General features: G+C 47.7%; 54 protein-coding genes, 1 tRNA gene and 2 pseudogenes (1 of these 57 running past the window's edge). 41 read left to right on the top strand and 16 right to left on the bottom strand.

All coding sequences use genetic code 11. The annotated features are described in order from the left end of the window. Positions 1-87: part of a transposase domain-containing protein coding region (locus L5M18_RS14880; protein WP_263197534.1), annotated on the top strand (this coding region is incomplete at its 5' end). 120 nt of the annotated region lie to the left of the window's left edge; the window shows 87 of its 207 annotated nt. 54 nt (positions 88-141) lie between these two features. On the opposite strand, the gene L5M18_RS14875 is transcribed toward L5M18_RS14880, so the two are convergent. The 5 genes from L5M18_RS14875 to L5M18_RS14855 all read right to left on the bottom strand — a co-directional run bounded on the left by L5M18_RS14875 (position 142) and on the right by L5M18_RS14855 (position 5,179). Continuing rightward, positions 142-1,506, bottom strand: a complete 1,365-nt coding sequence (locus L5M18_RS14875; RefSeq protein WP_263197531.1) for a TrkH family potassium uptake protein — start codon at positions 1,504-1,506, stop codon at positions 142-144. Between the two features lies 1 nt (position 1,507). After that, complete coding sequence (locus tag L5M18_RS14870; RefSeq protein ID WP_113941209.1) at positions 1,508-2,209, bottom strand: potassium channel family protein; 702 nt, start codon at positions 2,207-2,209, stop codon at positions 1,508-1,510. A 32-nt stretch (positions 2,210-2,241) separates the two neighbouring features. After that, a complete protein-coding gene (locus L5M18_RS14865) occupies positions 2,242-2,925 on the bottom strand; it encodes a response regulator transcription factor (protein WP_131524531.1) in 684 nt (227 codons plus the stop codon). Then, on the bottom strand, positions 2,926-3,972 hold the full coding sequence (locus tag L5M18_RS14860) for a PAS domain-containing sensor histidine kinase (RefSeq protein ID WP_263197530.1): 1,047 nt from the start codon (positions 3,970-3,972) through the stop codon (positions 2,926-2,928). It abuts the gene before it with no gap. A gap of 283 nt (positions 3,973-4,255) precedes the next feature. Continuing rightward, positions 4,256-5,179, bottom strand: coding sequence for a pirin family protein (locus L5M18_RS14855; protein ID WP_113941212.1), 924 nt, complete (start codon positions 5,177-5,179; stop codon positions 4,256-4,258). A 584-nt stretch (positions 5,180-5,763) separates the two neighbouring features. Here L5M18_RS14855 and L5M18_RS14850 point away from each other — a divergent pair. The 6 genes from L5M18_RS14850 to mog all read left to right on the top strand — a co-directional run bounded on the left by L5M18_RS14850 (position 5,764) and on the right by mog (position 11,937). Further along, entirely contained in the window at positions 5,764-7,437 is a 1,674-nt protein-coding gene (locus L5M18_RS14850; protein WP_311981269.1) for a sensor histidine kinase, read from the top strand. After that, positions 7,431-8,162 (top strand): LytR/AlgR family response regulator transcription factor, encoded by a 732-nt coding sequence (locus tag L5M18_RS14845; protein WP_105250908.1) that lies wholly within the window; start codon positions 7,431-7,433, stop codon positions 8,160-8,162. The genes L5M18_RS14850 and L5M18_RS14845 overlap by 7 nt, the downstream gene beginning before the upstream one ends. A gap of 107 nt (positions 8,163-8,269) precedes the next feature. Further along, positions 8,270-9,514: an MFS transporter gene (locus L5M18_RS14840; protein WP_263197529.1), complete on the top strand. Its 1,245-nt coding sequence runs from the start codon at positions 8,270-8,272 to the stop codon at positions 9,512-9,514. Between the two features lie 234 nt (positions 9,515-9,748). After that, positions 9,749-10,486 carry a sulfite exporter TauE/SafE family protein gene (locus L5M18_RS14835; protein WP_263197526.1) on the top strand — a complete coding sequence of 246 codons (738 nt, stop codon included), beginning with the start codon at positions 9,749-9,751 and terminating at the stop codon, positions 10,484-10,486. Between the two features lie 136 nt (positions 10,487-10,622). Further along, entirely contained in the window at positions 10,623-11,087 is a 465-nt protein-coding gene (locus L5M18_RS14830) for an NlpC/P60 family protein (RefSeq protein ID WP_014620907.1), read from the top strand. Positions 11,088-11,403: 316 nt separating this feature from the next. After that, on the top strand, positions 11,404-11,937 hold the full coding sequence (gene mog / locus L5M18_RS14825; RefSeq protein WP_263197523.1) for a molybdopterin adenylyltransferase: 534 nt from the start codon (positions 11,404-11,406) through the stop codon (positions 11,935-11,937). Between the two features lie 72 nt (positions 11,938-12,009). On the opposite strand, the gene L5M18_RS14820 is transcribed toward mog, so the two are convergent. From L5M18_RS14820 to L5M18_RS14805, 4 genes are all read right to left on the bottom strand, one after another. Continuing rightward, complete coding sequence (locus tag L5M18_RS14820) at positions 12,010-12,258, bottom strand: hypothetical protein (protein WP_113941216.1); 249 nt, start codon at positions 12,256-12,258, stop codon at positions 12,010-12,012. Positions 12,259-12,367: 109 nt separating this feature from the next. Continuing rightward, the gene (locus L5M18_RS14815) at positions 12,368-13,516 is read right to left on the bottom strand and encodes an ABC transporter permease (RefSeq protein WP_263179449.1); all 1,149 of its coding nucleotides are present in this window, start codon (positions 13,514-13,516) and stop codon (positions 12,368-12,370) included. 94 nt (positions 13,517-13,610) lie between these two features. Beyond that, positions 13,611-14,345: an ATP-binding cassette domain-containing protein gene (locus L5M18_RS14810; RefSeq protein WP_063881864.1), complete on the bottom strand. Its 735-nt coding sequence runs from the start codon at positions 14,343-14,345 to the stop codon at positions 13,611-13,613. 3 nt (positions 14,346-14,348) lie between these two features. Continuing rightward, the gene (locus L5M18_RS14805; RefSeq protein ID WP_263197521.1) at positions 14,349-15,989 is read right to left on the bottom strand and encodes an alpha/beta hydrolase; all 1,641 of its coding nucleotides are present in this window, start codon (positions 15,987-15,989) and stop codon (positions 14,349-14,351) included. A 93-nt stretch (positions 15,990-16,082) separates the two neighbouring features. On the opposite strand from L5M18_RS14805, the gene L5M18_RS14800 reads away from it, so the two are divergent. From L5M18_RS14800 to L5M18_RS14770, 7 genes are all read left to right on the top strand, one after another. Next, positions 16,083-16,454 (top strand): GntR family transcriptional regulator, encoded by a 372-nt coding sequence (locus L5M18_RS14800; protein WP_168826852.1) that lies wholly within the window; start codon positions 16,083-16,085, stop codon positions 16,452-16,454. A 42-nt stretch (positions 16,455-16,496) separates the two neighbouring features. After that, on the top strand, positions 16,497-17,360 hold the full coding sequence (locus tag L5M18_RS14795; protein WP_263197519.1) for an ABC transporter ATP-binding protein: 864 nt from the start codon (positions 16,497-16,499) through the stop codon (positions 17,358-17,360). After that, entirely contained in the window at positions 17,357-18,673 is a 1,317-nt protein-coding gene (locus tag L5M18_RS14790; RefSeq protein WP_263197517.1) for a VIT1/CCC1 transporter family protein, read from the top strand. The genes L5M18_RS14795 and L5M18_RS14790 overlap by 4 nt, the downstream gene beginning before the upstream one ends. A gap of 192 nt (positions 18,674-18,865) precedes the next feature. Continuing rightward, positions 18,866-20,674, top strand: a complete 1,809-nt coding sequence (locus tag L5M18_RS14785) for an AMP-dependent synthetase/ligase (RefSeq protein ID WP_263197515.1) — start codon at positions 18,866-18,868, stop codon at positions 20,672-20,674. A gap of 142 nt (positions 20,675-20,816) precedes the next feature. Then, entirely contained in the window at positions 20,817-23,273 is a 2,457-nt protein-coding gene (locus L5M18_RS14780) for a toxin-antitoxin system YwqK family antitoxin (RefSeq protein ID WP_263197513.1), read from the top strand. A 126-nt stretch (positions 23,274-23,399) separates the two neighbouring features. Next, positions 23,400-23,810, top strand: coding sequence for an acyl-CoA thioesterase (locus L5M18_RS14775; RefSeq protein ID WP_113941225.1), 411 nt, complete (start codon positions 23,400-23,402; stop codon positions 23,808-23,810). A gap of 123 nt (positions 23,811-23,933) precedes the next feature. Beyond that, the gene (locus tag L5M18_RS14770) at positions 23,934-24,482 is read left to right on the top strand and encodes an HPP family protein (protein ID WP_131524567.1); all 549 of its coding nucleotides are present in this window, start codon (positions 23,934-23,936) and stop codon (positions 24,480-24,482) included. Positions 24,483-24,503: 21 nt separating this feature from the next. Here the strand turns inward: L5M18_RS14770 and L5M18_RS14765 are convergent, their stop codons facing one another. Beyond that, entirely contained in the window at positions 24,504-24,767 is a 264-nt protein-coding gene (locus L5M18_RS14765; RefSeq protein WP_263164131.1) for a GNAT family N-acetyltransferase, read from the bottom strand. A 61-nt stretch (positions 24,768-24,828) separates the two neighbouring features. Next, positions 24,829-25,257: an acyl-CoA thioesterase gene (locus tag L5M18_RS14760; RefSeq protein ID WP_263179454.1), complete on the bottom strand. Its 429-nt coding sequence runs from the start codon at positions 25,255-25,257 to the stop codon at positions 24,829-24,831. A gap of 194 nt (positions 25,258-25,451) precedes the next feature. On the opposite strand from L5M18_RS14760, the gene L5M18_RS14755 reads away from it, so the two are divergent. The 6 genes from L5M18_RS14755 (at position 25,452) to L5M18_RS14730 (ending at position 29,193) form a co-directional block, all read left to right on the top strand. Then, positions 25,452-25,811: a MerR family transcriptional regulator gene (locus L5M18_RS14755; protein ID WP_105250930.1), complete on the top strand. Its 360-nt coding sequence runs from the start codon at positions 25,452-25,454 to the stop codon at positions 25,809-25,811. Between the two features lie 67 nt (positions 25,812-25,878). Then, positions 25,879-26,457, top strand: a complete 579-nt coding sequence (locus L5M18_RS14750) for an NAD(P)H-dependent oxidoreductase (protein WP_263197511.1) — start codon at positions 25,879-25,881, stop codon at positions 26,455-26,457. Between the two features lie 26 nt (positions 26,458-26,483). Then, positions 26,484-26,879 (top strand): GFA family protein, encoded by a 396-nt coding sequence (locus tag L5M18_RS14745; RefSeq protein WP_219254681.1) that lies wholly within the window; start codon positions 26,484-26,486, stop codon positions 26,877-26,879. A 3-nt stretch (positions 26,880-26,882) separates the two neighbouring features. Continuing rightward, the gene (locus L5M18_RS14740; RefSeq protein ID WP_263197510.1) at positions 26,883-27,233 is read left to right on the top strand and encodes a MerR family transcriptional regulator; all 351 of its coding nucleotides are present in this window, start codon (positions 26,883-26,885) and stop codon (positions 27,231-27,233) included. A gap of 212 nt (positions 27,234-27,445) precedes the next feature. Beyond that, entirely contained in the window at positions 27,446-27,832 is a 387-nt protein-coding gene (locus L5M18_RS14735; protein ID WP_263142254.1) for a carboxymuconolactone decarboxylase family protein, read from the top strand. A 269-nt stretch (positions 27,833-28,101) separates the two neighbouring features. Next, positions 28,102-29,193, top strand: a complete 1,092-nt coding sequence (locus L5M18_RS14730) for a hypothetical protein (RefSeq protein ID WP_263197508.1) — start codon at positions 28,102-28,104, stop codon at positions 29,191-29,193. Between the two features lie 116 nt (positions 29,194-29,309). Here L5M18_RS14730 and mtnC read toward each other — a convergent pair whose 3' ends face one another. Further along, the gene (mtnC, locus tag L5M18_RS14725) at positions 29,310-29,990 is read right to left on the bottom strand and encodes an acireductone synthase (protein ID WP_105253037.1); all 681 of its coding nucleotides are present in this window, start codon (positions 29,988-29,990) and stop codon (positions 29,310-29,312) included. Between the two features lie 381 nt (positions 29,991-30,371). Here mtnC and L5M18_RS14720 point away from each other — a divergent pair, with 381 nt between their 5' ends. Next, positions 30,372-30,803 carry a hypothetical protein gene (locus tag L5M18_RS14720; protein WP_113941233.1) on the top strand — a complete coding sequence of 144 codons (432 nt, stop codon included), beginning with the start codon at positions 30,372-30,374 and terminating at the stop codon, positions 30,801-30,803. A 7-nt stretch (positions 30,804-30,810) separates the two neighbouring features. On the opposite strand, the gene L5M18_RS14715 is transcribed toward L5M18_RS14720, so the two are convergent. Beyond that, positions 30,811-32,634 (bottom strand): glycerophosphodiester phosphodiesterase, encoded by a 1,824-nt coding sequence (locus L5M18_RS14715; protein ID WP_263197507.1) that lies wholly within the window; start codon positions 32,632-32,634, stop codon positions 30,811-30,813. Positions 32,635-33,327: 693 nt separating this feature from the next. On the opposite strand from L5M18_RS14715, the gene L5M18_RS14710 reads away from it, so the two are divergent. The 3 genes from L5M18_RS14710 (at position 33,328) to L5M18_RS14700 (ending at position 35,382) form a co-directional block, all read left to right on the top strand. Then, the gene (locus L5M18_RS14710; protein WP_263197505.1) at positions 33,328-33,600 is read left to right on the top strand and encodes a hypothetical protein; all 273 of its coding nucleotides are present in this window, start codon (positions 33,328-33,330) and stop codon (positions 33,598-33,600) included. A gap of 476 nt (positions 33,601-34,076) precedes the next feature. Continuing rightward, a complete protein-coding gene (locus L5M18_RS14705) occupies positions 34,077-34,637 on the top strand; it encodes a MarR family winged helix-turn-helix transcriptional regulator (RefSeq protein ID WP_105250938.1) in 561 nt (186 codons plus the stop codon). Then, a complete protein-coding gene (locus tag L5M18_RS14700) occupies positions 34,630-35,382 on the top strand; it encodes a siderophore-interacting protein (protein ID WP_263197503.1) in 753 nt (250 codons plus the stop codon). Before L5M18_RS14705 ends, L5M18_RS14700 begins: the two co-directional genes overlap by 8 nt. Positions 35,383-35,479: 97 nt before the next feature. Here L5M18_RS14700 and hutI read toward each other — a convergent pair whose 3' ends face one another. Further along, positions 35,480-36,706, bottom strand: a complete 1,227-nt coding sequence (gene hutI, locus L5M18_RS14695; protein WP_263197502.1) for an imidazolonepropionase — start codon at positions 36,704-36,706, stop codon at positions 35,480-35,482. A 173-nt stretch (positions 36,707-36,879) separates the two neighbouring features. Here hutI and hutC point away from each other — a divergent pair, with 173 nt between their 5' ends. The 9 genes and pseudogenes from hutC to selB all read left to right on the top strand — a co-directional run. Next, the gene (hutC, locus tag L5M18_RS14690; RefSeq protein WP_011791225.1) at positions 36,880-37,587 is read left to right on the top strand and encodes a histidine utilization repressor; all 708 of its coding nucleotides are present in this window, start codon (positions 36,880-36,882) and stop codon (positions 37,585-37,587) included. Between the two features lie 155 nt (positions 37,588-37,742). Beyond that, complete coding sequence (gene hutU / locus L5M18_RS14685) at positions 37,743-39,410, top strand: urocanate hydratase (protein ID WP_113941241.1); 1,668 nt, start codon at positions 37,743-37,745, stop codon at positions 39,408-39,410. Positions 39,411-39,462: 52 nt separating this feature from the next. Next, positions 39,463-41,004 (top strand): histidine ammonia-lyase, encoded by a 1,542-nt coding sequence (gene hutH / locus L5M18_RS14680; protein ID WP_263197501.1) that lies wholly within the window; start codon positions 39,463-39,465, stop codon positions 41,002-41,004. Positions 41,005-41,679: 675 nt separating this feature from the next. Continuing rightward, a complete protein-coding gene (fdnG, locus tag L5M18_RS14675) occupies positions 41,680-44,694 on the top strand; it encodes a formate dehydrogenase-N subunit alpha (RefSeq protein ID WP_263197500.1) in 3,015 nt (1,004 codons plus the stop codon). A gap of 2 nt (positions 44,695-44,696) precedes the next feature. Beyond that, positions 44,697-45,608, top strand: coding sequence for a formate dehydrogenase subunit beta (fdxH, locus tag L5M18_RS14670; RefSeq protein ID WP_287480897.1), 912 nt, complete (start codon positions 44,697-44,699; stop codon positions 45,606-45,608). Beyond that, positions 45,605-46,246: a formate dehydrogenase subunit gamma gene (locus tag L5M18_RS14665; RefSeq protein ID WP_011982054.1), complete on the top strand. Its 642-nt coding sequence runs from the start codon at positions 45,605-45,607 to the stop codon at positions 46,244-46,246. Before fdxH ends, L5M18_RS14665 begins: the two co-directional genes overlap by 4 nt. Continuing rightward, the gene (gene fdhE, locus L5M18_RS14660) at positions 46,246-47,151 is read left to right on the top strand and encodes a formate dehydrogenase accessory protein FdhE (RefSeq protein ID WP_212600827.1); all 906 of its coding nucleotides are present in this window, start codon (positions 46,246-46,248) and stop codon (positions 47,149-47,151) included. The genes L5M18_RS14665 and fdhE overlap by 1 nt, the downstream gene beginning before the upstream one ends. A gap of 96 nt (positions 47,152-47,247) precedes the next feature. Continuing rightward, positions 47,248-48,669 carry an L-seryl-tRNA(Sec) selenium transferase gene (selA, locus tag L5M18_RS14655; protein WP_263197499.1) on the top strand — a complete coding sequence of 474 codons (1,422 nt, stop codon included), beginning with the start codon at positions 47,248-47,250 and terminating at the stop codon, positions 48,667-48,669. Then, positions 48,666-50,513 (top strand): annotated as a pseudogene (selB, locus tag L5M18_RS23500) (selenocysteine-specific translation elongation factor); the annotation flags it as partial. The gene selA and the pseudogene selB, both read left to right, overlap by 4 nt. Positions 50,514-50,582: 69 nt before the next feature. Here selB and L5M18_RS14650 read toward each other — a convergent pair. Further along, positions 50,583-50,677: transfer RNA gene (locus L5M18_RS14650), tRNA-Sec, on the bottom strand. Positions 50,678-50,818: 141 nt separating this feature from the next. Between L5M18_RS14650 and fdhD the strand changes: the two genes are divergently transcribed. The 5 genes from fdhD (at position 50,819) to L5M18_RS14625 (ending at position 54,506) form a co-directional block, all read left to right on the top strand. Next, on the top strand, positions 50,819-51,655 hold the full coding sequence (gene fdhD, locus L5M18_RS14645) for a formate dehydrogenase accessory sulfurtransferase FdhD (RefSeq protein WP_113941247.1): 837 nt from the start codon (positions 50,819-50,821) through the stop codon (positions 51,653-51,655). Positions 51,656-51,765: 110 nt separating this feature from the next. Further along, complete coding sequence (gene yedE, locus L5M18_RS14640; RefSeq protein WP_107946195.1) at positions 51,766-52,980, top strand: selenium metabolism membrane protein YedE/FdhT; 1,215 nt, start codon at positions 51,766-51,768, stop codon at positions 52,978-52,980. Continuing rightward, the gene (gene yedF / locus L5M18_RS14635; RefSeq protein WP_107946196.1) at positions 52,980-53,213 is read left to right on the top strand and encodes a sulfurtransferase-like selenium metabolism protein YedF; all 234 of its coding nucleotides are present in this window, start codon (positions 52,980-52,982) and stop codon (positions 53,211-53,213) included. The genes yedE and yedF overlap by 1 nt, the downstream gene beginning before the upstream one ends. 10 nt (positions 53,214-53,223) lie before the next feature. Beyond that, positions 53,224-54,261, top strand: a complete 1,038-nt coding sequence (locus L5M18_RS14630) for a YeeE/YedE family protein (RefSeq protein WP_263179414.1) — start codon at positions 53,224-53,226, stop codon at positions 54,259-54,261. Between the two features lie 20 nt (positions 54,262-54,281). After that, positions 54,282-54,506: a sulfurtransferase TusA family protein gene (locus tag L5M18_RS14625; protein WP_107946198.1), complete on the top strand. Its 225-nt coding sequence runs from the start codon at positions 54,282-54,284 to the stop codon at positions 54,504-54,506. A 45-nt stretch (positions 54,507-54,551) separates the two neighbouring features. Here the strand turns inward: L5M18_RS14625 and L5M18_RS14620 are convergent, their stop codons facing one another. After that, complete coding sequence (locus tag L5M18_RS14620) at positions 54,552-55,880, bottom strand: M48 family metallopeptidase (RefSeq protein ID WP_105250954.1); 1,329 nt, start codon at positions 55,878-55,880, stop codon at positions 54,552-54,554. A gap of 452 nt (positions 55,881-56,332) precedes the next feature. Here L5M18_RS14620 and L5M18_RS14615 point away from each other — a divergent pair, with 452 nt between their 5' ends. The 3 genes and pseudogenes from L5M18_RS14615 to L5M18_RS14605 all read left to right on the top strand — a co-directional run. Continuing rightward, the gene (locus tag L5M18_RS14615) at positions 56,333-56,971 is read left to right on the top strand and encodes an MliC family protein (RefSeq protein ID WP_263197498.1); all 639 of its coding nucleotides are present in this window, start codon (positions 56,333-56,335) and stop codon (positions 56,969-56,971) included. Between the two features lie 18 nt (positions 56,972-56,989). Beyond that, entirely contained in the window at positions 56,990-57,412 is a 423-nt protein-coding gene (locus tag L5M18_RS14610) for a VOC family protein (RefSeq protein ID WP_263197497.1), read from the top strand. Positions 57,413-57,534: 122 nt separating this feature from the next. Next, a pseudogene (locus tag L5M18_RS14605) lies at positions 57,535-57,671 on the top strand (IS4 family transposase); the annotation flags it as partial.

Raw genomic sequence — 57,671 nt, 5'->3', positions numbered from 1 at the left:
GAGCCGTATGATTACCTATGCCGCTTATTAACCGAGCTACCCAAAGCCAACACCCAAGAGAAACTACAGCAACTCCTGCCTTACTGATCACCAGCCACACCGCAAGGTGTGGTTGGCGTTACGCTTACCACCAATCAATCCTTACCCAATTGCTAATTTGGTTTCTGCGTAGCGCAGTTTCTTGGTCCTTGGGCTGGCGAGGAAGTAGGCGAGTACGAGTGGGCCGAGGCGACCCATGAACATTATAAAAATGATGATGGCTTGGCCTAGAGTCGTTAAGTTGCCTGTTAAACCTCGGGACAAACCGACTGTGCCCAGTGCTGATACTGCCTCAAAGACGATATCAATTAACGGTGCGTTTTCACTTAATACCAGTGCGAAGATGGCTAGCCAAGTGACGCCAATAGAGATCATGGTTAGCGCCAAGGCTTTGCTGACAGTGTCTTTGGGGATCTCGCGCTTAAATACATAAATAGCTTCATCGCGGCGTAAATAGCCATAAGTTGCCAAGATGAGCACCATAAAGGTGACGACTTTAACACCGCTGGCGGTACTTAGTGAGCCGCCGCCAATAAACATCAATACCAGCATGAGTAGCGTTGTACCATCTTCGAGTTGGTCAATTGCTAGTGTATTAAAGCCTGCGGTGCGCGGTGTCACGGCTTGAAACCATGAGGCTAACCATTTCCCGAGTTCGCTTAAGGGCGCCAAGGTATTGGGGTTGTTGTACTCAATAAAGTAAATCGCAATCACGGCGATGGCGTTGATAATCATAGTGCCTGTGATCATCATGCGGCTGTAAACGCTGAGTTTTGACCAACGTTTGTTCCTACGAAGATCTATCCACACCGAAAATCCGAGGCCACCTATGATGAGCAGGCCCGTGATGGTGAGGTTAATGACAGGATCGGCAACATAGGGCATTAGGCTGTCGGCACTGAGGGCAAAACCTGCGTTGTTAAAGGCGCTGATGGTGTAGAAAAAACCGTGGAATAAGCTGGTTTTCCAACCAAGTTCCTGACTCCAGTACACGGAAAGAATGGCCATGCCTACGGCTTCAACCAGTAAGGAAAACACTAACACTGATTTTGCCGTTGACACTAGAGTCGATGTATCAGTTTGATTAAAAGCCTCTTTTGCGACTGTTTGGTGTAAAAAACCAATTCTACCACCAATGGCGATCAGGGTGACAATGGCGAAGGTCATCAGCCCAAGTCCACCGCATTGGATTAACAGCGCTATGATTATTTGCCCAAAGGGCGTAAAAACAGTGCCAGTATCGACAACGACAAGCCCTGTCACTGTTACCGCCGAGGTGGCCGTGAACAGACTTTGTAGCCACGTAATAGAAGATGCGGTTGCTATGGGCAGTTTGAGTAAGCAAGTGCCTAAGATGATCAATAATGCAAAGCTCACGCTTAGGATAAAGGGCGGTGCGCCTAACAGCTTTTTACTCGATTTGGGTTTATGCTCAATCGCCATGATGGAGGGATGCCATTGAACCAAGTTACACCAACCTTGGCGCTAGGTATTTGAGCTCAGTACGGCTACCGCAGAGCAGTAAGGCGTCATTCGTTTGCAGGATAAATTGACTATCAATTTTGCTGAAAACCGTCAGATCCCGCTTAACCATAATGGCGGCGACTTTGCCTTTAGGGTTGCGTATCACATTGCTTTTTACATCATCTTTAACATCATCCTGTGCAGCGCCGAGGAGTTGGCTGACAGTGGTTTGATCAAGGTGAGGCTTGATATGGATCTCGACCACATAGAGACCATCACCAATCGGCAGGAAATTGTTCACCATAGGATAGTTGAGCGACTGGGCGACACGTATGCCCATTTCTTCCTCTGGATGTATGATGCGGGCGACGCCGAGTTTAGAGACGATAGTGTGATGGGCTTTAGTGCTGGCTTTGACCCAAATGACTTCTACTCCCAGATTTTTCAGTGCCAAGGTGCACAGCAAACTTGATTGCATATCTTCGCCAATTGCGACCAGTACGGCTTCACTGTTTGCGAGGTCTAGCTCACGAAGTGCAGCTTCGTCGGAACAATCACAAATAACCGCTTCGGTTAAGTCTTCTACGTATTTTTCCACCATTTTAGGGTCACTATCCACGCCAGTGACCGTGTGGCCTAAGTGGATCAATTCTAGGCTAGCGGCGACACCAAATCTCCCTAAGCCAATAACGGTAAAATGTGCCATTAAAATATCCTTTTCTATTTTATAACAAATGCTTATCTATTGTTTGTTAAGCGATAACCTAGGCCCGCTTCTGTCTTAATGAGCTGCTGCTCGCTGCTGTCATTGAGTTTTTTACGTAACTGACTGACTAAGATCCGCAGATAATGACTGTCTTCTTGATGGGTTTTACCCCAAATATCCCGCAGTAATTCAGTTTGTTTAACGAGCTGACCAGGGTGAGACATTAAGGTCTCCATCAGGGCAAACTCCTTTTTGGTTAAGGCGATTTCTTGCTGATCGAGCCAAAGCTGGTGGGTACTTTTTTGCAACTTAAGTGCGCCAAACTGCAGTAAATCACTTAATGGCGGTTCATCGACTAAATCGCGGACTAAAACCTTGATGCGAGCGATTAACTCCCTGATCCCAAATGGCTTGCTGAGATAGTCATTGGCGCCTGCTTCCAAAAGACGAATTTTTTCTTCCTCCTGATCGCGGGCGGTTAAGATAAGCACAGGCACTTTGTCACTCTGACGTAGGGTTTGCAGCAAGCTGATGCCATCACCATCGGGTAGGCCAAGATCGAGCACTAACACGTGTGGCTGCTGCGCATGATATTGCGCTAGGGCTGACGCAATCGAGGCAGCGCCATGATATTCGAATCCTTCCGCTTCTAACGATATCCGCATAAAAGTGTGGATTTGCGCTTCGTCATCGACAACCAGCACCTTATAAGCCATTTATTCCTCTCCCTTTTTTATCGGCAATGCGATACGAATAAGGCTGCCATGAGCGACAGGTTCGGCGCTGATCTGGCCACCATGGGCGGTAATTATGCCCTTAGCAACAGCAAGCCCAAGGCCCGAGCCGCTATCGGTTGAGGGATGTTGGCGATAAAAGAGCTCAAAAATTGCCTGCGCCTGAGCGGGTTCTATGCCAAGACCCTCATCTTGGATATCTAACAGTAACGCATCGCCCTGCTGATACGCTTTTACTATGACTTGCTTATCAGAAGGCGAATAGCGCAGCGCATTATCCAATACATTAAAAATAGCTTGCTCAATCAATGAACTGCAGATCATCAGTGACGGTAAATCGGCGTCACTCTTGATGATAATACGCGGCTGCGTGGCTGGAAAACGGGCAATAGCTTGGTGCAATACATTCATTATGGCGTCTTCACTCAAGCTAAACTTGAGTGCGCCGTGTTGTAACTTAGTGGCTTGCAGCAGGTTTTCGATATATTGGTGCAGGCGATGGCTTTCGGCGGCCGCGCTATCAATCAGCTCATCCTTTTGGTCTGGACTGAGCTTAGGCATGTATTCCTTTAAGGTGGTGAGCGTGCCAATGATAGTGGCGAGTGGGGTGCGTAAATCATGGGAAACCGACAGCAAAATACTGTTGCGTAACTGAGCTTGTTCGAGAGCATCTTGCTGACGTCGATAGTGTTCAGCTAATTTGCTGGTGGTGAGGGCGACAAGCAGAAACACACTGAGATTGAGAATGTCCTCAAGATTAAACATCTGTAGTGAATAACGTGGTGTGGTAAATAGAAAATTAAAGCTGGTCGCCTCAAATACTGCTGCAAAATAGGCCAAGTTGGCGTTGCATTGTAGGGCTACGGCCACTACGGCCAATTGTAAAATCAGCAGTACGGCGATAGTTGAGTTTGAAAAGTGATCGATAAAGGCGCTGCAGAAAATGGCCGTCACTAGCACTATGAAGGTAAATAAAGTCGGGTGCGAACGCCAGTATTGTGTCATGGGAGCCGCTATGGATGAAGTCATGAATAGAAAGACGCATATAAAGAAAGTGCCTGTACTTTAGCAAAGGCATTTTAAGATAGCGCGTAAAAATGCCGTAAAATTTGTAACCTTGTGAGTGGCTTAGCTTGCACTTAGCTTAGGCCAATCGAGCTTGTTCACATCACACTTTGGGTAAATGATAAGGCTTACCGCATACACTCATGTTGTAAGCCTTAACCCTTGCGTAGGCCATTACGTATGATGCCAAAGTGCCTATCCAACCACTAACCCTGAGTCATTGACCCGCCCGTCATTGAGCTAAGCATCACCAAGGTATTGGTGGGGGCACTAAGCGTTTGCCACTATAGCCAGTAACGGCGGCGAAGCGGGGATCTTCGGCTTCCCAATCTGCCTGTGCTTTGACTATTTCATCTTTGCTATGGCCAACAAAGTTCCACCAAATGCTGACAGGATCAGCCAATGGCGCGCCGCCAATCAGCAGTATGCGACAACCCGCCTCGAGTTTTATGGTGATGGTTTCGCGTAGCATGCCAAGGTAGGCGAGGTGGTTATTATCAAAACTGTCATCCTCGATTTGGAAGCGGCCTTCCAGTGGCATGAGGGCATATTCGAAACTAGGGTCGAGATTCAGAGTGAGTTCAGCGTCATGGGCGGCAAACAGATCTATGGCAACGATAGGTGAGAAGTGTAATGTGGGCGCCTGTTTATGATGCCAATTGCCAATCAGTAGGGTGAATTCGATATTCGCTTCGAGCCAAGTCGGCAGCTCTGGGTAGTGATCGAATCTCGGAGTGGTATCTTTGTGTTCCAGTGGTAAGGCAATCCATAGTTGGGCTGCGTGCATAGTGTGATGGCCCGCTATCGACTCTTCGGTGTGGGCTATGCCGTGTCCGGCTGTCATTAGGTTAACTTGTTTTGGGCGGATCACTTGGGCACTGCCTAGGCTGTCCCTGTGCATGATTTCGCCTTCGAGCATCCAAGTAAAGGTTTGCAATCCAATGTGTGGATGTTGGCCGACGTTTAACTGCGGGCCGTCGGTGATTGGGCCAATATGGTCGAGAAAGCACCAAGGGCCGATAAGGCGGCGCTCTTTTTGTGGAATAGCCCGTGCGACAGGTATGCCGCCGACATCACTGATTTTTGGGGCAATTCGTTGAGCTTGAATGCGGCCATTTTCAATAGGACATTCCTTAGGGCCACCATAAAACTGTGCTTGTAGTTCACTCATGTTCGCTCCTTATTCCATTACTAGGGCATGCTCAGTTCAGTTTGGCTCGGTTCAGTGCTGCTAAGTGTGAACCTAGAATCTCGCATGGGGGTGATCTCATCTTGCATTCGAGCCGAAGGTTTTAGCTTCGGGTATTCCAGTCGATTTTGCAAATTGTGGCAGTGACCTGATAGAGGGCAATTTCACTTTTTAGTGGTTAACTTAACGTGTTTTAGGTTCTTCAAATTGTCCTTCGATACACTTTGATAGCCTAATTCAAGTACGAATGTGTGACTGAGCCCGCGTGAATGGGACTTTTATCTGTCCTTTACTTTAGCAAGCCTGTATTTATGTGGGCATTAGCGTTTGATGTTTTACTCGAGCCTAAATACGAGTGTTTGACAAGTTTGGGGCTCGGTGATTTTTATCATCCATGTCTTACGTTGGATCTGCAAAATCGAGTCTATCTTTTATGGGAGCTTGTGTTGGCGGCAAAGCCTGTCTTCACCCTAATCCATTCAGCGTACAGGCTTAACACTCATAAATATATCATTGGTAAATATAACGTTGGGCTGTGATTCAGCGTGATAGATCAAGGAGAAAGCGTGCTCGAAAATCAAATGATGTTACTGGCGGTATTTGAACGGGCGGCCTTGATGCTGATGACCTTGTTCTTTTTAACTCGCACTCGACCGTTTCAGCGTTTATTCCAAAAGCGTAATCATACCCCCGCAGAGTTGGTTTCTGTGGCGGCGATATTTTGCTTATTTGCAGTGTTTAGTACTTATACCGGCATTGAGGTTGAAGGCGCGTTGGTCAACGTGCGGATTATTGCAATTATTTCTGGCGGGATTCTATTTGGTCCTTGGGTTGGTATTCCTGCGGGCGTGCTGTCGGGGCTGCATAGATATCTTATTGATATGGATGGCGATACCTCTATTCCGTGTTTAATCGCTAGCATTATTGCCGGCCTTATGGCGACGTGGATTTATTACAAATGTCCCAAATCTAAGTTGTGGATTTATGGCATTGTGGCGGGCATGTTGTGTGAAACGCTGACCATGTTGTTGATTTGGTTGCTGACAGAGCCACACGAGGTGGGCGTTGAGATTGTGAGTCATATTGCCTATCCCATGATTGCGGGCACTGTGTGTATCGGACTGATTATTAAGTTAGTGCAGGACCTCGACGATGAGAAAGAGTTGATTGCCGCTAAACAGGCCAAGCTCGCGCTGGATATTGCTAATAAAACCTTACCCTTTTTTCGCAAGATTGATCGCCATGCCTTAGAGCAAGTGTGCGCTGTGATCCGCAATGAAATCCATGCCGATGCTGTGGCGATTACCGATACTCGCGATGTGTTAGCCTATATGGGCGTTGGTAAAGATTACTACGAGGTCGATGGTCATCAAGCGATTAGCGAAATGACTCAAAGGGCGATAGAGCAAGATCAAAACATTATTAACAATGACTTACGCCAATATCATTTATCGGATTTTCATTCGGTCATCATAATCCCGCTGCGCGAAAACGGCACTGTGAGTGGCACGCTGAAGATTTACTATCGCAATACCTATCGTATCACTAGCTCGTTGCGGGAGATGGCTGTGGGTTTGTCGCAGCTGATTTCGACCCAGATGGAAGTGTCGCGTATCGAGCAACTGCAAGAGATGACCCGCAAGGCGGAGTTTACGGCGTTGCAGAGCAAGATTAATCCACATTTTTTATTTAATGCCCTCAATGCGATTTCTTCTTTGATCCGTATTCGGCCACAGCAGGCGCGACAGTTGATTGCTAATCTGGCCGATTATCTGCGCTATAACTTGGCTAAAGGCGATGAGCTGATTGATATCCAAGAAGAAGTGAAGCAAGTCCGTGATTATGTAGCGATCGAGCAGGCGCGCTTTGGCGACAAGCTTGAAGTGATCTTCGATGTCGACGATGTGCATTTTTGTGTACCTTGCCTCTTGTTACAGCCGCTGGTGGAAAACGCGATTTTGCACGGCATTCAACCGCGTAGTGCACCGGGCAGAGTGACGATAGAAGTGAAAAAACTCGATGCAGGCATTCGCGTCGCCGTGCGCGATACTGGCTATGGGATCCGCCAAGAGGTGATTGATGGTGTAGCTGCTGGCCGTGTAGAAAGCAGCAGTATCGGGCTGATGAATGTGCACCAGAGAGTGAAGTTATTGTACGGCGAAGGTTTGCAGCTTAAACGGCTCGAGCCGGGGACTGAAGTCAGTTTTTACTTACCGGAAAATGAGGCGCAAGTATGTTAAAAGCCATCATAGTTGAAGATGAATATCTTGCCCGTGAGGAGCTAGAGTATTTAGTGAAGAGCCACAGTGAGATAGACATAGTGGCTAGCTTCGAGGATGGCTTAGAGGCCTTTAAATATTTGCAGGATCACGAGGTCGATGTGGTGTTTTTGGATATCCAAATACCGTCCATCGATGGCCTTTTGTTGGCGAAGAATCTGCATAAATCGACCCATCCTCCCCATGTGGTGTTTGTTACTGCCTATAAAGAATTTGCAGTAGAAGCGTTTGAGCTCGAAGCTTTCGATTATATTCTCAAGCCCTACAATGAACCGCGGATCATCAGCTTATTGCAGAAGATTGAACAGGTGGGACGACAAGCACCAAAGCCGCAACATGAGGCCGCGAGCAACACCAGTCGAACCGTGAATTTAGTTAAAGGTGAGCGGATTATCGTTACGCCCTGCGAGCAAATTTATTATGCCGAGGCCGATGAAAAACTCACCTATGTGTACACCCGCACCGACCGTTATGTGATGCAGATGACCATCAGTGAGTTTGTCAGCCGCTTGCCTGCTGAAGGCTTTTTCCGCTGTCACCGTTCCTATTGCGTCAATATCAACAAGATCCGCGAAATCGTGCCTTGGTTCAATAGTACTTACCTGATTAGATTGCATGATTTGTCGTTCGAGGTGCCCGTTAGCCGTAGTAATATTAAGGCTTTTCGACAGCTGATGAGGCTGTAATTGTCATTCATTCCTGCAGATCTGTATTTCATGCCTTAATTGATCGGCGCGAATCGCATCTCTCTTATAGTGGACTCAATTCCTGATCCCCTAAAGCGAGATGCATCATGACTAAAGAGATGAACCGTACTCGGTACCTGACCTTAGTTGGTACTATTATCACCCAGTTTGCACTCGGCTCAGTTTACACTTGGAGCCTGTTCAATGCGCAGTTGGCCGTTAAACTCGACGAACCCGTCAGCCAAGTGGCGTTTGTATTTGGTTTGCTGAGTTTGTCTTTGGCCGTGGCATCTTCCATGGCGGGCAAATTACAGGAACGCTTTGGCGTACGTAATGTCACCTTAGGCGCAGGCCTGTTACTCGGCGTTGGATTCTTACTCACTGCCCAAGCCAGTAACTTGATGATGCTTTACCTGTGCGCTGGGATTTTAGTGGGCTTTGCCGATGGCACTGGCTACTTGATGACCTTGTCTAACTGCGTGAAGTGGTTCCCCGAACGCAAAGGGCTGATTTCGGCGTTAGCGATTGGCGCTTATGGTCTAGGTAGCCTCGGATTTAAATACATTAACGTGCTGTTACTCGAAAACACTGGCCTTGAAACCACCTTCCAACTGTGGGGGCTGATCGCCATGGCGTTGGTCTTGTGTGGCGGTATGTTGATGAAAGATGCGCCTGCACAATCAGCCGCAAGTCAGCAAGCCGAAAGTCGCGACTTCACCCTCGCTGAAGCCATGCGTAAGCCGCAATACTGGATGCTGGCGCTGATGTTCCTGTCGGCCTGTATGAGTGGTTTGTATGTGATTGGTGTGGCTAAAGATATCGGTGAGAAGATGGTCGACTTGCCTGTACTGGTCGCCGCCAATGCTGTTGCTGTGATTGCTATGGCAAACCTCAGTGGTCGTTTAGTGCTGGGTATACTGTCGGACAAAATCCCCCGCATTCGCGTTATTTCACTGGCGCAGATCATCACTTTAGTCGGTATGGTGTTACTGTTGTTCATTCCTTTGAATGCTAACCTGTTCTTCATTGCGGTTGCCTGCGTTGCCTTTAGTTTTGGCGGTACTATCACTGTTTATCCATCATTGGTGAGCGACTTCTTCGGCCTGAATAACCTGACTAAAAACTATGGCGTTATCTACTTAGGTTTCGGTATCGGCAGTATTATCGGTTCGATTGTCGCCTCGTTATTTGGTGGCTTTATTGCAACCTTCAACGTGATTTTAGCGTTGCTGGTGGTGGCGTTAGTCATGTCATTAACCATTCGTATGCCAGAGCCCAAAACCCCTGCGTCAGCTAAGAAAGCGACTAAGAGTACGCCTCGCTTAGTGAATATGACGGCTGAATCGGCATAGGCGTAAGCTAAGCTTTTCCTCTTTAGCCAAAAGCTAACACAAAAAATCCGCAGCCAAATGACTGCGGATTTTTTACTTTTTATCCCGTGTTTTATGGGCGAGGTTGTTATTCATTTAAGGCTCGCTGACTTATCTATGTGATTGCACTTTTGATGTTAGCTCTGTGCAGCCTCTTTTTTATCACACCAACAACAGGTAACTTGATAGCCTTAAGGCGTTATTCAGGATGTGTTGATGTTAACGGACCCTCTTTTTTGGTTGGTGGCAATACCCGCAGTATTGATTACGGGGATTTCTAAATCCGGTTTTGCGGGTGGCGTGGGCGGGTTAACTGTCCCGCTATTGGCGCTGGCCATTAGCCCTACCACAGCGGCGGCGCTTATGTTGCCGCTGCTGATTTATATGGATTTTTTGAGTGTGCGTTCTTGGTGGGGGCAACATAATCCGCGTCATTTATGGATATTACTGCCCGCGGCGATAGTGGGTATTTTTATCGCTTATCTGTTGTTTGATAGGTTGAATGAAGAATATCTACGGGCGATTTTAGGCTGTGTGTCCCTCGGTTTTGGTTTGTATGGTTTGATTCTGGGGGATAAAACCCAAGCATCACCTTTACCTCTGGTAGGACGCTTGTGTGGCTTAACCGCCGGCTTTACGAGCTTTGTTGCCCATGCGGGCGGGCCGCCACTCAATGCTTACTTGTTGCCGCTGCGTTTGGCTAAGGCGGAGTTTTTAGCCACGGCTGTTGTCTTTTTTGCGGTGGTGAATCTAGTCAAGCTTATTCCCTACAGTTTGCTTGGGCAGATTAACCAAGAGAATATTTTAGTTTCCCTGTTACTGGTGCCGCTGGCATGGTTAGGGGTAAAGCTAGGTTTGTTTATTCAAGATAAAATTAACGACAGGTTATTTAAGCGCATCATCTTGATTTTAATGGTGCTGGTGGGCGTACGTTTATTGTGGACGGCGTTATAGTTTTAAGCTTTGGGTTACATTAGTCTGCTAGAGTGCGCGGGTGTTTGGGCGTTTTGATCCCCAGCCGCCTTGAATTTACCTGATAAAAACTCAAAATTACGTTACTGTGAAATCTGCCTGCAATGAGTTTGAAGCTATGAAACGATTACTGATAATTATCTTAGCCTTAGGCCTTGGCGCTTGTGCTAGCGCGCCAGAACCTAAGCCTGTGGTAAAGCAAGTTGAACCCGCCACGGTTTGGAACGATAGCAATATCTCCGAACTGCATTCTGAGTGGCGCGGTGTGCCCTATCGTTTAGGCGGTGGCACTAAGCGGGGCATAGATTGCTCGGCCTTTGTGTCGGTTGCCTATCAGAAGATGTTGGGTATGACCTTGCCGCGCACGGTTGAAGAACAGCAAGCCCTAGGGAAACCCGTGCCGAGAAATCAACTGCGCAAGGGCGACTTAGTATTTTTCAAGACAGGTTGGAGCACGCACCATGTCGGCATTTATGTGGGAGACGATAATTTTCTCCATGTTTCCACTAGCCAAGGGGTGAAGATTTCGAGCCTGCATAACAGTTATTGGGCGTCTAAGTATTGGAATGCACGGCGGATTTAGCCCTTTTCGTTTTTATCTTTTGAATGGCTCAACTTGCAGTGAGAGTGCCTGAGCCAATCTCCCTTTATGGCATGTTTTTATCGGCCCAATGCTGCTTTGCTTTGGGGAAGGCGTTTGTCATCAATGAACAATTTTTAAATTCCGAGTGTTTAAACGGTGTTGCGCGAACCCCATCACGTTTTAGTCGCCCCCTTTTCCGAGCATTTATGCTATTTTAGCTGCGGCTTAAGGTCGAAGCTGTAGCGGCTTCTTCCATGCTTGATGTCGACAATTTTCACTTCGGCATGTTTCATTTCAACATCATTGGGGATTTCCTATGAGCAAAGCAAAAATCGGTATTGTGACGGTCAGCGATCGCGCCAGCGCGGGAATTTATGAAGATATCTCAGGCAAGGCGATTATAGACACGCTCAACGACTATCTCACCAGCGAGTGGGAGCCGATTTATCAAGTGATCCCCGATGAGCAGGATGTGGTTGAAGCGACGCTGATCAAGATGGCCGACGAGCAGGATTGCTGTTTGATTGTCACTACGGGCGGCACTGGCCCAGCGAAACGCGATGTCACCCCAGAAGCGACAGAAGCCGTCTGCGATCGCATGATGCCAGGCTTCGGTGAGTTGATGCGCGCCGAGTCATTAAAATTTGTGCCTACCGCCATTTTGTCTCGTCAAACCGCAGGGTTACGTGGCGATTCATTGATTGTGAATTTGCCCGGCAAACCAAAATCGATTCGCGAATGTTTAGATGCCGTGTTCCCCGCTATCCCTTACTGTATCGATTTGATGGAAGGCCCGTATTTAGAGTGCAATGAGTCGGTTATCAAACCATTCAGGCCAAAGGCTAAGTAATCTTGCTATCAAGCCTGTAAAAAACAAAGCCACTGAAAATCCAGTGGCTTTGTTGTTTGAGGAGCTTAGGGTTCATAACTGATTAATCTGCTGCTTTAGCTCGTACTCTGGCTCTGTCACTATTTTTTCAAGCACTTGTACTCGCTCAATTAGTGCTTGGTTTTGTAGGCTGAGTTGAGTCACTTTGTCCTCAAGGTGCCTATCGTCTGCGGTGCCCACTCCAAGTTGGTGCGCCTTTAGATAGTGTTTAAACATTTCAGTGGCGCTGAGGCCAATAATGAAGGTGACCATAATCACTATTAAGACAAATTCGTTTTCCATAACAAACTCCCGTAGCTATTGAGGTTTTCAACTTGGGAGCGACTTAGTTATCGCTCCTCAAGTTTGTCGGTTTAAGTTTATCGTCCCCAAGTTTATCAATCGAAGCGACCTATAAACCGAAGATCACTTTTTCACTCTTGAGCGACCTTTCCATGCCAAAGGCGAGCAATACCGCAATGGCGAGTGTGCCTAAGGTCGAAACCAGTAACTGCAACATGGGCAAGTCTTTACCTTTGATAAAGTCCATTAATGCCTGTTGCTGACCCGAGACGGGCAACCACTGCAGCATATCTGGCGCTATGTTGTAACTGGCGGCCATCGACAAGGCTAAGGGCACAAATAGCACCATAGTCAGATAGGACTGAGCCTCCTTAAAGGTTTTCGCCATAAAAGACACAAACAGTTGCAGACAAGCGGCCATTAACGCGACGGGGATGCCGACCACTAACATCAGTGCCATAAATTCCGTGGTGATGTTGACGCTAAAGCCTAATTCCTGCCATGGCACAAAGGCGTAGGCGATTTTAGACACCAGCAAGATCAGCACTAAACCGAGCAAAGCGAACAAGCTCACCGCAATAATTTTTGATAGCACTAATTGGCGAGTGGTCAGCGGATGGCTCAATAGCAGCGCCAAGGAGTTGCGTTCGCGCTCACCGGCACTGGTGTCGATAGCTAGGTTCATCCCCGAGATAAATACCGAGTAAATCATAGTGAAAATGGCGATACCTAAGATCATCCCACCCTTAGAGTCTGTGGTGGCTTTGTCTTGCACATTCACCTTGAGTGGCTGCACCACGCGCGGGTCGATACCGCGGGCAATTAAACGTAAACTGCCCATTTCAGCGCTGTAGGCCTGCAGTTGTTTTTCGAGTCTGCGAATCGAGTTCTGTAATTTCTCCTCAGAGTTATCGGCCACGATAGTGATTTCGGCGCTTTTGCCTTGGTTCATTTGCGCGGCATAGTCGGTGCTGATGATCAGTTCTATTGCTTTAAGGTCTTTGGCGTCAGAGCCATCGGCTGCGCCTTGAGTGATGCCCTTATTTGATAAAAATCTTACTAAATCCGGTGCTTTATCGGGATTTTTAATGGTGATTTTCAAATCATCAGGACTGGTTAGCTGGCCAATTAACACCATAAATAGGCCGCACATGATCAGCGGCGTGCCTATGGCGTAGTACAGACCCGCCATCACAGAGCGCTTATCGCGGGCGGCATCGATGAGTTCTTTACGAACCATAGCGATTATTTTATTCATGCTGTCATTCCCTTAACCATGTTCTTAAATGCCACGCTTTTATATATCAAGGTCTTAAAGGTTAAAACCTGCGGGCGTAATCTTTGCTGAGTCATCATGCCGCTATCCCTTCATCCGTGCCGATAAGTTGAATAAAGGCTTCTTCGAGCGAGTCTTTGCCTGTTTGAATGCAAAGTTCAGTTGGGCTGCCAATGGCGACGACTCTGCCTTGGGCCATGACGATCACTTGGTCACACAGTGCGGCGACTTCCTGCATCACATGGCTCGAGAACAGCACGCAATGTCCTTGATTTTTAAGATCGATAAGAATGTCACGCAGTAGGCGAGTGCTCATCACATCCAGCCCACGGGTCGGCTCGTCGAGGATAATATTGCTCGGGCTGTGGACGATTGCCTGTGCGAGGGCGGTTTTCATTCTTTGTCCTTGGGAGAAGCCTTTGCAGCGACGATCGCTAATGTCTTCGAGGCGCAATTTCGCAATCACTTGGCTGGTGGCCTCTTTGGCCTCCTTGGATGATAAGCCGCTCAGCTCGGCAAAATAGCGAATGTATTCCCGTGGTGTTAAGCGTTCATACAGACCAAAAGGGTCGGGGAATAACCCGAGTTGCTGCTTAGCACCGATAGGGTCGATGGCGACATCTATGCCTTCGATTTCTGCTTTGCCGTTATCGGGTTTCAGCAGGCCAAAGATAGTGCGTAAACAGGTGGTTTTACCTGCCCCGTTCGGGCCGAGTAGTCCTGTGATTTGGCCATTTTGTGCGACGAAACTTAAGTCATTCAGCGCCTGCACGTCACCGATGCGCTTGGAAAGATGGGATACTTTAATCATGGCTTATTCCTTAGCTCCAGTGCTGGCGTGATCATCTGTTGTCGTGGTTTTTGTGCTGGTCGCATTAAGCGGTTCTACCGAGCTGGCATTTAAATAAAAGCTGCGGCGCACATCTTTGTTCAAACATTCGCCGTTGAGATCGTTGACTGAGCCCGAGCGAACGAGATCGGCAATCAGGTTATTGGCGCAGGATTGATAGGCCACACCGTGGGTCGCATAAGGAGCGACAAAGTGCTTGGCATTGGTGAGTTTTTCCATGGCTAACTCGCCCCAGCTTGGTGGGGTGGCGGGGTCGATTTCGCCGGATAACAACAAGGTCGGAATGTTACTGTTAATGGGCTCGCTAAAGCTGTTATCGACCGCAGGCACTTTCCATATTGAACAAGTCGCCTCTAAGCCATCGAGCATGGTTCTGCCCATAAAGGATTTTTTGGCCTGCTCGCGCATGGTTGGGGTAATGCGGTGCATATCTTCGCCACAGACCACAGAGGCGTGCATGCCCATCGCCATGCCAGCATTGTCGATAGTGAGGGCATATAGGCCGAGTATGGGTTGGAAGTTGTTTTTCGATGCTTGATGAATCGCATGGGGCAAGAGGGCGCGCACATTGGCTTGATACAGCGCCATGCGGATCGAGCCAGAGAATTTACCGCGCGTCATGGTCAACATGGTTTTTTCGCCCGTGACGGGATCGTAAACGTTTTCCATCACAGGGCCAGTGGCGAGCTTAGCGTCGACTCGCTCAAAGTCTGCCTTTAACTCGGGGAATTGACTGTTACAGGCGGCGGTTGCTTGGCAATCCTTAAACAATAAGTCGAAGCCACGATCAATCGCCGAGCCAATTTCTAATACGCTTTGCTGCATGGGCACTATGCCGTCTAAGGTCACTGTGGCTAAGTGCTCTGGATATAAACGCATGTAAAGTTGCGCCATGCGAGTGCCGTAGGAGATGCCGTAAATATGCAGTTTTTTATAGCCTAAGTGCGCACGTACGGCTTCGAAGTCTTTAATCGCATTGAGGCTACCGTATTGGGTGACGTCGGCATCGATTTTGGCTAAGCATTTTTGTGTTTCGGCTAAAGTGTCGGCATTGTCATCATCGAATGACAGTGGAGATTGCGCGCTTTCATCGCAGGCCAGCACATTCGAACGGCCTGTGCCCCTTTGATCGATCAGTAAAATATCCCGCTGTTGGCGGACTTTGCTCAGCATGGCATCGAAACCTGCCGCATTCTCTATGGCCGATTGTCCTGGGCCGCCTGCAATTGCCAGCAAGGCTTCTTCATGGTTGGCATTTTTCACCGCAGGCAAAACAACGTAATGCACTTGGATCTGTTTGCCATCGGGTTTGTTAGGGTTTTCTGGCACAGTCACAAAACCGCAGTTTAGACGATCGGATACGCCTTCCACATAACAAGTGTCGGTGTCATTCGCCATGTTCCTAGCTATATCTGCCGTCGCTTGTGTCTCTTGGCTTTTAACATCACTCGCCCACGTCGCCGTACTTGCCATTGCCAGTATGAGGGCGCTCATTCTCAAAGTACGCGTGTGCCATGTGGCACTAGTCGCACCATGGCGTGGCTGAGTTGGCACAAGGCGTTGAACTGTGTTGCTTAACTTCCTGTGTGTCATGCTATGTATCATGCGCGCTTTCCTTTTTGCATTTCAGGACGAGTGTGTTAATTTAAATACCGGTGTATCGGTGTATCAATGTATTAATACAGTGTGTAAAGGCTAATGTTAGAACTTTTAAATGTCAACCCCAGCAGTGGTGAACCCATTTACAAACAATTACACGAACAAGTCGTGCGTTTAATTGTGGGCGGTCAACTGCAAGTGGAAGACGTATTACCCTCAGTGCGCCAGATTGCCGAGCATTTAGCGGTAAATCCCATGACAGTTTCCCGCGCCATTCAACAGCTGGTTGACCAAGGTTGGCTCGAACGTCGCCGCGGCCAAGCGACAAAAGTTGCGTTGCGAACTGAGACTATGGCATCGGGTATTAGTCTGCTCGAACCCCAGCTCGATGCCCTGTTGTCGCAGGCAAAGCAGTTAGGTGTCAGCTTGCCCGAGTTGCTGCAACTGCTAAATGAGCGCTGGCAAGATTAGAAAGTAATGTACCGATAAATAGCATAAAAAGGATGAAATTCGATGGACCAAGAGCGCACGCCAATACTTGAATTTAACCGAGTGAATAAAATCTTTCGTGGCAAAGGCGTGGGTGAAAAGTGGGCGCTTAAGGATTTATCGTTAACTTTGTCGGCGGGTATGGTAGTGGGGTTATTGGGGCAAAATGGGGCGGGTAAATCGACCCTAATGCGCTGCGCCTTGGGTGTGCTCACACCGGATTCTGGCAGTATTGTTACCTTAGGCGAAACGCCCGAAAACTTAACTTCAAAGGCAAAGGAGCGTTTAGGTTATGTACCGCAGCAACCTTTTGGTTATGAAGGTTTTACCATTGAACGCGCCCTCGATTTACACCGCAGCTTTTATCCCAATTGGGACATGCAATTAGAGCAAGATTGGTTGGTACGTTTCGAGTTAGATGTGACCCAACAGGTGCAGCGTTTATCGGTTGGGCAAAGGCAGTCGCTAGCCTTGATTATGGCGATGGCCTATCGCCCTGAGTTGTTAATCCTCGATGAACCCGTTGCCAGCCTCGACCCTATAGTCCGGCGCAAATTTATGGTCGATTTGTTCGATCTCGCCCTTGAATCTGGCTCTGCCGTGCTGTTTTCATCCCATATCACCTCAGATCTAGAGCGAGTTGCCAGCCATGTGGCATTGATTAAACAGGGTGAGTTAGTGCTGTTTAAGGAAATCGATGCCCTGCGTGAAGAAGTGCGCTTACTCACTCTCGTGCCCGAAACTGTGTTGCCTGAGTCCATTACAGTGCTGAGCCGTGTTGGCGATTCGGTGCTGGTGGATTTAGGTGAGCACAGCGCGTCAATATCAGGTGTGTTAAAGAATGAAGCTTTAAACTTGGAGCAACTGTTTATGGAGCTACACAGATGAGTGTGGCGCACCATAAGCAGATACAAGTCGCGAAGGGCGAAAGAACGAGTCCACGAATGAATCCTTTCAAGGGCATGCTGCGCTTTTGGTGTTTTGATATCGGCAGTGTGAGCTTTTTAGGTATGGCTATACTGGGGGTGATCTTAGCTTGTATCGCCGCAGTTTATGGTAAAAATGATAGTGCTGAACTGTTATTTTCTATGGGGATTATCTCAAGCTCGGCGGCGGTTACATGGCAACTCATACGTCTGATGGCGAATGAATGCGCACAGTTAATTCCCCATTATCGTCGCCATATCTACATTCAAAGTGTCACTGTTTTAGCTAGCGTTTTTGGCATAGGAGTCTTGTTCTGTTTAGCTTTAGGTTTGACGGCTAGCCTAGCGAGCTTAGTGCTGGCTTTGGTGATGAGTTTAACTTTTATTTGGCTTTGTTTACTCAGTACTCAGTGGTTTTATGCTTCGTTTTTACTTTTTGTCTTAATGCCATTTATCCCATTGATTGTAGAGCACATTCCCCTTTGGCTAAGTGCTATTGCCCTGCTGATTTTAGGTATGCTGATTGCGCGTGCATGCCGTATTTTACCTTGGCGCGCTGAGGCGAGGACGGTATATCTCAATGGTCTCGAAATGGGGTGGTTTTGGCTGCCGAATCTGCAATCCATGCGTATCTTGAGTCGCTTCGAGCGTTATTTGCATCCCACCAATTTTTTTATTGGCCCTATGTTGACGATTTTACTGCTGCTATTGCCCGTAGTCTGCTTAGTGCTTGGGCTGTTGTCGCATCAATTTCATTTGAATATCCCTGTATTATTGTTTTTGGCGCAGTTCAGTGTGATTAGTTGTTCGCTGGTGCATTGGAGCCGAGTGCAACGCTCGCGCTCGACAGAAACCTTATTGTTGATGCCAGGGTTTGATGGTCGAAAAGGACTCATAGCGGCATTTTGCCTTGGACAGCAAAGACTCCTGAATGTGGTCGTCGGCATTATGCTGACGTGTAGTCTGCTGTTGGGCTGGCTTAATGGTGATCTGAATATGCAGTTAGTGGGTCATCTCGTGTTGAGCACTTACTGGGCCTGCGCCTTGACCTTAGGTTTTGGCTGTATGTGTCGCCGAGTTTTGCATATCACGCTCACTATGATGGTCGTCGCGGGGCATTCCTTGTGGGTGTCCATCAGCCTTACGTCTTTACGTGATGGCGGCAATTTAACTAATTGGTTGTTATGGGATCTACTCTTAATACTGCTGGGGCAAGCGGTGCTGATTTGGGGCAAGAAAACCCTCTGGAAAGGCGATGTCATGAGAGCATGTTGACGTTCCGAGATTAAATTTTGTTCGCTCTGGCAAGTAAGTGAAACTAAGAGTGGTACGCCGCTAAAGCTTATTTACAGCGTGATTTGGGCGACATTTGCACAACATTAGAGCAAAAACTCTTAGTTTTTATTTGGCCTTCAGGTAGAATGCTGCAAAAGCGGTACACTTGTAAGCTAAAAAGGTGAGTCTCTTATGTCTCTCGATCAATATCATGTTATTCGACTACTACAGCAGCAAAGCGAGTCTTTAAAAGACGCAGTAGCGCTGGAAGGTTTTGAAATGGCCGCTCCTTGGTATCAGGTGAGTTGGCAAGCCTTCGACCAAATCAGCAGTAAAATTGCACAAGTGTTGATCGAACTTGGCGTACAAGTGCAAGACCGTTGCGTTATTCTGGCGCAAAACTGCCCGCAGTGGACTTGTGCCGATGTCGGCACTCTCAAAACTCGCGCCGTTGTGGTGCCAATTTATCCCACCAGTACCGTCGAACAGGCGAGCTTTATCGTTAACGACGCCACCGCTAAAGTGATTTTTGTCGACGACGCTAAGCAATACGCCATGGCGTGTGAGTTGCAAGCCTTATGCCCAAGCCTAGAGCATGTGATTGTATTCGATGCCAGCGTGACACTCGCTGCCGATAAGGCCAATCAGCATTGGCATCTAGATACCCTACTGGCGGGTGACACTCAGTTAAACATTGAGCAAGAAGTCGAGCTTAATCAGCGTTTACAAGCTGCAAATCTCGATGATTTACTGACCTTAATTTATACCTCCGGCACGACGGGCGATCCTAAGGGCGTGATGCTGGATTACCGTAATATGGCGTCTACCATACGCCAGCACGATCAAAAATTGGCCTTCCATTCTGGCGATGTGTCTTTGGCATTTTTGCCATTGAGCCATGTATTTGAGCGCAGTTGGAGTTTCTACGTCTTGTGCCGTGGCGGCCATAACGTCTATCTGCAAAATACCCAAAGAGTGAAAGAGGCGATTAGCGCCGTGCGTCCACATACCTTGTGTGTGGTGCCGCGTTTCCTCGAAAAAGTGTATAGCGCCGTACAAGATAAAGTCGCCAAATCAGCCGACGGTCGTAAGAAGTTGTTTGCATGGGCGATGCGCGTTGGCCAACGTCAGTTCGAAGTCGGTCAAGGTCGTGCTAAGGGCGGATTGTGGTTGTCGCTGCAATGGCGTTTGGCGCATAAGCTGGTGTATAGCAAGCTGCAAGCCGTGCTCGGTGGCCGTTTGAAGTTTATGCCTTGCGGTGGCGCAGCCTTAGATGTGAATGTCGGTAGTTTTTTCCATGCGATTAATATTCCAGTACTTTGTGGATACGGTATGACAGAAACTAACGCGACTGTGACCTGCAATACCTTAGGTAATCGAGTGCCGGGTTCCAATGGACAACCTTTGCTGGAAACCGAAATTAAGCTAGGTAAGGACGATGAGATTTTAGTCCGCGGCGCGACTGTGATGCGCGGCTATTACAATCGTCCTGAAGATACCGCCGCTGCGTTTGAAGATGGTTGGTTAAAAACCGGCGATGCAGGGCGTTTCGATGCGAACGGCAATTTATTTATTACCGATCGTATTAAAGAATTGATGAAGACCTCCAACGGTAAATATATCGCGCCGCAAAGGGTTGAAGGCGCCGTGGGCTGTTGTCCTTTTATCGAGCAAGTGGCGATTATTGCCGATGCGCGTAATTATGTGACCGCCTTGATTGTGCCAGCGTTTGAGTCACTGGAAGCGTGGGCGAAGGACAAAGGGCTGAAGTATGAGTCACCTTTAGAATTGCTGCGCCATAGTCATGTGGTTGAACATTTTGAACAGCGCTTAAAGCAGTTACAGCATGAGTTGGCCGGTTTTGAACAGATTAAAAAGTTCACTCTGTTGCCTGAAGCGTTTTCGATGGAAGCGGGTTTAATCACCCCAACGCTCAAGCTGCGCCGCAAGATGATTTACCATAAATACGCCCATGAAATAAATGCTATGTACAACAACTAATTGTTAAGTTGTTGTTGCTAAAGGCCGCAGAAGCGGCCTTTTTTTTATCTACTACTTCCTGAAGTGCTTTTCTTCGCTTAAAATTCGCCCCGTTTACTGGTGCGCATGAGGCGCGAGGCGTCGGTATAAAAGGTGTAGTTAAATGGAACTTTCGATTCGTAGTTTATTCGCTGCAGTGAGTGCGGTGTTGTTATCTTCTTTAACTGTCATTCCTGCAGCTGACGCTGAGGATTACGACAAAATCGTCCATGGCCCAGTGGACTTACCTAACGGGCAATGGCTCAATTTCTATCAAAAAGATCATAAAGTGTGGGGCGAAATGCTCTATGGCGATGCGCCCGGCGTGCGTCTTGATGATTATGGTTCTGCTGAAGTGGTTGCGGTTTTTTACCTCGATTTTGATAAAGGTGGCACCAAAGAAGTGGTTGTCATGCTGAAAGATGCCGATGGTCAGCATTTACGGGGCTATGGTTTTGAAGGGGATGATCTCACAAAACTCCCCCGTCTACAGGTTGTGCTCGATGAAGTGGCACCAACCTTAACCTCGTTTACCGTGGGTAGCGTTCGTAAAGTGTTAAGCCAAATTCCGCCGCAACAATACCGTATGACCTATGATGTTGACGCGATTGAAGATCCCACCATTAAAGCGGTTGTCGATGGTTCTACTAAGCTCAAGCCGACCTTAGTGGGTTATCGTAATTCCGAAGGTTCACCCGTCGATGTGAAGACAGCCGTCGAATATAAATTACGTTATCCACTCACTCGTAAAGATAAAGATGCCCAAGGTAATGAGCATCAATATAGCCTTGTGACCACCTTTGATCGCAGTGGATATAGTGAAGAAGATGGCAGTTTTGTATTGGTGAGCGTGGCCTTTGAGGCCGATGACTTTGATTGGCTTAAAAGTGGTGGTGCCGTGATCCCTAAAACTGGCCCATCCTACGATTTTATGAGTATGAGCATGGCGAGTACTTGGGCAGGGCTTGCCAGTGAAAGTCATTATGCCCAAGGCGTGCTTGATGGCCCATATGCGGCCTACGATGGTCGCAATGGTAGCGTGGTTTACTCTGGTAACTACAAACAGGGCAAAAAAGTCGGTAAGTGGATGGAGACAGAGAACCAAGCCATTTATTGGGAAGGCGAATATCTTGACGGTAAAAAGCAAGGTAAATGGATTGCACAGTCGATGTTCGATGAGGCCGATAGCTTTGGTTTTGCCCATTACAATCAGGATGTGCTCGACGGCCCCTACGAAGTCTATGAGCCCGATTATGACTCCAGTGCAGAAGGCGATAAGCGATTAGTGGCAAAAGGCATTTATCTCAATGGCGTAAAAGATGGCGAGTGGCTTGAGGCTGATGGTAGCAAAGGCCAGTATCAAAAGGGTGTGAAGCAAGGCGCTTGGGTCGATAAAGTGACGAGCGGACATTTCCGTGATCAAGTAGGTGAAGGCGCCTATCTTGCAGGAAAACGCACTGGCCCTTGGGTATTTAAAGCCGAAGATGGGACTCGTACCGAAGTGAGCTATGTCAATGGCTTACGTCAAGGAGAGTCTAAATCATTCGACAAAAATAATCTGATGTTTAATACCCGTCATTATGAGCAGGGTCGCCTTAATGGTCAGAGTATTTGGTATTCAAGTCCGAATGTCGTGGTGGATATCGCTAACTACCGCCAAGGAGAGTTGGATGGTCAGCAAATGCGCTTTAATCCCCAGAACGGTGAGCTGACTGAACTAACGAGTTATAAATTCAATGAAGCGGTGACGCTTAAGCCTTCGCACGATGAATGTATTATGCGTGAGAATCCCTACTCAGATGATTGTGAAGGGGTGATTAATGGCAAAAATGAAGCAATTTCATCGATAAAACACGGTGAGCAGCGCGAATATCATAGCAGCGGCTCCTTGTATAAATTGGCTTATTACACCAATGGCGCTGTAGATAAAGAATATCAGTTTGATTCCAATGGCCGTTTATTAAATTTAAAAACGTACAAAGCGGGTAAGGAATACGGCCCAAGTATCAGTTATTCCACTGATGGTGGTTACTCACTCTCCCGATATGGTCACCAAGTGAATAACCGTGTCTCTGGCCCCCATTACAGTTTCTATCCCAATGGGCAATTAAGAAGCCTGTGGAACTACTGCCAGCAAGAAGGCGAAACCTGGAACGGTGAACCTTATTTCTGGGATAACGCCATTGCGCGCTGCGGTATACAGCGCGAGTACTTTGATAATGGTGCCGTGAGTTGTATTGAAGATCTCGATAGCAATTATGCCGTTGATAAAGTGTGTTACGACATGAATGGCAAGATAGCGAATGAAATGCTGCGTATCGATGAGCAGCATGTGATCCACAAGCGCTACATTAACGGTGTCATCTATTCCGAAGAGCCGGGTTTTGCCGATTACTCACATATCACTAAGGGCCGTAAGATTTATCACTTAGAGAACCCAAAAACTCATGGGGTGTATAAGTCTTATAAAAATGGCAAGTTAGAATACGAGAAAATGTATGATATGGGTAAGGCTGGATGCCTTAAAAAGTACGATGCTAACGGCAAGCAAACCCCAGAAACGGCGAGTTGTCAGTTTTAAAATGCTGGGTTTGGGCTAGTGGCTAGAACCTGTTTGGCTTAGGATAATGGATGAGTTTGGTGGTTTGGTTTCATTGCGATAATCACCACGCTCTTCCAGTTATAAAATAATAAAAAGGAAGTTTGCATGTCAGCCACAGAATACAGTCTCGAAATCAATCCAAGATTTACTGAAACCGACGGCCTAGGTCATATCAACAACACTGTTATCCCCGTATGGTGCGAAGCGGCGCGCACGCCAATCTTTGAGATTTTTAATCCCGAGTTAGATTTACATCAGTGGAATCTTATCGTGGCGGGGTTTACCGTGGCATTTATCGCGCCGACTTACTATGGCAAGAGTGTCACAGTAAAAACCTATGTCAGCCGTATCGGTAATAGCAGCTTCGAGCTGACCCAAACCTGTTGGCAAGCGGGCAATAAAACCGCCGAAGTGAAAACTACCTTAGTGCACTACGATTACAGCAGTGAAAAAAGCCGCCCGATTCCTGAAGATATCCGCGAAATGCTCGCGAATCTGAATGGTGAAAACGCTTAATCTTTCTCGTCTCTCGGTCAGCGCAATTGCAATTGCGCTGCTGAAGGGTTAATTTGTCGACCCGCTAACTGTGATGCAGATCACTTGTCTGTATCGCTTAATTTTTATCGGTTCGGATTAACCATGAGATTCTATTTTACCCGCATGCGATCGAAGGACATTTGTCCACCAAGACAGCCACTTAAAAAGATTGTGTGGTCATGGGTTGGGGCTTTCTGTGGCATTTACTTGGTCGCGAGTCTCGCAAATTATATGAGTGAAAACCTCGTCGACACTATGTTTGTCATTGGCTCGTTCGGCGCGTCGGCAGTGCTAGTGTACGGTGCACCGCTGGCGGAGTTTTCTCAGCCGCGTAACTTGATTGGTGGCAGTGTGTTATCGGCCTTAATTGGGGTCGCAGTGTACCAAGTGTGTGGCGATTATGTGGTGCTGGCGAGCGCCTTAGCGGTATCCCTGTCTATCGCATTCATGTACCTGACTCGTACTCTTCATCCTCCGGGCGGCGCAACGGCATTGATTGCCGTGATTGGCGGTGAAAACGTGCATCAACTCGGCTTTCTTTACGCGTTAATGCCAGTGTTCCTCGGCTCAGTATTACTCTTACTGGTCGCGCTGGTGGTCAATAATCTCTCCACCGATCCCAAGCGCCATTACCCTGTTTATTGGATTTAGCGAACTCGTTTTTAAATCTGCCTATTTTAAAAACTTCTGTACATACCAGCAGCTGGCTTGGATAGTAAACTCTTGGCCTTTAGCCCACTTTAAGCCGTGGCGCACTAAGCGTTCGGCAAGGCCTTTACCGCGCAGTTCGTTGGGGACAAAGGTGCGGCTAAAATCGATATCCTTGCCTGATAATCGGTATTCCAACACGGCTTCATAGCCGTCGACAGGGATAATAAAACGCTGTCTATCCTGTTGATGTTCAATGGCGATCTCGATATTTTCGTTATCTGACATACATGCTTCCCTCAAGGAGTGGCTTAAAGTGTGCTGGCAATTCGTTATTGATTTTAATAGCTTAAGCGATTTCGTGTTGTTTGAGAATTGTCAGCAGTTCTGCTGGTAACTCAGCTTTTTTGCCCGTTTTAAAGTTAAACATCACCGCGACTGAAGTACCTAACGTCGTTACTGCCTGCTGCTGTTTACTAAAAGCCTGGTAATGCATGGTAAATCTATCGCTGTGAATATCGCTAATACTGACACTCACCAATAAAGTATCGGGGAAAGTCACTGGGCGTTTATAGCGAGCCTGATTTTCGCTGATTACGGGGCCAATACCGGATTTATACAGGGTATCTAGCGGGAAGAGACGATTGAAAAAGTCGATACGTGCCGTTTCAAAATAGCGGAAATACACCACATTATTAACATGCTGCAAAGCATCCATTTCGCCCCAAGCAACGGGGATTTCTGTGACTATGGGGTGCTGTGCGAGAAACTTTTCCATTGCCTGTTCTTGTACACCTTCTTGCAACTGTTGTTTAAATCCCATGATAAAAATCCCAAGTTAAAACGCTCGTTTAAGTGGCCAGACTAGCAGCATAAGATTGCTGCGACAAGTCTTGGCCTAAGCTGATACAGTGGCTGATAATGGCAAGCAATACAGATATGAGTAATGTCTTTAAAGGGTTAGGTTGAGCTATGTATATTGGACAAGCGGCAAAGCAAACAGGGCTGTCGATAAAAGCGATTCGCTTGTATGAGGAGTGGGGGCTCATCGACACTCCCGCACGTCAGGGGCGTTATCGTATTTATAGTGCGGCGGATATTAGGCTGTTGTTGCTGATCAAAGAGGCCAAAGCCCTCGGCATTAAGCTTGTCCAACTAAAAGATTTACTCGAACAAGGCGATAAGCATGCTCAGTTAGCCACAGTGCAGGCTTTTTTGTTGGGTATAAAAGCGGATTTTTTACGCCAGATAAGTGAGTTAGAACATAAAGTCACTCAGTTAGATGCCTGTATTGATGGGCTCACCTCCTGTGAATCGCAGCTGTTACCTTAGGTCTTGACTCTCCCCTTAGGGGCAGAGTTTATGCTATTTGCCACATTGACTGTTATGGAGTTTCATCGTGGCAAAAAAGATTTTAGTGATCTGTGGTAATCCTAAGGCGCAGAGTTTTTGTGAGCATCTGGCTGAAACCTATGTCCAAGCGGCGGCAGATAAACACTCAGTTAGAATCGTCAAACTAGCTGAGCTGAATTTTGACCCGAATCTGACCTATGGTTATCGTCAACCTCAGCCACTCGAAGCCGATTTGCTAGCGTTTCAAGCGAATATCCAGTGGGCGGAGCATGTGGTGATTATCACACCGATTTGGTGGGGCGGTATTCCTGCTAAGTTTAAAGGCTTAATCGATAGGACATTTTTATCTGGATTTGCATTTCAATATGAGAAAGGTAAATTGATACCCGCTAAGTTGCTGCGCCATAAAACTTCGAGAATTATCATGACCATGGACACGCCGCCTTGGTATTACAAGTGGTTTCAAGGCGCTTCCGCGCTCAAACAGCTTGATACCGCCACCTTAGTTTTTAGTGGTTTTAAGCGGGCTAAGTCCAATATGTTGGGGCCAGTGATGAGTGCTAAGGAGCCGCAATTGCAACAATGGCGAGCGTTGGTGCAGCGGCTAGGGAATTTAGGTTTATAGAATCTAGCGAAACAAGGAGTGGGGGTGTGATTAAACAAGTGGGCAATACTCTTATTCAGCCAAAACACAGAGCGTCTTGCCATTGCGGTGCCGTGGTATTGGAGTTGTCATTGCCTAATGGCATCGAAAATCCACGCCGTTGCGATTGCTCTATCTGTCGTCGTAAGGGCGCAATGGTTGGCTCTGTGCCGCTGGCGGGGATTAAGATCCTCAAGGGTGAGGATGTGCTGAAACTCTATGAATTCAATACTAAAACTGCCAAACACTACTTCTGCTCTATCTGCGGTATTTACACCCATCACCAGCGGCGTTCCAATCCCCATGAGTATGGTTATAACATTGGTTGCCTCGAAGGGGTTAACCCATTCGATCTCGAAAATGTGCCCACGAATGATGGCGTTAATCATCCTGCGGATCGTTAGATTATGAATATAGGTCAGTTTGCTGCACTCACAGGGCTGTCGGCGCATACGCTCAGATATTACGAGAAAATTGGCCTACTGCAGTCTGTCGTGCGAAATGGCAGCGGGCATCGTGATTATGCGGCGAAAGAAGCGGAATGGATTGGGTTTATCAATCGCTTAAAAGAAACGGGCATGCCGTTAAAGCAGATATTGACCTATGCCGAGTTGCGTGTCCAAGGCGATGTAACCGCTGGCCAGCGACAGCAGTTGCTCGAGCAACATGCAACACAATTGGCTGAGCGTATTCGCCAAGAGCAGGAGCATTTGGCTGCCCTTAAGCAAAAAATTCACTATTACCAAACTCATTTTTAGTGGCTAAGCTCAGTCGCTAACATTTGTGGTTAAATGCTAAAAAGCTAATAGTATTTACTTTTCTATTTGCTTGCGCCTCTAGTCGGCGAGTTAAACAGAGGGTTAGTTTTACTGATCCGCATTGCCTGTGTCATCCATCAATGAACCATTGACTTAGAGTTAACTCTAAGGTTTAGGCTGCTTGCTGTGATTTAATCCAACAGGAGCTAAAAATGAGTAATCAAAGATATGTGCAGGGCCTCGCTAAACTGACTGAAATCGACGGTGAGGCGGGGGAGAAAGTCATCCGCAGTCTTGCCGATATTTGCCCTGACTTAGGCAAGTACATTATTGAATATCCTTTTGGGGATATTTATCAGCGTGAAGGGCTCGACCTTAAGACGCGGGAGCTAGTGACAGTTGCCGCACTCACGGCGCTAGGGCATTGCCAGCCACAGTTAAACGTACATATTAATGGCGCATTGAATGTGGGTTGTACGCCGCAGGAAATTGTTGAGGTGATATTGCAAATGTCGGTTTATGCAGGCTTTCCTGCTGCACTTAATGGCATGTTTGTCGCTAAAACCGTATTTTCTGAGCGGGAGTTAAGCGTCGTTTAGTTAGTCCTGAGTCAGGTTTATCGATTTGCAAGAGTGACCATAAGGCCGCTTTGATTTCCTCTTTCAAGTTCATTTTAGTTGGATTTAAACGGGCGATGGGGTGTTGCAGGGCTTTCATTCGACTCTAAACAGAACGTTCGACTTTGGCTAGAGATAGCCAAAGTGACCAATATACCGAGATTGAGTGGCACAGTTGCCAACACTGTGCTTTGCACATTACAGTGGCAAATGTTGCCCGTCTTACTATTTCAATGGAATGTAAAATAATAATGAATTTAATCGGTTACATTGGGACGGCTCGCCAATACTTGCGAAAGCTCAGTTTACCATCACTGAGTGAAATCCGTTTAGGTTTGGGCAAGTTCTGGCGTTGTCTTATCCTAGGGGTTGCTAAGTTATCCTTTGCGCAAAAGCTGTATCTTATTGCTTTGATATTGGCTTTTAGTAGCGAGTTAATGGGGTTGGTCGCTGTGATTGCCGTAATCGCTATGGCCATCGAGTTTTGGCCTGTGTTCGAGCGGGTTTGGCATAGTTTGGCGGGCAAAGCTGTGTTGTTGCTGTTTTATGCGATGATTGCCAACTTTGCTTTGGGCTGGTCTGGCGCGATAGTTAACGAAGTGGTTGGGGTCTCAGCAAGCGATCTCAATTACACCCATAACTTAGCGATTCTACTCTATATGCCCGCTTGGTTTTTGATGGTAAGCGCGATTGTGCTGCTGGCATTGCAGTTGATTATTCCTATCTATTTAATATTGATCTTTTTGCTTAAACCTTTAGGCGTCAAATCGTTACGGCTTACCTCGCATACTTCATTCCGTAAAACGACTTTTTTGATCCGTATCGTGCTAGCGACTGTGGTTTTGTATCACTTGAGCCTGTTAATTGATTTAGAGACGCGCATTGAAACCTCATTTGGCAACTTTATTACCTCTCCCCAAGAAGCCGCTAAGCATGCGCCTCGCGAGCCTAAATCGGGACGGTTGCCGGATGCGACCGATGTGCTGACGGTACCGATTGTAGAGCTAACTCAGACTGCTCTTGACTCTGAAAGCGATAAATCGAGCAAGGCTGAGAATAGTAATGATGACGGCGAGCTGGAAGAGGAAGAGCGCAAAAAGGCCTACGCCTCGGTGCGAACTCAATATCAGTACTTAGTGCGGCAATGGCTAGCTACGTTCGCATTTTCACTTGAAGCCAATGGCCGCTCGCGTTGTAAAAAGCCTGCCGAGTCGAATGTGATTGAATTAAATGATTACGAGATTTTGTTGATCACACCCGATAAGAATGCGGATTATGGTTATCGTTTTGAGGTGGAAAAATGTATCTCGGCCGCGTTTCCGTTGGCGGTGAAGGGCAATTGAGTCAATTAATAAAAAAGCGACCACAAGGTCGCTTTCGTTTTATCGGCTAGCTTGAGCTGACTATCGTGTTATTCAACCATCACGTTATTCAACCATCACGTTATTCAACAATCGCATTATTCAATCAGCAGCTCATCGAAGCTGCTGATTTTGCGGAACTCGCCAGTGCGTTGCTTGCTGTCGCGAACCATTTGGCAGGTCATCATGCCCGCAGCGTCGGCAGCCTTTAATTCTTCAATAACATCAGACACAAACAGTACTTGTTTGGGGCTTAAACTGATGGTGTTGAGGATATTGCAGTAAGCCTGCTTATCTAATTTGTTGCCCGTGCGAGTGTCGAAATGGCCGTTAAACATTTCAGTTAAATCGCCGCCGTCACTGTGGCCGAACAACAGTTTTTGCGCGTCGACAGAGCCGGATGAAAAGCTGTAAATACGCAGATTTTGTGCGCTAAAACGTTTCACCGCTTCAATAAAGTCCGGGAAGATATGGCCCTTAAATTCGCCATGGGCATAGCCTTGCTTCCAAATTAACCCTTGTAAGGTTTTAAGTGGCGTAGCTTTACGGTCTTCGTTGACCCACTGTTGCAGGATCTCAGTTACACGCGCTAAGTCAGCCTCCGGCTCTAGGGCGATATCTTTAGTGTCACAAATACAGTTTTCAACCAATACATTGTGTTGGTTCTGTTCTAAAAAGTCTGGCAAGGCTTTGACAGAATAGGGGAATAGTACATCTTGGATAAAGTTTAGGTCTGTCGTGGTGCCTGCTGTGTCTACGACTATGGCTCTGATACCCATAATGTTTTGATACTCCACAATATGTTGGCTAAAAAATGCAACTCCGATCCTAAGCGTTATTGGTGAAATTGGCTAGTCTATTTCACCCAAACACATGGGCAAATTGTGGGTGATATCACTAAGCGATAAGATTGAAATTTGATTAATCTAGTAATTTTAAAAGCTTATCCATTGATTATCCGAGAAAACACTAACTTGATACTGGATTTCATCTCGTTTATTGTGCACAAGTTTGTGGTAGACATAAGACTATGGTCTTAATAGCTAAGGGAAATTTAGGCTGCTATTGTAGTTAAAGTCTCTTTACTCCGTTATACCTTGCATGCTGTGGTTTTCGGGAGACGAGACAGCATATTTCACCTGCGAATAGAGAGACCTTACATGAAATATTTACCCGCACTTGGCTTTGGTATCCTATTAGCCTTATTGAGTTTTATCAGCTTCTCATTGGTTGCCAGCGCGGGTTATATGTTGGACATGTTGAGTGCGGTGCCTCACATCTCGCATAACAGTGTGGAGTATCTTTTGTTGGCGGCTCATGATGCGAGTTTGCTGATATTGCTTGCAGGTTTAGTGCTTTATGCTTACCACAGGATCTTTCCTAAACTTCCCTTCGATTGGTTTACCGCTGTGCTTATCCAAATGCCCCTTGGCTTGGCGGTACTGGTATTAGATGGTTTTACTTTAAACCTGTTTTCATTCAAAGGTTTTGCACTAACGTTGACCACTTTAGCCGCTTCATTTGGGGTGCTAAGCCTCTTTTGGTTGCTTCAACGCAGAGCTAAGCGCTTCGAGGCGAGGTTGAGTAAATAAGCAGAATCTACAGAACATAGCGTAGGCGCAGCGCCGTTTGTTCAACAGGGGATAACGCGAGCCACTGTTCTCGGATTTCCACGGCTTCCTGCGGATAGTCGGTAATGAGTACATCGGCTCCCAGCGCCAACATGCGCAGCATTTGCCGTGGATTATTTACAGTCCATACATGCACTTGCTTACCTCCTTTGTGTGCCCGGGCGATAAATTTTTCGTTAGTAATCGATTGATTGACCGCTAAGAATTGTGTATTCGCCTTAATGGGATCGCCAATGGATTGAGTGACGATAAGGCCAGTGTGAATGGAAGGGTCGAGTCGTTGAACTTCTTCAATGGCTCTTGCTTCGAGCGATGTAATCACCACTTGTTGTGTCATTTTCTCTTGTTGCAATAAGGCGACAACGGCCTGCGCTAAGCTGGGATCGGCTTGATTATATTTAAGCTCAATGTTCAAACCGATTTTGTTGCGTGCCTCATTAAGCATCTCTAGTAGTGTTGGTACGGATTCTCCTGCAAAGGTGGCACTGTGCCAGCTCCCCGCATCAAGTTGTTGCATTTCACTCGCACTGAGGTTAGCAACTCGTCTGGGATCGCCCGCTATGCGCATCAAATCAGCATCGTGCAATACCATTAAGGCGCCATCGGATGCCGTTTGCACATCGATTTCGGCATAATCCGCCTTTTCTGCAATCGCTAAACGCAAAGCCGCAAGGGTATTTTCTGGTGCCCTAGCAGCGCCAGCACGGTGGGCAGTAATCAGGATGTCATCCCTTTGTGGTTCACTATTGAGTGCATATGCCCCTAATCCCAACATGATTAAAAAAGTGCCGACCAATACCCCGCTTATCGTATAAAGCGACAGCTCAGACGTTCTTTTTACCGTTTGTCGCCCAAGGCGTTCTAACCCTGCGGGTTTTTCTCCCAGTTGGCGGTATAACAGTAAGATGATAAAGGCTTCGCCAAACATTCCGAGTAAGGACCATGCCGCACTGAGCATAAAAATCAGTGCAGAAACCAGGGCCAATATGGCTAATTCTGCCGAAAGTGTCAGCGTAACCCTATCGAGTAAAGTATCGGCTCCCCAGGAGATCAGCAGTATTAAGGGATACACCAAAGCACCTATCCTCAGCCACCAACCCGCAGCGTGCCACATAATCGGGCGTTCATTACCTGCACTTAATTGCCAACTGCGTTTGAGTGCCGTCAAAGCATCGGTCGTTTCACTCACAATAATCGTCAGTGAAAAGGCCGCTTTGGCCCACAGATATAAGGCAACAAGGACATAGATTATCGCTAAGAACGCCATACTCGTTAAGGCGAGATACCAGTCTATAGGCTTGAAATACAAGTAGTAATTGATGTCGTGTCCCTGTAGAAACACGCTAAAAATCAGATATCCTAACCCGATAAAAGGTACGCTGAGCAGCAATAAGCAAGCCGCATAAATGCTACCAAGGCGAATAAATACGGGTAAGCGCGCAGTTGCGAAAATCAGCGCTCGCACTGGGCCAATGGGAATATCGTATAACCCAGATGCTGCGAGAATCGTGACTCCAGCACGTTGGGTAAAAAACACGGTAAAGCTACTGAATAGAGTAATGACCATAAATAGCAAGCCATAGGGAGACATGGCAAAGGCGATTAAGTCGTAATTGGTGATGGTGACATTGCCCGTTTTGGCTATCAGATGGCGCAGTAGCCAGCCAAAAGACGGGACGATAATACCCGCCGACACTAAAGCGAATAACAGTTCAAATTCAATGAGTTTTCTACCGCAGCGACGAATGGCTTTAAGCGTGTCATGCCAGTAACTGTGTTCAGGATTGAGCATGCAGCTTCCTTAATCGTGCGAGTTTAGGACTGTAATTTAGCAGCGTTTCAGGTTGACGGTTAGTCATTCGTGTAATGTTTTGAGCTGGTGAGTCAGTTGTTATTATCCATAAAGCAATAAATACACTGATTATTTCAAGTTTCCGAGCTGCGCCTATGTCGGGTCGTTTGTCATTGAGCTTTCTTCAAAGTGTAATAATAGATAGCTCGTTAAGTTGGTTCACTCGATTTAGTATCGTCGCCAATTTTATTGGTATCGCAATCTTTCTCTATTTTAAACATTGGGTTGGGTATATTCGGCTGTGAGTGTGCTAATAGTGATACCTTCTATCCTATTCTTATTTTGATATTTAACATGTTTTAGTGAGTCGACTTTATAAATAAATTACTTATCCCAGAAGTGCACGATATCGCAGATTAAGCCTTGTCTATGTTTTGTTGCTTATTCAACATTTTGATTTTTTGCGGATAAAAATCAAAGTCATGTGGTATCAACTTGCTGATTTATATAGGTAAGACCTGCGTATACATGTTTGCCTCGTTAAAATCCGTGAATCAGATTTACCTCGTCTGGTTTACATACTAAAATTTCACGCAATTTACCCGTGTCAAAGGGATTGCGTTGGTAACAGTCGTTCTTTTATGTAGTTCTACATGATAAGAATTTGCTTATAAATAAAAGAGTAGTAATAAATTGTCTTATAAAAAATTTAATGCATTTTTGAACGCAAACATGCGGGCCTTTGAAATGGTTGGTGTTCTAATGCGCATATTTAGTTTCTCACTTGTCAGTTGGCTTGGCCCTGAAAGTCCTTTTATGTTTGTTTGGATTTTCAACACAATAGATGCTGTTTTGCTAACATGGTGTGCCGCTTTACGCAAAGATGCCGCTTACACGTTACTCAATGGTTTTTGGATTTTGATTGGTATTGTAGGGATCGCAAGAGCTGGCGGATTGATTCACTAAGTTTTCTGGTTCATGTCAGTGAATTACTCTACCCCAGACTGATTCATCACACCGCCAAAACATGCCCTTAAGCCCTGTTATCGGGTATTGGAGGGCATTTTTTTACCCTAAAATGAATCAAATTCATTAAGAACTGATTCAAGCCATCTTAATGACGCCACATTATCAACATAACGAGTTTGTGATGGTGGCGCAGTTTCTTGAAACGCAAATTGCATAAGGCTAATGGTTAAATTAGATCGTTAATATGCGCGGGAGTTGATGAGATTAAGCACTGGCATGTAAGGGACCGTTCGTGACAGGGATGTCACGGTCGAGCCCTCAAGGATGAGTTTATGGCGCGTCACTGGAAAGCCAGTGCTTAATCATTTTCTGATTATTTGCACATTGCCGCACATTCAGTACAGGGTTGCTTAGTTGACACAATCAACTAATCTCGATATTGTTGATACAGTCAACTATATCGAGAGCCTTCTATGTCGTCATTGTCACTCAGTGAAACTTTACACAGATTAGTGCATGCCTACAAAAAGCAATTGCGTAGCGATATTGCTGCACAAGAGATTGATTTACCTGTCACTCATATCCGAGCCTTGAAGGGCGTGTGTCGCAATCCTGAATCGACAGCCCAGTCTATCGCCCTGCGTATGCAGCGGGATAAAGCACAAATTACCCGTGTTCTTAATGAGCTACAGCAGAGCGGGTTGATCACTAAAATCGATAACCCTAAGGATGGCCGCAGCCAGTTACTGCGACCCACGGCTGAGGGGGAAAAGATCATGACTCAGATCAATGCCTCAGAACGTAAAACCGTGGCGCGCATGACGCAGGCGCTCAGTTCAGACGAAGTTGATACTTTTATTAAACTTGCCAATAGGATCAGTAAAAGTGTGGATGATGCCGCTGCCGCCAAAAGTGAAACTGATTGCCTTACTCAAAAAAGACCATCTAGTAAGCCAAAAGATACGGCTGTAAAAGGAGCCATTGAGTTGCGCTTAACGGCAGAAAACGCAATAGGAGAAAATCATAATGAATAAACCTGCACCACGTGAGCTAGAAGTGATCCGCTCGACTTATATCACTCCGCATATGTTACGCATCACCTTAGGCGGTGCGGGATTGGCTGGATTTCCTGTCGATCAAGAGAGTGCCTATATCAAGTTGTTATTCCCACAAGCGGGTGAGCGTCCATTAATGCGAACTTACACTATCCGTCAGCAACGCGATGATGAAATCGATGTGGATTTTGTGCTGCACGATACCGACGGCCCCGCATCGAGTTGGGCGAAAACGGCGCAGGTGGGCGAACTCATTCAAATTGGCGGACCCGGACTTAAAAAACTGATCAACTTTGAGGCGGATTGGTTTTTACTCGCAGGTGATATGACAGCCTTGCCCGCCATTAGCGTGAATCTGGAAAAATTGCCAAACAATGCAGTGGGTTACGCTGTGATAGAAGTGCTGAGTGAAGCTGATATTCAACCTCTGGTGCATCCTGAACATGTCGAGCTGCATTGGGTGATCAATCCTGAAGCCGATCCCGAAGGTCGCCCTTTGGTTGAGCGAATTGCCCAATTACCTTGGCTTGCTGGCGAGCCAGCCGTATGGATTGCCTGTGAATTTAATAGCATGCGCGCGTTGAGAAGGCATTTTAAGCAAGCGCATTCATTGCCTAAGAGCCATTTTTATACCTCGAGCTATTGGAAAATCGGTTGTAATGAGGGCGAGCATAAGCTGGTAAAACAAGAAGATGAACAGTTAGAAAATGGGGCCAGTGTTTAAATCAAGATAAGGTCGCCAAGTTTGATTTAGCGACCTTATCTAACCTTTCGCTTATGCCGTTTTTGCTGCTGATGCACCTATTATTGATGGATCTATGCTACTGGTGAACTAGCTTGCCATTCTTCACCACATCTTTGCAGGGATTGACGCCGTAGGAATAGGCTAATTGCGCAGGCGTGGCGATATCCCACAGACAAAAATCGGCTTGTTTGCCAACGACTAAACTGCCAACAGTGTCTTCAATTCCTAGTGCTTTGGCGGCATTTAAGGTGAGTCCTGTTAGGGCTTCTTCTGGTGTTAAGCGGAACAAGGTGCAGCCCATATTCAGCATCAACAGGGTTGAGCAAATGGGGGATGAACCTGGGTTAAAATCGCTGGCGAGTACCATAGGTACGCCGTATTGGCGTAATAAATCGATAGGTGGTTTTTGGGTTTCCCGCAAAAAGTAAAACGCGCCCGGCAGCAGTACGGCGCAGGTGCCGCTTTCACTTAAGGCTTTTACGCCTGCCTCATCTAAATATTCGATATGATCCACAGACTTAGCACCAAGACGTGCGGCCAGTGCGCTGCTACCCATATTAGTTAACTGCTCGGCATGGAGCTTAATCTCTAAGCCCGCCGCTTTGGCTGCGCTGAGTACCCGTTCGGTTTGCTCAAGGTTAAAGGCGATATTTTCGCAGAATACATCCACTGCATCGGCAAGATTTTCGGCGATCACTGCGGGTAGCATCTTATTGATAATTAAGTCGACATAGCCGTCGCTATTGTCTTTATATTCTGGCGGAATCGCATGGGCGCCAAGGAATGTGGTCTTCACATCTACGTGGTGATGCTTGCCGAGCTCGCGGGCGACACGCAGGATTTTCAATTCAGTTTCAGTATCTAAGCCGTAACCCGATTTGATCTCAACCGTAGTCACTCCTTCTTTGGCCAGCGCGTTTAAACGCTGACGGCCGAGTTCAAATAATTCTGCTTCATCCGCTTCGCGGCAAGCTTTAACGGTTGAAATAATGCCGCCACCTGCACGAGCAATTTCTTCGTAACTGGCGCCCTGTAGGCGTAACTCAAATTCATTGGCGCGATTACCGGCAAAGATTAAGTGGGTGTGGGCGTCAATTAATCCTGGGGTGATCCAGCCGCCTTTGCCCCTGTAAACGGGAATTGACAAAACATCGAAGGCGGGCAGTTCGCTGCGGGGGCCAAGCCAAGCAATTTTACCATCTTTTACTGCGATGGCCGCGTTGGTGATCGCACCATAAGGTGCTGATACGGAAGGGTCCATTGTGGCTAAGTTAACGTCTATCCAAACCTGATCCCAAGACATGTATTCCCCTCGCTGTGCTGGCAGATGTTAACCAAGTGATTAACGGTTTATTAAATTTATGTGAGCTGGCTTGTATTTACTTGTATATACAAGCTAGGATTGTAGCCGCAATTTTGAACGTTTGAAAGAGTGAATAGTACCTAGATTCTAGCGCTTTATATTGAGGAAATGTTTTGGCTACTCCTAAGTTTGCAGAAATTAAGCAATACATTATCTCCTCTATCGAGTCGGGTGAGTGGGAAGAACATGCTCGCGTGCCTTCTGAGAATCAGCTTGCCGATTTGTTTACCTGCAGCCGAATGACGGCGCGACGTGCGTTAACCGAACTGACGGATAGCGGTGTGCTTGAGCGTTCTCAAGGGCTAGGCACCTTTGTCGCAGGGTGTAAATCCCAGTCGTCTATGTTGGCGATCCGCAATATTGCCGATGAGATAAAAGACCGCGGCCACGGCTATAGCGTGCAGCAATGGGTGTTAGAACAAGTCGTGGCGAGTACGAGTATCGCAATTTCCCTTGGACTTGAGCACGGTGCGACAGTATTCCATTCGATCTTAGTGCATTGCGAGCAGGGCTTACCGTTGCAAGTTGAAGAGCGTTATGTGAATCCCGAGTTGGTGCCCGATTATTTATTGCAGGATTTTACCCAGCAGACACCCCACGAATATTTGTCCCAAGTGGCACCGCTGACCGAGGCGCATCACACGATTGAAGCGATTATCGCCAGTGAAGAATTACAGCAAAGGCTCGAAATCCCCGCCACTGAGCCCTGTTTACAGATTTTACGCCGCACTTGGTCACGCCAAGGCGTCGTGAGTTTCGCAAAATTAGTTCATCCAGGTAGCCGTTTTAAACTCGGCGGCCACTTAACCTTTAGCAAGTAACGCCAGTGGCGTGATTAACAGATGTAAATCAGTAACTTTGATAGCTGTACCCTTATAAGTTAAAAGATAAAAACACAATAAAAACAATAGTGCTAACCCGTATTAGCGACTTAGCGAATACGAGTTAGCACCACAGGTTGAAAGAGGAAAATTCAATGGATAAGCGCCACGACCCAAGCCGCCGTATTATTGCACCGCATGGCACACAATTAAGCTGTAAGAGTTGGCTCACAGAAGCGCCAATGCGTATGTTAATGAATAACTTACATCCCGATGTCGCCGAGCGCCCAGAAGACTTAGTCGTCTACGGCGGTATCGGCCGCGCCGCCCGCGATTGGGATTGTTATGACAAAATCATCGAAGTCTTACAACGCCTCGAAGACGACGAAACCTTATTAGTGCAATCGGGCAAACCTGTGGGTGTATTTCGCACCCATGCGGATGCACCGCGCGTACTGATTGCTAACTCAAACCTAGTGCCACATTGGGCGAACTGGGAACATTTCAACGAGTTAGATAAGCTAGGTTTGGCCATGTACGGCCAGATGACGGCGGGTTCTTGGATCTATATCGGCACTCAAGGCATAGTCCAAGGCACTTACGAGACCTTTGTGTCGGTCGCAAAACAGCACTTTGAGGGTATCTCTAAAGGCAAATGGATCCTCACTGGCGGGTTAGGTGGCATGGGCGGCGCACAAACGCTGGCGGGCACTATGGCTGGCTTCTCGGTGTTAGCCTGTGAAGTCGACGAGACCCGCATCGATTTCCGCCTGCGTACTCGCTATGTTGACAAAAAAGCTACTTCGCTCGATGAAGCATTAGCCATGATTGAAGAAGCAAACCAAGCTGGCAAGCCAGTATCCGTTGGCTTACTGGCGAACGCCGCCGATGTGTTTGCTGAATTAGTTAAACGCGGCGTTACCCCAGATGTGGTGACCGACCAAACCTCGGCACACGATCCATTAAACGGTTATCTGCCGCAGGGCTGGACTATGGCTGAGGCTGCGGCCATGCGTAAAACCGACGAAGCGGGCGTAGTGAAAGCGGCGAAAGCCTCGATGGCGGTGCAAGTACAAGCCATGCTCGACCTGCAAACCGCGGGTGCAGCCACGCTCGATTACGGTAACAACATTCGCCAAATGGCGTTTGAAATGGGCGTTGAAAATGCCTTTGATTTCCCAGGTTTTGTACCTGCTTATATTCGCCCACTGTTCTGTGAAGGCATTGGCCCGTTCCGCTGGGTGGCGTTATCTGGCGATCCCGAAGATATCTACAAAACCGACGCTAAAGTCAAAGAACTGATCCCAGATAATCCACACCTGCACAATTGGTTAGACATGGCGCGCGAGCGTATCGCCTTCCAAGGTCTGCCAGCGCGTATTTGCTGGGTTGGCTTAAAAGATCGCGCTCGCTTGGCGTTAGCTTTCAACGAAATGGTCAAAAATGGCGAGTTGTCGGCGCCCGTGGTAATTGGTCGCGACCACTTAGATTCTGGCTCTGTTGCCAGCCCGAACCGCGAAACCGAATCTATGCTGGACGGCTCAGATGCAGTATCCGATTGGCCATTATTGAATGCACTACTCAACACCGCCAGCGGCGCAACTTGGGTATCTTTACACCACGGCGGCGGCGTCGGCATGGGCTTTAGCCAACATTCGGGTGTGGTCATTGTGTGTGACGGCACCGATGCGGCGGCAAAACGGGTTGGCCGCGTGTTGTGGAATGACCCAGCGACAGGCGTGATGCGCCATGCCGATGCGGGCTACGAGATTGCGAAAAACTGCGCCAAGGAGCAGGGCCTCGATTTACCTATGCAAGACTAACCGATGCTAACGACTCAATAACAATAATAACTAAAAGCTTGGAGCTAAAAATATGAAATCTGTGAATCACTTAGTGTTAACGCCAGGCAGCTTGAGCCTAGCGCAATTGCGCGAAATCAGCCGTCATAAGTTGACACTGGAACTCGCACCAGAGGCCATTACTGATATCAACACCAGTGCGCAAATCGTGCAAAAAGTGTTGGATGAAGGCCGCACCGTTTACGGCATCAACACGGGCTTTGGCTTGTTGGCCAATACCAAGATAGCGCCCGAAGATCTGCAATTGCTGCAACGTTCTATCGTGTTGTCACATGCCGCTGGCACGGGGCAATACATGCAAGATGCCACAGTGCGCTTGATGATGGTGTTAAAAATCAACTCGTTAAGCCGTGGTTTTTCAGGCATTCGTTTAGAAGTGATTAACTTCTTAATCAGCTTAGTGAACGCCGAAGTTTATCCATGCGTGCCAGAAAAAGGTTCAGTCGGCGCCTCGGGTGACTTAGCGCCACTGGCGCACATGTGTTTGCCTATGCTGGGTGAAGGCGAAATGAGCTATCGAGGTGAGTTAATTTCTGCCGCCGAAGGTTTAGAAATCGCTGCTCTCAAGCCAATCGATTTAGCGGCCAAAGAAGGACTGGCCCTGCTTAATGGCACGCAAGCCTCGACTGCGCTGGCGCTGGAAGGGTTATTCCACGCCGAAGACTTGTTCGCAGCAAGTTCTGTGATCGGTGCCATGAGCGTCGAAGCGGCTATGGGCAGCCGTAGCCCGTTTGATCCTCGCATCCATGCGGCGCGTGGTCAGAAAGGTCAAATCGATTCGGCCATGGTCTTCCGTCATCTACTGGGTGAAGAGTCTGAGATAAGCTTAAGTCACGCTAACTGTGAAAAGGTGCAAGATCCTTACTCACTGCGCTGTCAGCCACAGGTGCTGGGTGCTTGCTTGACCCAAATTCGTCACGCGGCCGATGTGTTAGGCACAGAGGCCAATGGCGTAACCGATAATCCACTGGTGTTCCAAGACACGGGCGATATCATTTCGGGCGGTAACTTCCACGCCGAACCCGTGGCTATGGCGGCGGATAATTTGGCGATTGCGATTGCTGAACTGGGCTCCATTGCCGAGCGTCGTATTGCACTGCTAATCGATTCTAGCCTGTCAAAATTGCCGCCTTTCCTGGTGAAAAACGGTGGCGTTAACTCAGGCTTTATGATCGCCCAAGTGACGGCGGCGGCATTGGCGTCTGAGAACAAGACCTACGCTCATCCGGCATCAGTTGACAGCTTGCCAACATCGGCTAACCAAGAAGACCATGTTTCTATGGCGACCTTTGCGGCGCGTCGCTTGCGCGATATGAGCGAAAATACCCGTGGTGTACTGGCAATTGAATTGTTAGCGGCGGCGCAGGGTCTAGATTTCCGCGCGCCTTTAGCCCCAAGTGCTGCAGTGGCTAAGGCTAAAGCCGAATTACGTGAAGTTGTCGCTTATTACGATAAAGACAGATACTTCGCGCCAGATATCGAAGCCGCAACAGATTTGTTGTATACAGCGAGCTTTAACACTTATTTGCCAGCAGGAACGCTAGCCAGCTTTTAGGTGTTTGTTTTAGTTTAATGGCTGAACAGGTGTTTACTCCGCGGGAATAGGCTGCACTGAGGCGCTTTTGTTATCGCGCCCAGATTTTGCGCCTCAATGTGCTAAAAATAAGCGTTAAAAGGCAAAATTTAAGGTGCAGGCAGATTGCTTGTGCCTTTTTCTTTGGTTTTTATCTGTTTTTCCTCGATCTTTGTCTTTGCCATTTTGGTGTGTTTAACACCGCAGACTCTGCACTTTTTGCCCTAATCTTTACATTGTCAGTTTTTGTGGCTGTCTATCCATCTAGAAACCGTTACCTTTGTGTTTTTATCCGCCATCATTATGCATATTTGAATGCATTTTATCATTTTTAATAACCATAACTCTATAATGTGGGACAATATGGGGTTGTCATGTTGGACAAATTGTCTTTTGCGGTTTATTGGTTTTTAATTCCTATTTTTGTGCTTTTATCATTGATAAATGGTCTTTGATGCTTTGTTGTTAATGTTTTTTGGAGTTAAGTTCTGTGGTTGTTTATTTGAGATCTTGATCTCATGTCATTATTTGTTATCTATTTCTTCTTTGGGGATAATCTTAAATTAAGTGTGGTCTTTAGTAGGACTCACTCAATCGGTTGCCATTTTTACCACAGCAACCACTAGACTCATAACGACAAGAGTGTGAGAGGACGCAATGAACAGACGCCAGTTTTTTAGACTGTGTGCTGCCGGAGCTGCCACCTCAGCAATTTCAGCGTTGGGATTGATGTCCGAAAAGGCCTATGCGGCCGTTCGAGAATTCAAACTCATTAGCGCGAAAGAAACCCGCAATAACTGCTGCTATTGCTCAGTGGGTTGCGGATTGCTGATGTACAGCAAAGGAAGTAACGGCAAAAACGCCGAACAAAGTATTTTCCATATCGAAGGGGATGCAGACCATCCAGTCAACCGCGGGGCCTTGTGTCCTAAGGGTGCTGGTCTAGTGGATTATGTGAACAGCCCTAATCGTCTTAAATATCCTGAGTACCGTGCGCCAGGCAGTAATGAATGGACTCGTATCAGCTGGACTGAAGCTTACCAACGCATCGCCCGTCTGATGAAGAATGACCGTGATGCTAACTTGATTGAAAAGAATTCTGCTGGGATGACGGTTAACCGTTGGCTTAGCACTGGGATGATGACCTCGTCGGCGATGCCGAATGAAGGCGGCTATATCACCCAGAAATTTGCACGGGCACTGGGCCTAGTTGCAATCGATACTATTGCGCGTAACTGACACTCTCCAACGGTAGCAAGTCTTGCTCCGACATTTGGACGTGGTGCCATGACCAACCACTGGATCGATATTAAAAACTCTAATTTGATCATTATTATGGGCGGTAATGCTGCAGAGGCTCACCCTGTCGGATTCGGCTGGGTTACAGAAGCTATGCAACATAACAACGCTAAACTTTTGGTGGTCGATCCTCGCTTCACCCGTAGCGCCGCTGTGGCCGATTACTATGCGCCGATCCGCTCGGGCACAGATATCGCCTTCCTGCTCGGGGTGATCCGCTATCTTATTGAAACCAAACAAGTGAACTACGACTATGTGAAGGCTTATACCAATGCCAGTTACATAGTGCGCGAAGACTTCTCCTTTAGTGAAGGTCTGTTCAGTGGTTTCGATGAAGAAACAGATAGCTACAATAAAGAGTCTTGGTACTACGAGTTAGACGAACAGGGTTACGCGAAAATCGATCCTAGCTTCGAACATCCACGCTGTGTGTGGAACTTAATGAAGCAACATGTAGAACGCTATGACTTTGAAACAGTAAGCAATATTACCGGTACGCCGATTGCGGACTATGAGATCGTTTGCCAACAAATTGGTAGCACTCATACCCACGATAGAGCCGCGACCTTTATGTATGCCTTAGGTTGGACTCACCACAGTAAAGGGGCGCAGAACATTCGCTCTATGGCCATGGTGCAGTTGCTGCTGGGTAACATTGGGGTGTTGGGCGGTGGTGTTAACGCTCTGCGCGGACACTCGAACGTGCAAGGCGCGACCGATATGGGTTTATTGTGTCAAAGCTTGCCCGGTTACCTCAAGTTGCCGAACGAAAAAGACATTAATCTTAAAACCTATCTCCACAACTATACACCTGTCGCTCTGCGTCCGGGTCAAACCAACTATTGGCAAAATTACCCTAAATTCTTTGTTTCGCAAATGAAGAGTTTTTGGGGCGATAACGCCACGGTTGAAAATGACTTTGGTTATGACTGGTTGCCGAAATGGGACAAGCAGTACGACTTTACTAAACACTTAGATATGGCTTTCCACGGCGAAGTGAATGGCTACATTATCCAAGGTGTTAACGCCATTAACTCTATGCCAAACCGTAATAAGGTACTCAAAGCCTTGAGTAATCTTAAATACATGGTGGTGTTGGATGCCTTGGCAACGGAAACTGCAACCTTCTGGCAAAATGCCGATGGCTTCAATGAAGTCAATCCCGCTGAAATCATGACGGAAGTGTTCCGTTTACCTACGACGTGTTTTGCCGAGGAAGAAGGTTCCATCGTCAACTCTGGCCGTTGGATGCAGTGGCATTGGAAGGGAGCTAACCCGCCGGGTGAAGCCAAGCCAGATGCTGAGATTCTCTCCGGCGTCTTAATGGCAATGCGTGAACTGTACAAACAAGAGGGCGGTAAACTGCCTGAACCAGTGCACGCGATGAGCTGGAATTACCACAATCCTCACTCACCGCACGCTGAAGAAATCGCTCGCGAGCTTAACGGTAAGGATCTCGTGACTCGACGTCAGCTCAGTAGTTTTGCTGAACTGAAAGCTGATGGTAGTACCGCCAGCGCCTGTTGGATTTATGCGGGTTCTTGGACCGAAGAAGGCAACTTGATGGCTCGCCGTGACAACCATGATCCTTCCGGTAAAGGTGTTACTCCGGGTTGGGCATTTGCTTGGCCAGCAAACCGTCGTGTGCTGTATAACCGCGCTTCTTGCGATATCAACGGCAAACCTTGGGATCCAAAACGCACTATCGTCGAGTGGGTTGACGGTAAGTGGCACGGTATCGATGTGGGCGACTTCAATATGAAGTTAACACCACAGGAATCCGCTGGCCCCTTCATCATGCAACCCGAAGGTGTGGGTCGTTTCTTCGCCCTTAAATTATTGGCCGAAGGTCCGTTCCCTGAGCACTACGAGCCGATGGAGTCGCCTATTGGGTTGAACCCGTTACACAAGGTCACCAGTAACCCTGCGGTACGTATGTTACCGGGTGTGAAGGAAACCTTAGGTTCCTATAAGGACTTCCCTTATGTGGCAACTACTTACTGTGTAACTGAACACTTTAACTTCTGGTCTACGCATGCTCGTTTAGCTGCGATTTCTATGCCTGAAACCTTCGTCGAAATCGATGAAATGTTAGCGGCAGAAAAAGGTATCGCCAATGGGGATTGGGTCACTGTCAGCTCTAAACGCGGCAGCATTGAAACCAAAGCCTTAGTGACTAAACGGCTACAGCCGTTAAAGGTAAATGGCCAGTTAGTCCATACCGTCGGGTTACCCCGTCACGGCAGCCATAATGCGCTCACTCGTAAGAGTTACTCCTGTAACGTACTCACCACGGAAGTGGGGGATGCAAATACACAGGTGCCTGAGTTCAAAGCATTTTTGGTTAACATCACTAAAGCGGAGGGGATCTGATTATGGCATCACAAGACATTATCCGCCGCTCCGGTACTTCAGCGGTGACGCCTGCGGCAAAGGGGCGTAATTCGTCAGAAAAGGTCGCTAAGCTGTTCGACGCCACTAAGTGTAATGGCTGTAAAGCCTGCCAAGTGGCGTGTTCTGAGTGGAATGATTTACGGGAAGAGGTGGGCACCTTCCAAGGCAGTTACCAAAACCCTATGTCGCTATCGGGCCAATGTTGGACCCTGATGGAGTTCCATGAGGTGATGGAAAGCAACAAGCTGCGTTGGCAATTTACCCACTCGGCCTGTATGCACTGTGCTGACCCTGCCTGCTTAACGGCCTGTTCGACCTCTGGCGCGATTATCCAGCACGCCAATGGTGTGGTGGACTTCGATTCGGACAAATGTATCGGCTGCGGTTATTGCGCCAGTGCTTGTCCTTTCGATGTGCCCAAAATCGATCCTAAGGATAACAAGGCCTACAAGTGCACTATGTGCTCTGACCGTTTGGCTGTGGGATTGGAACCTTCCTGCGTTAAGTCCTGTACCACAGGGGCGCTGCGTTTTGGCACCCGTGAGGACATGTTGTTCTACTCGCAAAAACGGGTCGAAGAACTGAAGGAAAAGGGCTTTGCTAAGGCAGGACTTTATAACCCTGAGGGTGTAGGTGGCACGGGTATGATGATGATATTGCACGATATCGAGCAGCCCGAAAGCTACAACATGCCCGATAACCCGCAGATCCCACTGTCACTTACTCTGTGGCAGGACTGGGTCAAACCTTTAGGCACTATGGGCATTCTTGCCACTGCCGCCGTCGCTTGTCTGCATAAGATCACCGTCGGTCGCAACATAGTCGAAGAAGACCAACCGGGTTATCAACCGCCAGAGGAAGAGGCTAAGCAGGAAGAGGGGGCCGACAAATGAGCAAGCATGATAAGCAAGAAATGATAGTGCGTCACAAGCTGTTCGATCGCATCTGTCATTGGTTCATTGTGGCGGTTGGCCTAGTGACATTTCTCACTGGCTTTTCCTTCTTCTATCCGTCGTTTCAATGGCTTGGGGCGATAGCGGGCACACCGCAATTGGCGAAGTTTATTCATCCCATTGCGGGCTTGATGATGTGCTTACCTCTGATGTTGATGTTGGTGCGTTACTACAAACACAACAAATGGGAAAAGCACGACCTCGCTTGGATGCTCGCCATTAAGGATGTGATGTTCGAGAACGAGGAGAAAATCCCGCCTATCGGCCATTACAACCCTGGGCAAAAGGTATTGTTTCGCGCCTTCGTGCTGACATCTATCACTTTAACGGTGACGGGAATCATCATGTGGCAGCCTTACTTTGCGCCCTATTTCTCCGCCACTGTGGTGGGTTGGGCCATTCTGTTGCACGCCATTTGTGCGCTCATCATGTTGATTTTTGTGATGGTGCATTTCTGGATGGCGACATGGGTGGAAGGGTCGGTTACAGGCATGCTTTACGGCAAAGTCTCTAAGGCTTGGTGCCGCAAACATCACCCTGTGATGTTGGATGAACATTCGGACGTGGAGAAACATTAATGAGTCATACAGCCGAGATACCTCTGGCCCAAGGCAGCGAATCGCCGCTGGAACTTAAACCGTTAAAAGCGGCAGATCCCCAAGCTGTGTATCACAGAAGGGCGCAACGTTTGCTGTCATTGGCCAAGGACTCGCCGCTGGCTGATTACTTTGAGCTATGTCGCCGTTTGGTCTCTATACAGGCCAGGTTAGCGCAGGAGGCTGACTTTGGTAAGCTTCTCGCTTGGGGGAAAGATGAGGCGACTCCGCTTTCCCTGTTGGGCTCAGAGGCAGATAGCTATTGGCAGGGACTGCTACAGCAACTGTTAAGTGATTTGTTGCCGCAGGTGGATGAATCCATAGCTCGGGTAGTGCGTTTGTTGATGCAGCAATCACCCGAGCAACTGAGTTCGTGGGGGCGTTCACTACGCCAAGGGCATGTCAGTGAGGTGCCTGCCCGTTTTAGCTTATTCATTTGGGCGGCGATGGGCGTTTATTGGTCGCATTGGGCACCTATGGTCATCAAGCGGATGGATCCGTGCAAGGTGGCGCAGCAGAGTATGTGTCCCGTGTGTGGATGTCATCCGGTGGCGAGTGTGATTGTCGATCAGCCCCGAGCTGGTTTGCGCTACCTGCATTGCAGTCTGTGCGAGAGCGAATGGCATTACATTCGTGCCCATTGCACCAGTTGCGGTCAGGACAAAGAGATGACGATTTGGTCGCTAGATGATGCCAAGGCTCAAGTGCGGATCGAAAGCTGCGATGAATGTCATGGTTATACCAAGATGATGTTCGTCGAAAAGTCACCTTCTATGGATGTGGCGGCAGACGATCTCGCGACCTTGATGTTAGACAGTGAGCTAAATGCTAAGGGCTTTGGGGCGACAACATTGAACCCACTGCTACTGGCCCACGAAACCACGTAAGCCACATAGCTTAAACAAATGCGGGAGGGAGTCGGGTTGTTGATCCCTTCCTGCTTTTTATAAACCAATGGCAATAATATAAACAAAATGACACAGATGATGACCCAAGCACCTGAAACACTACAAGTTCTGTACCGAGCTTTGCCTTCAATGGATAGCTTACTTGCAGAGCCTAGTTTTGTAGTATTGCTGCAGTCCTACGGCAAAGCGGCAGTAAAGGCCGCACTGGATACCCAGTTAAAGGCGGCGCGCAGCTTAATCGGCCGCGAGCACCGTTTGCCGACATGGTGTGGCGATCTTGCGCAATTGCACAGATGTTTGGTTGATCAACTGTCTAATGATTACAGCCACAGCTTAAAACCTGTGTGGAATCTCACTGGCACCATATTGCATACCAACCTTGGCCGAGCGCAGCAGTCAGAAGCGGCAATTCGAGCCGTGACTTCTGTTATGCGCTACCCCACACCGCTGGAGTTTGAGCTTGCGGCTGGTGAACGTGGTCACAGGGATAATGCAATCAGTGCTTTAATCCAGCGCTTAACGGGTGCCGAGACTTGTTGTGTCGTGAATAACAATGCCGCAGCTGTGTTGTTGATGCTGTCAGCGGTGGCTGCGGGGAAAGAAGTCATAGTCTCCCGTGGTGAGTTGGTGGAAATTGGCGGCGCGTTTCGCATCCCTGACATTATGCGCCAAGCGGGTTGCACCTTAGTCGAGGTCGGCAGCACCAATCGGACTCACCTTAAGGATTATGAGCAGGCCATTACTGAAAATACCGCTGCGATAATGAAGGTCCACACCAGTAATTATCATATCAGTGGTTTTACTGCCGCAGTGGAGGAGGCAAGGCTGGGTCAGTTATGCCGTGAGCGTGGCATATCACTCATTTCAGATCTTGGCAGCGGTTCACTTACTGATCTGCGCCGCTTTGGTCTAAAGCAAGAACCTACGCCCCAAGCCATGCTAGCCGATGGAGTCGATCTAGTCAGTTTTTCCGGCGATAAACTATTGGGTGGCCCTCAGTCTGGTTTGATCGTTGGCAAACAGTCGCTGATTAAGCAGTTACAGAGTCATCCACTAAAGCGCGCCCTGCGTTGCGATAAGCTGATTTTGGCGGCGTTAGAAGCGACATTGATCCACTATCTTAACCCTGAAACCTTAGACATTGAGCTGCCTATTATGGCGAAATTTGCCCGTAGCCAAGAGACGTTATGGCAGATTGGTCGTCGCTTACAGCAAGCTTTGGTTCCATATTTTGAACCTTGTTATCGCATTGAGTTAGTCGAGTGCCAAACACAAGTCGGCAGTGGCTCACAGCCAGATACTTTTTTACCCTCAGTGGCGTTGTGTTTTACCGCACTCAATGGCGGTAGTTTAAGTTTGTTAGAACAACAATTTAAGCAGGCGGCACGGCCTATCATAGGTCGCATGAGTCAGGACCAACTCAGATTAGATCTGCGCGGTCTTGATAGTGAAGCCGAACTCCTCGCCGAGTTGAGCACTTTAGGTGTGCAGTTGTGATCATTGTTACTGCGGGTCATGTCGATCATGGCAAGAGTACACTTATTCGCGCTTTGACTGGGATGAATACCGATCGTCTGCCGGAGGAAAAACGCCGCGGTATGACGATCGATCTTGGCTATGCGTTTATGCCACTTCGAGATGGTTCGCGCCTTGCCTTTATCGATGTGCCCGGCCACGAAAAATTTATCAACAACATGCTGGTGGGCGTGAGTCATGCTCGGCATGCCCTGTTAGTGATGGCCTGTGACGATGGCGTAATGCCGCAAACCCGTGAGCATCTGCAAATTCTTGCGCTCTTACCTTTGCACAGTTTGACCTTAGTGCTAACTAAGCGGGATTTAGTTGATAGTGGCACGGCGGCACAGCTTGTCGCCGATGGACTCACTTTGCTCGCCGAGTATGGCATTGAGGCCAGTGGTGTTTTTGAAGTGTCGGCGAATGGCACCGCCGATTTAGCATCTCATGGCGTGGCGGCGCTGAAGGCGCATATTCTTGATTTAGGTGAGAAAGAGTCAAAGCGGGCGGAGGATGCCAGCAGCTTTAGGATGACGCTCGATCGCGCCTTTAGTGTGAAAGGTGCGGGTTGTGTCGTGACTGGCACAGTGATCAGCGGCAGCGTATGTGTGGGGGATAGTCTTTTTAGCTCAGGGCAAAAGGCCAAACTCAGAGTGCGAGGCATACATTGTCAGGGACAAGAAGCCCAAAGGGCTGTCACGGGTACACGCGTAGCACTCAATTTAACGGGTGTCGATAACCATAGGGAGCCAGAGCGTGGCGATTGGTTGAGCAGTTTGCCTCAAGCCGAGCTCTGTAGCCGCCCCGTTGTGCACATTCGAGCCTTCGATTTTTTAGGCTGTGAGCCATTAGTGCATTGGCAAAATGTCCACTGTCACCATGGCGCCGATCATACTTTAGGTCGAGTTTCCCTGTTAAATGAAGCTGATGAAGAAGGCTTCTGTCTGGCGGAGTTAGTACTCGAAAAGCCGCTACTCCTATGCCAGAACGATCGAATTGTCCTGCGACACATTGGGGGTAAACAGACTTTAGGTGCGGGGCGAGTGTTGGCGCTGAAAGTCCCTAATCGTAAGAAACGCACGCCTGAACGAGTCGCGAGATTGCTGCAATTAGCGCGTTTGGATAATCCTGCCCATGTGGTGGCTTTACTCGGCCAAACTCAGGCGCTAGAGCTTGATGAAATCGCGTGGCGTTGGCAATTAACTGACGAAGGGCTGGCAATGCTGTTAGCCCAAGCGGGTTTAGTTCGTTTTGGGGCATTTGCTATAGCGACAAGTTTACTTGAGCAAGAAAAACAACAGTTTATTACTTTACTTAACGAGTTCCATCAACAGCATCCTGACCAACTTGGGCTTGGGCGTAATCGCTTGCAGCGCATGAGCCACAGCGCTTTGCCGCCCGAATTAGCCAATAAAGTGCTCGACACGCTTTGCCAAGAAGGTCGCATGGTGCTGCGTGGTGCCTTGTTGCAGCTCGCTGAACACAAAATAGTGCTAGATGCTGAGGCTCAGCATTGTTGGCAGGCACTTGCGCCTTGGCTTGCCGAGCAAACCGCCCCCGTGTGGGTCACCGAAATGGGCGAATACCTTGAGCTTGAACCTGCCAAATTAAGGCTGCTGTGTTTCCAGCTGGTGCAGCAGGGGTTTATTACTGCTGTGGTGAAGGACAGGTATTTGCTCAGCGAGCAAATCTGTTACTACGCCAGCTTAGTGCGTACTCATATTGCAGAACACGGCAAGCTCGAAACGGCAGAATTTAAAGACATGGTTGGGCTTGGGCGTAAGGTGAGTATTCAACTGCTTGAGTTCTTTGACAGAAGTGGTTTTACCCGTAGGAAGTATCGCAGTAATAGCCGAGAAGTTCGGGATGCGGAGTTGTTTTTTTCCCATGAGAATTGGCGGAAGAACATAGGAGTCGAACCTACCCAGGACTGCTGGCAGCCCTACCCGGATTTGAAATCCGGACGCCTCACCGGAGACGACGTTCTTCCAATAGAAGACTTAGGGATAGTAGAAAATGCGTAAGGATGATTCAAGGCGATTCTTATTTAGTTTATGGGTTTGTGATACAAGTCTTAAATTGTCATCAAACTAATTGTTTTTATTTGGTTTTATAGTTTTAAAGGGGCGCTATGGAATATCATTCACATGAAGTGGTGACAGAAAGAAACGTGATCTTGTTAGAACATGGGCACGCATCTGAGCTGACTGACTACTTAGCTAATGAAGTGCGGGTTGCACTGGTCTATAACGGCATAGCGCATACCGTGATGTTGGCGAGCCCTCAAGATTTAGAAGCCTTCGCTATTGGTTTTACGTTATCTGAACGTATCGTTTCCCATATCAATGATATCAAAGGGGTTGAGCTCGAGTTCACCAGTGAAGGCGTGTTGATCCAAGTGGAAATCAACCAAAGATGCTTTATGGAACTCAAGCAGCAAAGGCGCAATATGGCAGGACGCACAGGTTGTGGATTGTGCGGCGTCGCCCAGCTCGAAGAGGCCGTCAAGCCTGTGATGCGGGTGGACTCAGATGCCAGATTCGATATCGAACACTTACAGGTCGCACTTGGGCAAATTCAAGATAATCAACAACATTTTAAGCTGACGGGCGCCACTCATGCGGCCATGGGGCTTAACCATCAAGGACAGATCATCGCCGCCTATGAGGATATAGGCAGGCATATCGCACTAGACAAGCTAATTGGCGCCTTTTCCGCTCACAATGTGGAACGTCCAGTGGCCGTATTGCTCACCAGTCGCGCGAGTTTTGAGATGGTGCAAAAGGCCGCTAGTGCCAATATCCAAATTCTGTTTGCTATGTCCGCCGTGACTTCACTGGCGTTGGAATTAGCAGAGAAAAGCAATATCACGCTTATCGGTTTTTGCCGTAATGGCAGGGCAACGCTTTACACCCACGGTTATCGCCTGTTGGGGCAGCAGTGTGTCAGCTTAGCTAAAGCCATTTAAGCGTGAGGCCACTTGTGATTGAAGTTGTCGAACGACTTCAATCACACTGGCACACAGGTTATAAGCGCATTGCGCTTATTTTTTATAGTCTCGTTCATTAGGGTAATGACATGACATGGCAACAATTTAAACAAGAATATTTAGTCCGTTTTTGGGCACCTATGCCAGCGGTTATCGCTGCGGGTATCCTTTCTACTTACTATTTTGGTTTGACCGGAACCTTCTGGGCTGTTACTGGGGAATTCACTCGTTGGGGGGGTCATTTACTGCAGTTTTTAGGTGCAGAACCAGAAACTTGGGGTTATTTCAAAGTGATAGGTCTGCAGGGCTCTCCTCTAGATCGTATCGACGGCATGATGATTATCGGTATGTTTGGTGGCTGTATTGCTGCTGCGCTTTGGGCCAATAACGTCAAACTGCGTATGCCACAGAGCCGTATCCGTATTGCTCAGGCACTGATCGGCGGCATTATTGCTGGCTTTGGTGCCCGTTTAGCTATGGGTTGTAACCTTGCCGCCTTCTTCACGGGTATTCCGCAGTTCTCTTTACATGCTTGGTTCTTTGCTTTGGCGACCGCAGCAGGCTCTTACTTTGGTGCAAGATTTACCTTACTGCCTATGTTCCGTATTCCGATAAAACTGAAAAAGGTAAATAAAGCGACTTCAATCAAGCAGGACGAAAACCAAGCTAGACGTCGTTTCCGTATCGGTATGCTGGTGTTTGTAGGCATCGTCGGTTGGGGGTTATTGACTATGTTCAATGCGCCAAAACTCGGCATTGCTATGCTCTGTGGTGTTGGTTTTGGTTTATTAATCGAACGGGCCCAAATCTGCTTTACCTCAGCGTTCCGCGATATGTGGATCACTGGTCGTACTCACATGGCGAAGGCGATTATCTTAGGTATGGCGGTCAGTGCGATAGGTATTTATAGCTATGTGCAACTGGGTGTGCCGCCTAAGATCATGTGGGCTGGCCCTAATGCGGTGATCGGCGGCTTACTGTTTGGTTTTGGTATTGTACTGGCTGGTGGTTGTGAAACGGGTTGGATGTATCGTGCAGTCGAAGGCCAAGTGCATTTCTGGTGGGTGGGCTTAGGTAACGTGTTGGGTTCAACCTTACTGGCGTATTACTGGGATGATATCGCTCAGCCATTAGCAACGAACTGGGACAAAGTTAATTTACTGACCAGCTTTGGCGATAAAGGCGGATTATTGCTGACCTATGTGCTGCTGGGGCTCTCCTTTGGCGCTATGTTGCTGTGGGAAAAACGTTTCTTTGCCCGTAAGGCGAAGCGTGATGAACAATTGCTAGCGGAGGCGGCGTAATGGCTCAATATATTCCAGATTATCAACTCGATATGGTGGGTGAACCTTGCCCTTATCCCGCAGTGGCTACCCTTGAGGCTATGCCTAAGTTAAAGCCCGGTGAAATTCTCGAGGTGATTAGTGACTGTCCGCAGTCTATTAACAACATTCCCCTCGATGCTAAAAATCATGGTTATAAAGTGCTGGAAATTGAGCAGAATGGTCCGACTATTCGTTATCTGATCCAGCGTTGAGGATAGGACTATGTTGACTATTCTCAGTGGCTTAAGTATTGGCTTAGCCATGGGGTTTGTGATGCAAAGGGGGAGATTTTGTATGGCGGGCGGGATCCGCGATACCTATCTGCAACGGGACTTTACCATGGTGATCGCTATTTTGATTGCCATCAGCATCCAAAGTCTAGGGCTGTTCCTGTTTTACGAATGGGGTTGGGTTAAATTGCCAGAAGGGCATTTCCCTTGGTTGGCAACCTTAGTCGGTGGTGTATTGTTTGGTGTGGGTATGGCAGCAGCGGGAAGCTGCTCCACTGGCGCCTATTACCGCGCTGCCGAAGGGTTGGCTGCCAGTGTGATGGCCGTTCTCGGTTTTATTGCTGCCAGTAAATTAGTGCGTCTCGATGAGTTGAAAGGTCTACTTAAACCTTTTAAGCAGCATCAACTTGAGGACCAAACGCTCTATCAAACTCTGGGCGTTTCCCCTTGGGTGATCGTGCTTGTCCTCGTATTACTCACATTGTGGTTGGCATTGGGTTATCTCAAACGCCGCAAACGTCCGGTTGCACTGATGGCACCCCGTAAAACGGGTTTAGCTCATTGGTTGTTTGAAGCGCGCTGGCATCCCTTTGTAAGTGCTTTGCTGATTGGTTTACTGGCGCTACTTGCATGGCCTGCAAGTCTTGAAAGTGGCCGTGTAGGCAGTGTTGGGATCAGTGGCCCGAGTGCGCAGTTATGGGATCTTGTCACCACAGGTAACACTAAGTTCTTTAGTTGGCCGGGATATTTTCTCTTGGGATTATTTGTAGGCGCTTTTATCGCTGCCCGGGGCAGTGCTGAGCAGCGCTGGCGCTACCCAGGTCATAAAGTGGTGTTATTTGGGTTTGTTGGTGGCCTATTGATGGGCGTGGGGAGCGGGCTTGCCGGAGGTTGCATGCTTGGTAATGCGCTCGTTGGCACGGCTTATTTGTCGTGGCAAGGCTGGCTATTTATCCCTGCTATTTTATTTGGCAGTTGGTGCTTTAACTATTTTGCGCTACTGAGGCCAATGCGTCTTGCGCAGATTTAACGTTTATAAAGGAGCTGTATATGGAACAGTATCTCGACACAACGGGTAAGCTATGCCCTTTTCCTTTAATTGAGCTACAACGCTTAATTGCGAGTCTTGAGACTGGCGATAAAGTGGTACTGGATTACGATTGTGGCCAAGCAACTGAGAATATTCCCCGCTGGGCGGCTGAAGCCGGGCATGAGGTGACCCACTTTGCCCAGAAGGGCGATGCTGCTTGGACTATGACGATTCAAAAAGGCTAACTCGTCCTCAACTAAAAAGCGCTGCATTTGCAGCGCTTTTTGATCTTAGCCTTGGCAATCTACTGGCAGATATTCATCCGGAATACCGTTGCTGCTGCAAACCCAAGTGATATTATTTTGCTCATCAACTTGAGGCGATAAATAGACTTCATAGCCTTGATAATCCCCGAGTGCTTCGCTTCCTATAAAACCGACTATGCCATCTGTGTACAGATTAAATGTCGCAATCTGCTCGTCCGTGAGTCCAAGCACATCCAATTCGGTTGGCCAAGCTTTGTTGGTTTGATAGTAACCGACTAAGATGTCAGTGATCGGTGCCAGTGCTTGATGTTGCTGGTCGATACTGGCAATAGCCAGTGCCGCATCGGGTACATTCAATGCTGCTGGTGTGGCTTCGGTCGTGGTTGGCGCCTCATAACTCGTGGCGGCACCCATTTTCTCTTGATAGTCCTTATACGCTGGCAACGCAACTGCTGCAGCAATACCAATAATCGCAGCGAAGATTATCAATCCACCGCCTGCTGTGCCTAAACGTGGCATAAAGAAGCTGAGTACATAGGCCCATGCACTGCGTGATGGCGGTGCATATTCCACTCCTTGTGCTTTGGCTTGGACTCTTGCCATGCGCTTGGTCAACCAAGGATAGCTGCCATTAAGCTCGTGCAGCGACATCCAAAAACCACTCGACTCACTGGCTTGGCGGATATATTGATCCACATTCATACGTTTCCATTGCTCGACACCAGCGGCTAACACAGCAACGGCATTTGTGGCTGAACGTAAGCTGTTGCAGCAACGTAATCCGTGGAGATCGCAGGTATATTCACAGGCGCGAGAATAAGCCGCACCCACTAAAGGTAACCAAGTGGCGAAGACTAAGAAGGGCGCTTTACCTATATGATTGCGGCGAATATGGCCTAACTCGTGGCCGATATAGAAGTTGAGCGCATCTTTATCTGACTCAAGCGCATCCACAATCGATGAAAATAGCACTATATAGTTGCGACCGAGGAAGCGTGTCGCCAGTGCGTTTAACATGCCATCGGCTGCCAATAAGTAAGCGCGTGGTGGCTCGCGTATTTCTAAACGTTCGCAACACGCTAAATATTGTTTATGTAATTCAGGAAATTGCTCTGCATTGATTTCGACAGCCGTGCCTTTTAAGTAGCTGATAAAGGCGGAGTGGCTAAAGAGATAAATAATGAAAAACATCAACACATAGAGCAGCGCCATGCCAAAAGTGCCTATGATCAATGCCGCCCAGACGATCCCAGAAATAATAGCTAACAGAGTGAACAGCGATTTTTCCTTCGAATAGACAATATCTGTCATTTGAATGGGATTCTCGTTCCCTGCGGTAATAACTTGTTCCATGTTGATCCTTTTCCTTGTGAAGAGACAAACGGCGTGAAAATAGTCAATTTTACTCGAAAATTCAACCACTATCGCGTGCAAAGTAAAAAATTAACCGTTTTGTCATTCAGTTTAATCAGCTATGCGCAAATTGGAGTAAGTCGATTTCATCAGAATTTTGTGGTTTTTTAGCGCTAGAGAGTCCGATTATGCAGGCGGACACTGCTTGGTAAGTGGCTCTTCGCCTCTGGGCATTTTCCTCGCAGCGCACTAGAATTAGGTGTTTTCGCAGCATATCGGCAGAGGGTTAAGTCTTAAGTTAGAACCGAGATAAAAGTAAATTACATCACTATGAGTGCACTTTAAGGCATGGTTCTTCAAGGCAGAGTGCTTTGAGTCAGGCTCGGTTAAGCCTAAATAGGGTTAGCTATGGCAAGCGTTAAAACAAACCACAGAAATACAAAGGAATTGAGATGGCTAAGTTAACAAATAAGGTGATAAGTAATCGATTGGGTTTCAAATGGTACTGTGCCGCAGGCGTGATGGTTAGCGCGTTAAGTGGGGGAGCAATGGCGGCTAACGTACCTTCTTTTGATTGCACGAAAGTGAATGCTGGCAGTATTGAAGACATGGTCTGTAAGGATGCAGGGCTGAACCAACTTGATAATCAGTTAGCTAAGGTCTATAGCCAAGCGCTTGAAAAAGCGAAGAATGAACAACCTCCTACTTTAAAGGCGATGCAACGTGGTTGGGTGAAAGGCCGTAATGAATGCTGGAAGAGCGACGATAAGCACGCGTGTATTGAATCTAGCTATCAAACCCGCATTGCCGAACTGCAGGCACAATATCGTTTAGTCGACATGACCGGCCCAGTGTTTTATGCCTGTGACGGCAATCCAGCTAACGAAGTGGTCGTGACTTATTTTAAAACCGAACCTGCCACCCTGATTGCTGAACATGGTGATAGTACTTCATTAATGTTTGTGCAACCCAGCGGCAGCGGCGCTAAGTATCAAGGCCGCAATGAAAGCCTATGGGAACATCAAGGCGAAGCGAAAGTGGTTTGGGGCTACGAAGCACCAGAAATGACCTGTAAACTGGTGACTAAATAGGATTGATTTAAGGTCGCCATGAAACAAGCTCTAGTGCATATCGCCTTAGTCGTAAGAGATTACGACGAGGCGATTGATTTTTATGTGAATAAATTAAAATTCGAATTAGTCGAAGACACTTATCAAGCTGAGCAAGATAAGCGCTGGGTCGTTGTTGCCCCACCGGGTTCTAAGGGCACTTCTATCTTGTTAGCGCGGGCGTCTAAACCTGAGCAGTTCGATTTTATCGGTAATCAGGCGGGTGGTCGGGTGTTTTTATTTTTAAATACCGATGACTTTTGGCGTGATTATCGCCGTATGGTCGCCGATGGCGTGGAGTTTGCGCGCGAGCCGCAAGAACAAGACTATGGCACAGTCGCTGTGTTTAAAGATCTCTACGGTAACTTATGGGATTTACTGCAATTGAATTCGAATCATGTCATGGCTAAGCGAATGAGTTAAGATTCAGTATTTAGTACTGAAGAATCCCCTGATGATTTACAAATAAATCATCAAATTAGAGTGGAAGCGCATCTTGTTGCATGATCAAATGGTTTCGCTAAAAACTACACTTGGACAACAAGATGCGCGAAGCCAATATCCTACAACATTCTTTACACCAATACTGCCCAGAACTTCACCTAAAACGATTAAACAGCTTGATGCTGGCCTCTAAGGCACTGATTGAATGTAAGACACTGACCTTGACTGAGTTAGGTCG

This window comes from Shewanella sp. SM20, assembly GCF_025654545.1.
GTDB lineage: Bacteria > Pseudomonadota > Gammaproteobacteria > Enterobacterales > Shewanellaceae > Shewanella > Shewanella oncorhynchi.
This window is presented reverse-complemented; position numbering and strand designations above follow the sequence as displayed.

Bases quoted from the DNA above. Each gene is read 5' to 3' on its own strand.
- L5M18_RS14870 (WP_113941209.1), bottom strand. From the start codon at position 2,209: ATGGCACATTTTACCGTTATTGGCTTAGGGAGATTTGGTGTCGCCGCT.
- L5M18_RS14865 (WP_131524531.1), bottom strand. From the start codon at position 2,925: ATGGCTTATAAGGTGCTGGTTGTCGATGACGAAGCGCAAATCCACACT.
- L5M18_RS14860 (WP_263197530.1), bottom strand. From the start codon at position 3,972: ATGACTTCATCCATAGCGGCTCCCATGACACAATACTGGCGTTCGCAC.
- L5M18_RS14855 (WP_113941212.1), bottom strand. From the start codon at position 5,179: ATGAGTGAACTACAAGCACAGTTTTATGGTGGCCCTAAGGAATGTCCT.
- L5M18_RS14845 (WP_105250908.1), top strand. From the start codon at position 7,431: ATGTTAAAAGCCATCATAGTTGAAGATGAATATCTTGCCCGTGAGGAG.
- L5M18_RS14840 (WP_263197529.1), top strand. From the start codon at position 8,270: ATGACTAAAGAGATGAACCGTACTCGGTACCTGACCTTAGTTGGTACT.
- L5M18_RS14835 (WP_263197526.1), top strand. From the start codon at position 9,749: ATGTTAACGGACCCTCTTTTTTGGTTGGTGGCAATACCCGCAGTATTG.
- L5M18_RS14830 (WP_014620907.1), top strand. From the start codon at position 10,623: ATGAAACGATTACTGATAATTATCTTAGCCTTAGGCCTTGGCGCTTGT.
- mog (WP_263197523.1), top strand. From the start codon at position 11,404: ATGAGCAAAGCAAAAATCGGTATTGTGACGGTCAGCGATCGCGCCAGC.
- L5M18_RS14820 (WP_113941216.1), bottom strand. From the start codon at position 12,258: ATGGAAAACGAATTTGTCTTAATAGTGATTATGGTCACCTTCATTATT.
- L5M18_RS14815 (WP_263179449.1), bottom strand. From the start codon at position 13,516: ATGAATAAAATAATCGCTATGGTTCGTAAAGAACTCATCGATGCCGCC.
- L5M18_RS14810 (WP_063881864.1), bottom strand. From the start codon at position 14,345: ATGATTAAAGTATCCCATCTTTCCAAGCGCATCGGTGACGTGCAGGCG.
- L5M18_RS14805 (WP_263197521.1), bottom strand. From the start codon at position 15,989: ATGATACATAGCATGACACACAGGAAGTTAAGCAACACAGTTCAACGC.
- L5M18_RS14800 (WP_168826852.1), top strand. From the start codon at position 16,083: ATGTTAGAACTTTTAAATGTCAACCCCAGCAGTGGTGAACCCATTTAC.
- L5M18_RS14795 (WP_263197519.1), top strand. From the start codon at position 16,497: ATGGACCAAGAGCGCACGCCAATACTTGAATTTAACCGAGTGAATAAA.
- L5M18_RS14790 (WP_263197517.1), top strand. From the start codon at position 17,357: ATGAGTGTGGCGCACCATAAGCAGATACAAGTCGCGAAGGGCGAAAGA.
- L5M18_RS14785 (WP_263197515.1), top strand. From the start codon at position 18,866: ATGTCTCTCGATCAATATCATGTTATTCGACTACTACAGCAGCAAAGC.
- L5M18_RS14780 (WP_263197513.1), top strand. From the start codon at position 20,817: ATGGAACTTTCGATTCGTAGTTTATTCGCTGCAGTGAGTGCGGTGTTG.
- L5M18_RS14775 (WP_113941225.1), top strand. From the start codon at position 23,400: ATGTCAGCCACAGAATACAGTCTCGAAATCAATCCAAGATTTACTGAA.
- L5M18_RS14770 (WP_131524567.1), top strand. From the start codon at position 23,934: ATGAGATTCTATTTTACCCGCATGCGATCGAAGGACATTTGTCCACCA.
- L5M18_RS14765 (WP_263164131.1), bottom strand. From the start codon at position 24,767: ATGTCAGATAACGAAAATATCGAGATCGCCATTGAACATCAACAGGAT.
- L5M18_RS14760 (WP_263179454.1), bottom strand. From the start codon at position 25,257: ATGGAAAAGTTTCTCGCACAGCACCCCATAGTCACAGAAATCCCCGTT.
- L5M18_RS14755 (WP_105250930.1), top strand. From the start codon at position 25,452: ATGTATATTGGACAAGCGGCAAAGCAAACAGGGCTGTCGATAAAAGCG.
- L5M18_RS14740 (WP_263197510.1), top strand. From the start codon at position 26,883: ATGAATATAGGTCAGTTTGCTGCACTCACAGGGCTGTCGGCGCATACG.
- L5M18_RS14735 (WP_263142254.1), top strand. From the start codon at position 27,446: ATGAGTAATCAAAGATATGTGCAGGGCCTCGCTAAACTGACTGAAATC.
- L5M18_RS14730 (WP_263197508.1), top strand. From the start codon at position 28,102: ATGAATTTAATCGGTTACATTGGGACGGCTCGCCAATACTTGCGAAAG.
- mtnC (WP_105253037.1), bottom strand. From the start codon at position 29,990: ATGGGTATCAGAGCCATAGTCGTAGACACAGCAGGCACCACGACAGAC.
- L5M18_RS14720 (WP_113941233.1), top strand. From the start codon at position 30,372: ATGAAATATTTACCCGCACTTGGCTTTGGTATCCTATTAGCCTTATTG.
- L5M18_RS14715 (WP_263197507.1), bottom strand. From the start codon at position 32,634: ATGCTCAATCCTGAACACAGTTACTGGCATGACACGCTTAAAGCCATT.
- L5M18_RS14705 (WP_105250938.1), top strand. From the start codon at position 34,077: ATGTCGTCATTGTCACTCAGTGAAACTTTACACAGATTAGTGCATGCC.
- L5M18_RS14700 (WP_263197503.1), top strand. From the start codon at position 34,630: ATGAATAAACCTGCACCACGTGAGCTAGAAGTGATCCGCTCGACTTAT.
- hutI (WP_263197502.1), bottom strand. From the start codon at position 36,706: ATGTCTTGGGATCAGGTTTGGATAGACGTTAACTTAGCCACAATGGAC.
- hutU (WP_113941241.1), top strand. From the start codon at position 37,743: ATGGATAAGCGCCACGACCCAAGCCGCCGTATTATTGCACCGCATGGC.
- hutH (WP_263197501.1), top strand. From the start codon at position 39,463: ATGAAATCTGTGAATCACTTAGTGTTAACGCCAGGCAGCTTGAGCCTA.
- fdxH (WP_287480897.1), top strand. From the start codon at position 44,697: ATGGCATCACAAGACATTATCCGCCGCTCCGGTACTTCAGCGGTGACG.
- L5M18_RS14665 (WP_011982054.1), top strand. From the start codon at position 45,605: ATGAGCAAGCATGATAAGCAAGAAATGATAGTGCGTCACAAGCTGTTC.
- fdhE (WP_212600827.1), top strand. From the start codon at position 46,246: ATGAGTCATACAGCCGAGATACCTCTGGCCCAAGGCAGCGAATCGCCG.
- selA (WP_263197499.1), top strand. From the start codon at position 47,248: ATGATGACCCAAGCACCTGAAACACTACAAGTTCTGTACCGAGCTTTG.
- fdhD (WP_113941247.1), top strand. From the start codon at position 50,819: ATGGAATATCATTCACATGAAGTGGTGACAGAAAGAAACGTGATCTTG.
- yedE (WP_107946195.1), top strand. From the start codon at position 51,766: ATGACATGGCAACAATTTAAACAAGAATATTTAGTCCGTTTTTGGGCA.
- yedF (WP_107946196.1), top strand. From the start codon at position 52,980: ATGGCTCAATATATTCCAGATTATCAACTCGATATGGTGGGTGAACCT.
- L5M18_RS14630 (WP_263179414.1), top strand. From the start codon at position 53,224: ATGTTGACTATTCTCAGTGGCTTAAGTATTGGCTTAGCCATGGGGTTT.
- L5M18_RS14625 (WP_107946198.1), top strand. From the start codon at position 54,282: ATGGAACAGTATCTCGACACAACGGGTAAGCTATGCCCTTTTCCTTTA.
- L5M18_RS14620 (WP_105250954.1), bottom strand. From the start codon at position 55,880: ATGGAACAAGTTATTACCGCAGGGAACGAGAATCCCATTCAAATGACA.
- L5M18_RS14615 (WP_263197498.1), top strand. From the start codon at position 56,333: ATGGCTAAGTTAACAAATAAGGTGATAAGTAATCGATTGGGTTTCAAA.
- L5M18_RS14610 (WP_263197497.1), top strand. From the start codon at position 56,990: ATGAAACAAGCTCTAGTGCATATCGCCTTAGTCGTAAGAGATTACGAC.